Here is a 57,671-nt window from a genome sequence, read left to right on the forward strand (position 1 = left end):
TAACAGTTTAATATAACTAATTATGTTTAAGATGTTTAACTTCGAAAGCAAGGCCACGCGAGAGGATTGTAAATTCATAATTGATATTATAAATAACTATTCTGAAGATCAATCTATCAAAAAATTAATTTCACCAATTTCTGATGAATACTATTTATTAGATGAAAAAAACCAAGTTTCAATCTGTATTGCCGATGACGAAATAATACTTGCAAATCACATTTACCTTTACAAAAAAGCTTTTAATCTAGCCTTTACCAGCGATCTTAAAAAAATTATTAAGAGACAAATGGAAAAAGAAATGCAGGATTTAAAGAAAACCCTCTTTAAGAATGAAATTAATCTTTTAGATAAAATCTTGAAGCTTTCTGCTCGTAAGAAAAAAGCGCTTACCATAACGCCTAACTTAAAATCAAGCTAATCGTTACTGCAATGCTTCAGATGGATTCCAAAACACTTTCTCGATACTTTGAATTTGGTTGTCTTTTACCAGAACACCTTCATTTTCGAGAAGCTGCTGCATTAAATTTGTACCCTCAAAATGATGCTTGCCCGTTAATAAACCTTTCCGGTTTACTACGCGGTGCGCAGGCACGTCCTTACCATGCGCATTATTCATGGCGTACCCTACCATCCTTGCACTTCGCGGAGCACCTAGATAGTTCGCAATAGCCCCGTAACTCGTTACACTTCCATAGGGAATTTGCTTTACCACATCATATACACGTTCGAAAAAACTTAGTGTTTCTGGTTTCATGATCCTCTAATAATTCCTATAATAGTCACTATAGACATGATAGCTGTGATACCACCAATAAGGCGGTTCATATTTTTCTGAGAAGTGAGGGCCTTACTCTTTATTTTATCAAAAAAGAAAATATACAAATACAAGGTCGCGAATGATCCCATAACAGCTCCAGCGACATAAGAAATCACACTAATTTTCTCGAAAGTTATCCACCCCAAAGAAGCCAATGAAATGGTCATATAAGCTTGGTACGGTATAGGAAACACGTTTAAAGCCGACATGAGTACCCCTTGAAAAAAACGGCTGTGCTTACTTCTTTTTTGAAGTTTGACTTCCTTAGGTTCTTTAGATTTTGCTATAAACAAAAAGTAAATGGTAATTAAAATGAAGATAACAACGGCTACGCGCCTTAGCACATCAACCACTTCGGGATTTGTACTTAAGTAACTCGCAAAAATGGAAGCAATATAGGTTTGTCCTAAAACCACAATACAGGCTCCTATGGAGAACATAATGCCGCGAACATGACCTTCTTTAAGACTAATTTTTGCCGCAGTCATGTTTAACAAACCCGGAGGAATGACACCTAAAAAAGCAAAGATAAAACCTAGTAAAAATACAATTGTAACCTCCAAACTATTTGATTTTAAACCTGATATAGGTAATCGCTTTGTTTTGCTCTAAGTACTGCGATTCATAAAAGGTCTGAATGGAAGTTACTTCTTCTGGGCTTCCTTCTTGTTTATACACATTATGATTGGCATAAAGTACTTCATGCCCAGCACCATGTAATAAACCAAGGGTGTAACCATGCATAAATTCACTGTCAGTTTTTAGATTCACTACACCTTCCGGTTTTAATATTTTCTTGTAACGCTCTAAGAAAATTGCGTTTGTCATACGATGCTTGGTACGCTTATATTTTATTTGTGGGTCTGGAAATGTAATCCATATCTCATCGACCTCACCTTCGGCAAAAGCATGATCAATAAGCTCTATTTGAGTACGTAAGAAAGCTACATTTGAAATTCCATCTTCAATGGCAGTTTTTGCCCCGCGCCAGAATCGCGCCCCTTTAATATCAATTCCAATGAAATTTTTATCTGGATATTTTTGAGCTAAAGCCACAGAATACTCTCCTTTACCACAACCTAACTCTAAAACTAAAGGGTTGTTATTTTTAAAAACTTCAGTGCGCCACTGCCCTTTTAATTTGAATTGAGATTCTACAAGTTCATCTCTTGTAGGTTGAAATACATTTGAAAATGTTTCGTTTTCCTTAAATCTTCTGAGTTTATTTTTACTTCCCAAGGTATGCTAACTATTTTTAATTATTTAATTTCACTGCTGTAAGCGTTTGCAAAAGTATGACAACGTTAAGCTATTTTAAAACAATGAATTAACAATTAATTATTATTTGAAATAGATTTGGTAAAATTAAGGAAATATAAAAGAGTGGTAATACACTTATCTTTGAAATTATAAAAATTTTCACAAGCTACATGGCGAAGTGAAAAACATGGATATTCAAGGTTCGCTGTGGTGATGATACAGCGCTTTGCTCAATGCAAAATGAAAAAGTAACTCCTACTTATGAAAAAGCAAATTTTGGTCGCTCCATTAAACTGGGGCCTAGGTCATGCCACGCGATGCATACCGATAATAAACGCTTTAATTGCAGAAAATTTTACACCAATAATAGCCAGTGATGGTGCTGCATTAGCCCTATTAAGAAAGGAATTCCCTAATGTATCATCTATCGAACTGCCTTCGTATAACGTAACCTACGCCAAAAACGGAAAACACTTTAAATTAAAACTGATTAAAGACTCCCCTAAGCTTCTAAAAGCTATAAAAAGGGAAAAAAAAGCAGTTGCTGAAATTCTAGATACACACGATATTGCTGGAATTATTTCTGATAATAGAATGGGTGTAAGAAACAAAAAAGTGCCTTCTATTTTTATAACGCATCAACTATATGTTTTAAGCGGAAGCACCTCTTGGTTGAGTACTAAAATGCATCAAAAATTTATAAAGAAATTTGACAGATGCTGGGTACCCGACATTCCTGGAGAACCGAATTTAAGTGGCAAACTAGGTCATGTAAAAACATTTGATATCCCTACGGAATATATTGGACCTTTAAGCCGATTTACAGCATCAAACGAGGTAATCAAAAATGATTTGATGGTTTTAATTTCAGGGCCAGAACCGCAACGTTCTTTATTAGAAGAAAAACTTTTACAAGAACTTAAAAGCTTCACTGGAAAAATTGTTTTTGTAAGAGGTCAAATGGAAGCCCAACAAACCAAAGAGGTTTTTGGAAACATCACGATTTATAATTTCATGACTTCCAATTTACTTGAAAAAACCATCAATGAAAGCGCTTTAATCATCTCACGCTCTGGTTATACCACGGTCATGGATTTAGCGAAACTTAACAAAAAGGCCTTTTTTATTCCAACGCCCGGACAATTTGAACAAGAGTATCTTGCAGAAAGACTTTGGGAATTAAGTATGGTTCCTACCTGTAAACAAGATGCGTTTACCATAGATAAACTCGATGAAGTTTTAGCCTATGAAGGATTGAAAGCTTTTGACTTCACGCCTGATTATAAATCACTGTTCAGCTTTTTCTAAAGTGAAAGAAAACTCGCTACCGATACCTTCTTCACTTTCTACATAGATTTTCTCTTTATGCGCTTCTATAATATGTTTTACAATAGACAAGCCAAGACCTGACCCACCCTCTCTTCGAGATCCACTTTTATCTACACGATAAAAACGTTCAAACAAACGTGGTAAATGCATTTTAGCAATGCCTTCACCATTATCGGTTACCCGAATGATGACTTTGTTTTTAATAAGGTTTTCGATACTTATTTCGGTGGTTCCTCGTTCACTTCCGTATTTAATAGAATTCACAATTAAGTTTGCTAAAACTTGTTGTACACGCTCTTTATCAGCTCGCACAAAAACAGGAGTTGTGTATTTTCTATCAAAAGTTAAAGTAATATCCTTTTTGTTAGCCTTCATTTCCAGCATGTCAAAAACTTGCCTTATAAGTTCTACGATATTAAAAACCTCATATTGCAGTCTAAGATCACCCACCTCAAGCTTAGTAATCATATCCAAATCTTTGATAATAAAACCAAGTCTTTCGATACCCTTACTTGCACGTTCTAAATATTTTTTTCTGATTTCCTTATCGTCTGCTGCTCCATCTAACAAAGTTAAAATATACCCTTGAACCGTAAATAAGGGTGTTTTTAATTCATGAGACACATTACCGATAAACTCTTTACGATACTCCTCGCGAACCCTTAAGGTTTCAATTTCAATCTTTTTATCCTTAGCATAACGATCGATATCCTCGGTAAGAGTTTTAATATTTGTTGTAATAGGACCTTTAGAAAGATTAGCCGACTCCAGCAGGGTTAAATCATCGTATATTTTTTTAATACGCTTATAAATAAACCGTTCAACATTATACTGAATGATGACTAAAGAGAATAAAAACACGATTATACTAAACAAAGCAAGCCAATACCAGTATAAGGCTTCTAGATAGTACAAAAAAACACCCATTACGAGTGTTGTGTAAAGGGCAATCCATAGCGATGTTCTTACCGCAAAACGATATGATTTTTTAAATTGAGAAGGCATTAATCAACAAACTTATAACCCACGCCTTTAATCGTTTTAAAACTATCATCCCCTAATTTTTCACGAAGTTTTCTGATGTGAACATCGATGGTTCTACCACCAACAACCACTTCATTACCCCAAACAGCATCTAAAATTTCGTCTCTTTTAAACACTTTTCCAGGCTTGGAAGCTAATAATGAAAGTAATTCAAATTCTTTTCTAGGCAGAATGATTTCAACACCTTTAGAAGTGATTTTATATTCGTCGCGGTTAATAATTAAACTACCAATTTTCATGGTATCGGCAACATCTTCCTCTTTAAAGCGTCTTAATAGCGCTTTCACCTTACTAACTAAAACTTTTGGTTTTATAGGCTTCGTTATATAATCATCGGCACCAGCATCAAAACCAGCTACTTGAGAATAGTCTTCTCCTCTAGCTGTTAAAAATGTAACAATACTGTTTTTTAAATCTGGATTTTTTCTGATGATTTCACAGGCTTCAATACCATCCATTTCAGGCATCATAACATCTAAAATAATAAGATGCGGCAATTCTTTTTTAGCCTTTTTAACACCTTCTTGTCCGTTTTCAGCTGTAATCACTTGGTAGCCTTCGCTAGATAAATTATATCCAACAATTTCTAAAATATCTGGTTCATCATCAACCAGTAAAATTTTTATATCCTTTTTTTTCATTGTAGTTACGACGTTTGTCGAAGTAAAGATAGAACTAATAACACAATTTAAATAAAATTACATTATTAATAACACTAAGATAACAATACTGTTACAAAGATTTAAATTTAACCTTAAAAACCAAATTTTTAACAGTTTTATGGCACCACTTTTGATACAAAACACTAACTTTATACCTTACTAATTATGAGAGGTCTAAAGCCTAAAATCATAACCTAGTATTAACTAATTTCAACAAATGGTAAAAAACTACTTTTTTTATATTTTTCTTATTTTCACTTTGTTTATAGCGCTGCCTTCAGAAGCTCAAAATAAAGAGACCATATCGTCTGCCATAGAAAATATTCCAGGTTTAACCATTTACCCTAACCCGGTTAATAGTCAAAACACTTACGTCCATATTATCTCAAAATTAAACGCCCCTAAACAAGTTCAAATTTTCGATGTCCTTGGTAAGCGATTAATGTCTAAAAATCTAGTTGGAAGAGAATTAAACATCTCCCAACTTAGTAAAGGGATTTACATTTTAAAAATAACAGAAAAAGGTCAAAGTGAAACCCGTAAGCTTGTTATTAAGTAGCATCAAAACTTAAAATAAATCTATTTAAAGCGTTGCAATAGCAGTGCTTTTTTATTTTACATACTTTTGTATCATATCAATAAAAGAATGGATAGTAATACGATTTTCAATATACAAAACGCAGCCGATTTCGAAGATGTCGCTTTACAAGTTTTCAACTTTCAGTTTAAAAACAATAGGGTTTATCGTTCTTTTTGCGATTTGTTATACATTCACCCTAGTGAAGTTACTAGCATACAACAAATCCCTTTTTTACCGATTCAGTTTTTTAAAACGCGTGACATTTTAAGTTCCCAATCTGCCATACAAACAACCTTTACCAGCTCTGGAACTACAGGCAATGAGACCAGCAAACACCATGTTACAGATCTTGAGGTTTACAACAAAAGTTTTACCAAGGGTTTTGAACAATTTTACGGCCCTATTGAAGATTATGTCATTTTAGGACTTCTACCCTCCTATTTGGAGCGTCAGGGCTCGTCGTTAATATACATGGTCGATGCCATGATAAAAATCTCTAAACATCCTGAAAGCGGATTTTATTTGAATAATCTTGAAGAATTAAAAGAAGCTCTGATTAAACTAGATGCTGAAGGCAAAAAAGTATTACTAATAGGAGTTTCATTTGCCTTATTAGATTTGGTTGAAACCTATCAGTTCCAATTAAAAAACACCATAATCATGGAAACTGGAGGCATGAAAGGCAAACGTAAAGAACTGATTAGAAATGAGCTTCATGACATTCTTAAATCAGGTTTTGGCGTTGAAAACATCCATAGTGAATACGGTATGACCGAACTATTAAGTCAGGCCTACTCCCAAGGACAAGGTGTTTTTGAGTGTCCGCCATGGATGAAAATACTAACCAGAGACACCGAAGATGCCCTAAACATACAACCAGCAGAAAAAGCTGGTGGACTGAATATTATTGATATGGCCAACATCAATTCCTGCGCTTTTATTGCCACGCAAGATTTAGGTCGTGTGAAAACTGACGGCTCTTTTGAGGTAATAGGCCGTTTTGATAATGCTGATATTCGCGGTTGTAATCTTATGGTTTTATAAAAAACAATATATCTTGTAAGTTATGCAAGCGCATACCGTCTAAAGCTACAGTTAGAAAAAGAAAAATTTAATTATTAGTTACAAAAGAACGCCTGATTTATTACTAAATCAGGCGTTCTTATTTTATAAATATTTGAAACAAAAAGTATTATAAAATCAAAGGGCTATTGATAACACCCCCCTAAACAAAAACGTTTACGTTCAACTAAACCACTTGCAACACAAAGTAATTCTTCTTACCGCGTTGTAAAAGCACGAACTTATCATTAATCAAATCAGCTGATGTAATTTTAAAATCGTCCTTCACCTTTTCTTTATTCACAGAAATCGAGTTCTCTTTTAATGCACGTCTTGCTTCGCCGTTAGACTTTAAAAATCCACCTTGCTCGGCTAGTGCAGCAATAATATCTAAACCATTATCAATTTCAGATTTTGAGATTTGTGTTTGTGGCACGCCATCAAAAACATCTAAAAAGGTTTTTTCGTTTAAAGCTTTTAAATCTTCACTGGTAGATTTTCCGAAAAGAATATTACTTGCTTTAATAGCATTGTCTAAATCCTCTTTAGAATGTACCATGGTTGTAATTTCTTCTGCCAAACGCTTTTGCAAAGCACGTAAATGCGGTGCCTGCTGATGTTCTTCAATTAAAGACTCTATAGTTTCTCTACTTAAAAAGGTAAAGATTTTAATATATTTTTCAGCATCAACATCACTGGTATTCAGCCAATATTGGTAGAATTTATAAGGAGAAGTTCTTTCGGCATCAAGCCAAATATTACCACCTTCTGTTTTTCCGAATTTGGTTCCATCTGCTTTAGTGATTAAAGGCCAAGTTAAGGCATAACCCTTTCCAGCATCAACACGACGAATCAATTCGGTTCCCGTGGTAATGTTTCCCCATTGATCACTACCGCCCATTTGAAGCGTACAGTTTTTATCGCGGTATAAATGTAAAAAATCGTAACCTTGAACCAATTGATAAGTGAACTCGGTAAAACTCATTCCAACAGACGACTCGGAAGACAAACGTTTCTTAACCGAATCTTTAGCCATCATATAGTTCACAGTTATATGCTTTCCAACATCTCTAATAAATTCAAGGAATGAAAAGGTCTTCATCCAATCGTAGTTATTCACAATAACAGCAGCATTATCGGCATCACTATCAAAGTCTAAAAACCTTGAAAGTTGTTCTTTAATAGCGTTTTGGTTATGAATAAGCGTTTCTTCGTTAAGCAAATTACGCTCTGCCGATTTTCCTGAAGGATCGCCAATCATTCCTGTTGCACCACCTACAAGCGCTACAGGCTTATGTCCTGACAACTGAAAATGTCTCAAGCCCATAACACCAACCAGATGCCCAATATGCAGCGAATCAGCTGTAGGATCGATACCCACATATGCCAAACGCATCGCTTCTAATAAGTGTTCTTCAGTACCTGGCATACTATCTTGGATCATACCGCGCCATGTCAATTCTTCAACAAAATTCTTTATCATTTTAACTCTTTTTAAAAAACCTAGGCAAAGATAAAAATACATATATATTAAGGCATCAATTATGAATAATTCTTTAATTTAGTTGCATGATTTTAGTAACAGGAGGAACCGGTTTAGTTGGCGCACATTTACTTTACAGACTTACTTCGGAAGGTAAAAAAGTAAGAGCCATTTACAGAAGTAAAAAAAGCTTAAAACACACCAAAAACGTGTTTTCTTGTTACACTGAAAACCCTGAAGCCTTATTCAATACTATCGATTGGGTAAAAGCCGATATTTTGGATATCCCAGATTTAACTGAAGCCTTCAAAGACATTACCCTAGTTTATCACTGTGCCGCTCTAGTCGCTTTCGAACCAAATAAATACTATAAATTACGAAAAACAAACATTGAAGGCACGGCAAATTTGGTTAATTTATCACTTAGTCATGCCATTAAAAAGCTTTGCTACGTAAGCTCTATTGCCACTATTGGAGACACCTTAAACCAATCACCCATAACTGAAGACAGTATTTGGAACCCCGAAGAAGACCATAACGATTATGCCATTACAAAATATGGTGCCGAAATGGAAGTTTGGCGTGGCACTCAGGAAGGTTTAGATGCTATAATTGTAAATCCGGGAGTGATTTTAGGCCCTGGCATTTGGAAAAACGGCACCGGGAGTTTGTTTAAAAAAGCCTCAAAAGGCATCAACTATTATACATCAGGCACTATTGCTTTAGTTGATGTTGAAGATGTGGTTTCTGTAATGATATCACTTACCAACAGCGACATTAAAAATGAACGCTATATTTTAGTTGCTGAAAACTGGCACTACAAAAAATTCATTACGGCTCTTAGCGAAGCTGTTCAATCCAATCCGCCTAAAAAATTAGCAAGCAGAAAACTTTTAAGTTTTGCTTGGCGTATGGATTGGTTAAAACACAAACTCACAGGACAAAAAAGACAATTAACGAAACACTTAGCCAAAACTTTAGACACTGAGAAAAATTACAGCAGTGCCAAAATAAAAACCGCTTTAAACTATAAATTTAAAGCGGTTGATACATCTATCGTAAAAATTGGACAGCACTATTTAAAATAACTCAATCCATTATAATAGGCTTTACAAGCTTTAAAGAATCCCTTTCAGCCTCGCCTTTTAGTGAAGCTTCTTCTTCTTTTTTAGTTTGCGCTTTCCATTCGTCAGCCTGAAGCGTCTTTAATTCCTCATGCAATCGCTCTAAACTATCAATCGCTTTGTTATAAATATCATCGTAAATTTCTACATGAAAAGCGTAGTAGGCATTACTGTCGGCAAACTGAGTACTATCAATCTTATATTTTCTATACACATAAGTATTCACATCTAAATTACTGTCTTTCATAATTCTCTTATTCGCAGAATTCGTAGAAGTAAGCAATTTAGAATCGATTAATATATTAACCATTTTATCCTCAGGAATTAAGTTTTCAGGTTTTTCCGGACCTTTAAACCTGTTACAGGCAAAGGACAACAACATTCCCAAACATAAAATTACACGTTTTAAAATCATCTTGTAAAAGTTAATCGCTTTGCAGCTTTAACATTTTTAAATTCAGCATTCTGATACACTAAGCTACCATTTAAAAAAGTGTGAGTCACTCGAGATCTAAAGGTGGTACCTTCAAAAGGAGACCAACCGCATTTATACAAAATATTATCTTTATTTACCGTCCATGGTGTATTTAAATCAACTAAAACTAAGTCAGCAAAATAACCTTCTTTAATAAAACCACGCTTTTCCACTTGAAATAAAATGGCTGGGTTATGACACATTTTTTCAACTACTTTTTCCAAAGAAATTTTACCTCGGTGATACATTTCTAACATCGCAGGTAAAGCATGTTGAACCAAAGGTCCTCCTGAAGGCGCTTTAGTATAAACGTTATCTTTTTCTTGTTTGGTATGTGGCGCATGATCGGTGGCTATCACATCAATTCTACCATCGAGTAAAGCTTTCCAAAGTTGCTCTCTGTCGGAAGCTGTTTTCACTGCAGGATTCCACTTTATCAACGTCCCTTTTTTATCGTAGTCTTCATCTGAAAACCATAAATGATGTATACAAACTTCCGCTGTTATTTTCTTATCCTTTAATGGAATTTTATTAGAAAACAAACTTGTTTCCTTTCCTGTAGATAAGTGAAAAATATGCAAACGGGCTCCCGTTTTCTTGGCTAATTCAATGGCTTTTGAAGATGATAAATAACAAGCTTCTTCACTTCTAATTAAAGGGTGATACTTCACAGGTATGTCATCGCCATATTCGTCGTGATATTTCTTAAAATTAGCCTTAATTGTGCCTTCATCTTCACAATGCACTGAAATAAGCAAATCGGTGCTTTTAAAAATATTTTCTAAAACTTCAGGGTTATCAACAAGCATATTACCTGTAGATGAACCAAGAAATAATTTTAATCCAGCAACATTCGTTTTATCAACTTTTAAAATTTCATCCAAATTGTCGTTGGTTCCTCCAAACATAAAAGAATAATTGGCTAGTGATGTTTCGGCAGCAATAGCAAACTTTTCTTCTAGTTTTTCAATAGTGGTGGTTTGCGGATTGGTATTTGGCATTTCAATAAAAGATGTGATACCCCCTGCAATTGCAGCTCTTGATTCGGTAGCAATCGTAGCTTTTTCGGTTAAACCAGGCTCTCTAAAATGCACTTGATCATCTATAATACCTGGTAAAATATATTTGCCTTCTGCATCAACGATATTTACATCGGCAGATTTCGCACTTATCGATTCATCAATTTGTTTAATAATTTCGCCTTCAATTAATATATCACCGCTAAACACTTTACCTTCATTGACAATTTTAGCGTTTTTAATAAGTGTAGTTTTCTCTTTCATTGGTTTCTACTTTTTAAATAGACTTTTTATCTTCATTGAAATAACTCCAAAAATGGCTTCGGAAATTATGCTTGAACTTAATTTAGATTCGCCTCGTGTTCTATCTGTAAAAATTACAGGCACCTCAATAATTTTAAACCCTTTTAAATAGGCTTTAAATTTCATTTCAATTTGAAAGGCATAACCAATAAATTTAATAGTTTTTAAATCGATAGCCTCCAAAACCTCTCGTTTATAGCACACAAATCCAGCCGTAGTATCCTGAATATTCATACCTGTAATGAAACGCACATATTTTGATGCCAAATACGACATTAAAACCCTTCCCATTGGCCAATTGACAACATTCACTCCTGTAACATATCGAGAACCGATAGACAAACCTGCGCCTTCTTTGTGACAGGCATTATAAAGCTTAATAACGTCATCTGGATTGTGAGAAAAATCGGCATCCATTTCAAATATATAACGATAATCTCTCGCCAAGCACCAATTAAATCCGTGAATATAAGCTGTTCCTAAACCAGATTTTTCCTTTCTAGTTTCTAAAAAAAGCTTTCCTTCAAATTCCTTTTGAAGCTCTTTAACTTTTAATCCTGTTAAATCGGGCGAATTATCATCAACAATAAGAATATGTAAATCAACTGGTTGCAAGAACACTGCTCGAATAATCGCTTCTACATTTTCAATCTCATTATACGTTGGAATAATAACAACTGTATCAGGCATATTTTTTAATTATCGCAATCCATTTTATTTTGACAAATGTACATGATTAAGCCATTATATTTTTTAAAAAATCCCTAATAATACGCTAAAAAACTAAAATTTATAATAATTTTATGCCATGCTTCGTAACATAATTTCAAACGAGATATTTACAATATTAATTATTGTTGGATTAGCCATAGTAGCTACGGCTAAATTATTGGCTCCAAAACGGTTTCATGACTTTATGCTGGTTTTAGGTAACGATCGTTATCTTAAAATACATGCCAGAGATCAAAAGTTTTTCGATAGGTTCGATGCCTTGCTTTTTGGCAATTTGGCCATTTCGTTATCCTTGTTTTGCTTCATAATCTATAGGCAAACAACAACCGTGAATGACATTCCAATAAACGACATGCTAAAATTTGGTATTTGTTTGGCTGTTTTCATCCTAATAAAAGTGTTGTTTGAACGTTTAATTGGAAGTGTTTTTGAAATTGATAGCTTAACCGACCATTATTTATTTCAAAAAATAACCTTTATTAACTATTTGGGTGTGCTATTACTGCCAATAAATGCGATCTTATTGTATAGCATCCCACCTACATTGCCTATAATTTACGGTATCATTATTTTATTGTTAATTATTAACATCATTGGCTTAATCAGTTCATTTAAAACCTATCAAAGTATAATAAAATTAAACTTGTTTTATTTTATTTTGTATCTTTGCACTCTCGAAATCGCACCCTATATTATTTTATATAAGGTGTTTGTTTCTAACTAAAGACAATCGACCTGATCCCTTATGAAAGTAAAAACAATTTTGGTATCTCAACCAGAGCCTAAAATAGAGAACTCTCCCTACTTTGATTTACAACAAAAACAACGTGTAAAAATTGATTTTAGACCTTTTATTCATGTTGAAGGCGTGTCCGCTAAAGAAATTAGACAGCAAAAAATCGATTTAAAAAACTACACAGCTATTATTTTAACAAGTAGAAATGCTGTAGATCATTTTTTTAGAATCGCCGACGAGATGCGATTTAAAGTTCCTGATACTTTAAAATATTTTTGTCAGTCTGAAGCTGTTGCATACTACCTACAAAAATACGTGGTGTACAGAAAACGTAAAATTTATGTTGGAAAACGTACTTTTTCTGAGCTTTCTCCACTTATTAAAAAGTATAAAGACGAAAAATTCTTATTACCAAATACTGATAAAGTAAAACCTGAGGTTCCTAACACTTTAGACGCTTTAGGTGTAGACTGGAAACAAGCTACTTTTTACAAAACCGTGGTTAGTGATTTATCTGATTTAGCAGATGTATCTTACGATGTTCTTGTATTTTTCAGCCCTTCAGGAATTGAATCATTATTTCAAAATTTCCCTGACTTTAAGCAAAACAACACACGTATCGCGGTATTTGGAAATACAACCATTAAGGCTGTCGAAGAAAAAGGTTTACGTGTAGATATTGCTGCGCCAACCCCTGAAACTCCTTCGATGACTATGGCTTTAGAAAAGTATATTGAAAAAGCCAATAAAGGAAAATAATAACAGACGTTATTAATAATACATAAAAAAGGGGATGATTTAAAAAAATCATCCCCTTTTTAGTAAGCTATATTTTAATTTAAAAAGCGTAGCGTTGCGGCCCTCCACGTCGAATTTCTTCAGTACAGTGCTCCTCGAACTTTTTAAAATTCTCGCGAAATGCATTTGTTAATTTAAAAGCCGTTGTATAGTAAGCTTCATCATCGTTCCATGTAGCTCTTGGACTTAACACATCGGTTGGAACACCTGGACAACTTCTAGGTTGTGCCACGCCAAAAACAGAATGGATGTGGTAATCGTCGTAATTATACAAGCCTAAATCACCATTAAGCACCGCATTAATCATGGCACGTGTATATTTTAATTTCATCCGTGTTCCTACACCGTAAGGACCTCCTGTCCAACCCGTGTTCACCAACCAAACATTTACACCAGCTTCAGTCATTTTTGCACTTAACATTTCCGCATATTTAGCAGGATGTAATGGCATAAAAGGCGCTCCGAAACAAGCCGAAAATGAAGGCACGGGCTCTACAACACCGGCTTCGGTACCAGCTACCTTAGCAGTATACCCAGAAATAAAATGATACGCTGCCTGACTAGGTGTTAATTTTGAAATGGGAGGAATTACCCCAAAGGCATCAGCTGTTAAAAAGAATATGTTTTTTGGGTTCTTTCCTATAGACGGTACTTGAATATTTTCAATGTGATGAATAGGATAACTTACTCTAGTATTTTGAGTGATAGATGTATCAGCGAAATCGACTTTACCACTATCATCTAAAATAACATTTTCTAAAATGGCACCTTTTTTAATAGCATCAAAAATTTCAGGTTCCTGGTCTCTAGATAAGTTAATAACTTTCGCATAGCAACCCCCTTCAAAATTAAATATGGTGTTTTCTTTAGTCCACCCATGTTCATCATCACCTATTAAACTACGATCCGGATCGGTAGAAAGCGTTGTTTTTCCTGTTCCAGAAAGCCCGAAAAACACAGCAGTATCACCTGCTTTACCCACATTCGCGCTACAGTGCATTGGCATGGTTTCTTTAAAAACAGGCAAAATGAAATTTAAGGCTGAAAAAATACCTTTTTTAATCTCACCGGTATATCCCGTTCCTCCAATAAGCGCTATTTTTTTAGTAAAATCTAAAATCGCAAAATTATGTTGCCTGGTACCATCAACTTCAGGATCGGCCATAAAACCTGGAGCATTAACAATAGTCCACTCCGGATTGAAATGATTCAATTCGGCTTCAGTTGGACGCAAAAACATATTATAAGCAAACTGGTTGCTCCATGGATATTCATTAATGACACGAATATTCAACTTATAATTTTCATCCGCGCAAGCGTAGCTATCTCGCACATAAACTTCTTTATTCGATAAATAATCGACCACTTTATTATAGAGCTTATCAAACTTTTCAGGTTCAAAAGGAATATTTACTTTACCCCACCAAATACGATCTTTAGTAACATCGTCTTTTACAATAAAGCGATCTTGAGGAGAACGGCCTGTAAACTCGCCGGTTTTTATAGCCAGTGCCCCAGAATCGGCCTCTACACCCTGTCCTTTTTCAATGGTGATAGCTTGTAATTCTTCTGGTGATAATTGATAATTAATTTTAGCATTTTTAATACCATATTGATCTAACGAAATGGTTTTGACAACCTGATTTTGATTTTCCATATTTTGCCTTAAATTATTTATTCTGTAAAATTAATATAATTATTATAAATAAAATTTAATTAACATCAATTTTAGACTTGTTTTTTATCAAATTCGCAACCATTAGACCCCAAGCTAAAATCAACAATAGCCCCCCAATAGGTGTAATAAATCCAATCACTTTAAAGTCAAATGAGGTTAATGCGTTGGTAGCTAATCCATAAATGGAGCCTGAGAAAAAAATCACCCCCACCAAAACCAAATAATAGATGGCTTTTTTGGCTTTGAAACTCATGAAACCAGTTCCTCCAATGATAAGCAATAAAAAAGCATGATACATTTGGTAGCGTACCCCAGTTTCAAATGTTTGAATTGATGATTCTGTAATCAAAGCTTTTAATCCATGAGCACCAAAAGCGCCCAAAATAATACTTAGCATCCCTAAAATAGCTCCAGTAACTAACAGTCGTTTATTCATTTATCTTAAATTATTGTTTATAATTATTTTTAATATTCATATTTTAGTGAAGCACAGCTTCTAGAAATGCAGCCGTGTTTCACAAAATTACCTAAACATAAATTAATATGAGACAGATTTTAGTGATTGGATCCGGAAAATCGACCTCTTATCTGTTAAAGTATTTATGTGACCATGCATTTTCTGAAGACCTCTTCATTACGGTAGCCGATTTACATATAGAAAACGCCGAAAGTTTCATTCAAAATAACGCCAGAGCTCAAGCTATTAAACTGGACATTTTTGATGCTGCCTCCCGATTTGACTTGATAAAAAAAGCAGATATCGTCATTTCTATGCTTCCTGCTCATCTTCACATTGATATTGCTAAAGACTGTTTAAAAGCTAACAAGCATATGGTTACAGCCTCTTATGTAAGTCCAGAAATGCAGGCTCTAGATGTAGAAGCACGTTCTAAAAACCTTATTTTTCTTAATGAAATTGGTGTTGACCCAGGATTAGATCACATGAGCGCGATGCAGATTATTGATCGCCTACGAGAAAATGGAGCTCAAATACTTTCATTTGAGTCCTATACCGGCGGATTAATTGCTCCTGAATGTGACAACAATCCTTGGCATTATAAATTTACATGGAACCCGAGAAATGTTGTACTTGCAGGGCAACACGGAACAGCAAAATATTTAAAAGAAGGAAGCTATAAATACATTCACTACCACCAACTTTTTAAACGCGTAGAACCATTAAGTATTAAACCTTACGGTGATTTTGAAGTATATGCCAATAGAGATTCGTTACAATACAAAGACCTCTATCAACTCAACCAGGTTAAAACCCTCTTACGAGGCACAATTCGTCGAAGTGGATTTTGCGAAGCCTGGCATGTTTTTGTTTCCTTAGGCATGACCGACAATAGCTATAGCATGATAGGCAGTGAGTCCTTGAGTCATCGGGACTTCTTGAACGCCTTCCTGCCCTACCACCCAAGCAAATCGGTGGAATCAAAATTAAAAGATGCATTACAAATAGATGCCCATCACCACATATGGGAAAAACTAGAATCTCTAAATCTATTTAATAACAGCAGTTATTGCGGTATTAAGAATGCGACCCCTGCACAAATGCTGGAAAAGATATTGACGGATGCCTGGTCTTTAACAAAAACCGACAAGGATATGCTGGTTATGTACCACAAGATAGGCTACAAAATGAACAACAAAAACCACGAATTGAACAGTAATCTAGTTGTTATAGGAGAAGATAGCACTTATACAGCCATGTCCAAAACTGTAGGCGTCCCTATTGCCATAGCGACCTGTGCTATTTTAAATAAAAAAATAACACAGGTAGGCGTGCAAATACCAATAGCGAAAACCATTTACAGTCCTATTTTAAAAGAACTACAAGACTTTGGAATAATTTTTAATGAACACATAAAAATTTATTAAGAATTCTCTTGTTAAATCAGGGATTTAACGAAAATTTAAAGCACCCCTAATCTACATTGTATTTTTTAACATTTAAGAAATACGACACAATACTTATTGTAAATCAACGACTTACACAACAAAAGACATTCCACTCTCATAGTTAGCCCTAAAAAAATAGTTTCAATTTAAAATCAAATGTTTACATTTATGCTTTAAATTATAACCAAATGAACACTAAACCAAAAACTATAGCCATTGATGGTATAGACAAAAAGATTCTGCGCGTATTGACGGAAGACGCCAGAACGCCTATACTTGAAATAGCCAGGAATGTAGGGATTTCTGGAGCGGCCATACATCAGCGATTAAAAAAACTTGAAAAATCAAAACTTTTATCTGGATCAAAATTTGTAATTAACCCTAAAGTATTAGGCTATTCAACAATGGCTTTCGTAGGGGTATATCTCGATAAAGCAGCAAATACTGATGATGTGGTAAAAGCATTAAGGCGTTTTCCTGAGGTTTTGGAATGTCATTTCACCACAGGTAATTACAATTTATTCATAAAATTACTATCGATTGATAATGAGCATTTAATGCATCTGCTCAATAAAAACATTCAATCTATTGAAGGCGTTTTAAGAACAGAATCGCTCATTTCTCTAGATCAACAAATTGACAGACAAATACTAGTATAAAAAAAAAGAGGCCTTATAAAAAGCCTCTTTTTTTTTGCATCTATCTTGTTATAGATTATTTCATTTTCATCAACCAAGAGCGCATATCTACAGCTTCTTTAATGATGTTTCTTAAATCTGAAATTTTCACGCGTTCCTGCTCCATGGAATCTCTGTGACGAATAGTAACCGATTGATCTTCTAAAGTATCATGATCTACGGTGATACAGAATGGTGTACCGTTGGCATCTTGTCTTCTATAACGTCTACCTACAGCATCCTTTTCATCATAAACCACATTGAAATCCCACTTTAAGTCTTCAATGATTTCCTTTGCAATCTCAGGTAAGCCATCTTTTTTAACTAAAGGTAAAATCGCCGCTTTCACTGGTGCTAATACACTTGGTAATTTTAGAACCGTTCTTGTGGTGCCATTCTCTAATTCTTCTTCTTGTAAAGCGTTTGAGAATACCGCTAAAAACATACGGTCTAAACCAATAGAAGTTTCTAACACGTAAGGCACATAGCTTTTATTTTCTTCAGGATCGAAATATTGTAATTTCTTTCCAGAGAATTTTTCGTGTTGCGATAAATCGAAGTCAGTTCTTGAGTGAATGCCTTCTAATTCTTTAAATCCGAATGGGAATTTAAATTCGATATCGGCAGCAGCATCAGCGTAATGAGCTAATTTTTCATGATCATGGAAACGGTAATTATCTTCACCCATTCCTAAGGACAAGTGCCATTTTAAACGCGTTTCTTTCCAGTGCTCATACCACTCTTTTTGAGTGCCAGGCTTAATAAAAAATTGCATTTCCATTTGTTCAAACTCACGCATTCTAAAAATAAACTGTCTTGCAACAATTTCATTTCTAAAAGCTTTTCCTGTTTGAGCAATACCGAAAGGAATCTTCATACGTCCTGTTTTCTGAACATTTAGGAAGTTCACAAAAATACCTTGTGCCGTTTCCGGTCTTAAATATAGGTCCATAGCACTTTCCGCTGAAGCGCCAAGTTTTGTTCCAAACATCAAGTTAAACTGCTTAACGTCAGTCCAATTTTTACTTCCGGATAACGGACAAGCAATTTCCAATTCTTCAATTAGGGCTTTTACATCGGCTAAATCTTCATTTTCAAGAGATTTGGCCATACGCGAAAGCGTGGTATTTATTTTGTCTTGATACCCTAAAACACGTGGGTTCGTAGAAACAAACTCTTCTTTATTAAAAGCATCACCAAAACGTTTTTGAGCTTTAGCTACTTCTTTATCTATTTTAGCCTCTATTTTAGCACAATAGTCTTCAATTAAAACATCGGCTCTATAACGTTTTTTCGAATCTTTGTTATCAATTAAAGGATCGTTAAACGCATCAACGTGACCAGAGGCCTTCCATGTGGTTGGGTGCATAAATATTGCAGCATCTAAACCTACAATATTGTCATGCATTTGCACCATGGCTTTCCACCAATAGTCGCGAATATTTTTCTTAAGCTCAACACCATTTTGAGCATAGTCGTAAACTGCACTTAGTCCATCGTAGATCTCACTACTTTGGAACACGTAACCATACTCTTTTGCGTGAGAGATTACTTTTTTAAATTGATCATCTTGATTTGCCATCCTGCAAAAATAAAAAACCGCAGTAAACTAATAGCCTGTTTAATAAAGATTTTTTGAAACAAAAATCATATCGAAAAGCACAATATTTTTGCTATGTTTACGCGTAAGATTTTTCACATATATGTTCCAAGCTATAATCGACTTATTTTTCCCTAGAGTATGCAGTGCCTGCTTAAAGTCATTAAACGACCATGTAGAAATGATTTGTCTGGATTGTCGTCATGATTTACCAGTAACCAACTTTCATTTCACAAAAGACGAAAGCGTCAAGAAAGTACTGTATGGCAGAACGAAAATCGAACATGCCACTGCTCTTTTTAGGTTTGAAAAGAAAAGCAACGTACAACAACTCATTCACAATTTAAAATATAAAAATCAGGAAGAAATAGGAGCTTTTTTAGGAAAATGGCTTGGCGCCGAATTACAAGAAGCTAAAGGATATCAGGATATCGATTTAGTTATTCCGGTTCCACTTCACCGAAATAAATTGAAAACCCGCGGCTACAACCAGGTTGCTAAATTTGGGGAACAGATTGCCAAGTCGTTACAAGCGGAATATAGAGATGATATTCTACTTAAAGTTTCAAAATCTAAATCACAGGTGCACAAAAAACGATTTGCGCGTTGGCAAAATAACAGCGAGCAGTTTACCTTAACAGATCCTAAGTCCATTACAGGCAAGCACATTTTAATAGTAGACGACCTTATAACTACGGGAGCGACCATAGAATCTTGTGCATCGGTTTTAAATTTAGCAGATCATATAAAAATTAGTATTGCTACCATGGCGATAGCTTAACAGACTACCTAATATATCTTTAAAATTATGTAGGTTTGTAAAAATTTTGATTCTTTAATGAAAAAGACGCTTTTTAATTTTGTTCTAGCCCTTCTAATTACCACTATATTTATCAATTGCGCCAATCGAGGCACACCTGGTGGGGGGCCTAAAGATGAATTACCACCGGTAATTATCAAATCTACTCCAGAAAATTATTCAACCAATTTTGAAGGCAATGAAATTGAAATCATTTTCGATGAGTATATCAAGATTAAAGACATCCAAAAGCAACTGATTATTTCACCTCCTATGGAATATCAACCTGATATTACCCCGCTGAGTGCGGCTAGTAAAAAGGTTGTTATCAAAATAAAGGATACGCTTGCCCCAAATACCACATACGCGTTTAACTTTGGGAACAGCATTACCGATAACAACGAAGGGAATCCGTACCCTTACTACCGATATGTTTTTTCTACCGGAAGCTATATCGACTCCCTAAAAGTCACAGGAAACATTATTGATGCCGTAAAGAAATCCCCTGAAACCTTTGTTAATGTAGGTCTTTATGAAATAGATTCAACATTTAGCGACTCCATTATTTTTAAAGAAAAACCGAAATACATTACCAATACTTTAGACAGTGTTACCACTTTTGCTATTGAAAATGTTAAACCAGGGAAATACCTACTGGTAGCCTTAAAAGATGGTAATGGCGATAATAAATATCAGCAGAAATCCGATCAAATTGCATTTCATAATAGTTTTATCAATGTGCCTACCGATTCGACATATACACTAAAACTGTTTAATGAAGAAGCCACTTTTGACGCTACCAGACCAAAGCTCATTTCTGGAGAAAAAATTGCTTTTGGCTATGAAGGCGATTACAAAGGCATGAAAATTAAAATGGTATCTGAAACACCAGAGGATTTTAATTACCGCATTACAAAAGATCCAAAAACCGATTCGTTAATGTACTGGTACACCCCAAGAATGAAAGTAGACTCCTTACTTTTTAAAGTACAAAAAGATGATTTTGAAAAAGATTTCACGGTACGCATTAGCGAGCAAAAAAGAGATTCCATTAGGGTAGACATCCTTACAGGAAACACTATAGGACTGAAAGAGCCACTTAAATTAACATCAAATACACCTATTACCAAATTTGATGCTTCAAAAATAACTTTAATAGACAAAGATTCTTCGGCCGTTTCGTTTGATACGAAGTTTGACACAATCACCAACACGTACGATTTCAATTTTGAAAAAACCGAAGACAATCTTTATAAGATGCAAATTCTACCTGAAGCTTTTGTGGATATTTTCGATTACAAAAATGACACGCTGAACGTATCGGTAAAAACTAAAAAAAGTTCCGATTACGGTTACGTGCGCTTTACTTTGGCAAACGCTACATTTCCTATCATAATTCAGTTAACTGATAAAGATGGTAAATTAAAATACGAATCTTATGTTACCGAACAACAACCTGTAGATTTCTTAGACATTAATCCAGCCATTTATGCGATTAGGATTATACACGATGCCAATGGCAACCAGAAATACGACACAGGAAGCTATTTAGAAAAACGCCAACCTGAGAAAATAAGTCATTTTCAAAATGTTGAAATTCGTGCCGATTGGGGGGTTGAAGAAACGCTGGAATTTAAATAGCCGCGCGATTGAGTGTAAAACCACCAGTTGAAAACTGGCGGGAGCGCTAAATTGCGGTAGCAGTGCGTCACAAAACTAAAGAATAGTAAACCGATCCTGATCATTTAGAAACTTGAATTTATTACGATAGGCTTCAATATGTCGTTTTTCTAAGGTGACGGTTTCAACAGATATTTCATTTGGCCTCAATTCGGAAATTAAATTCCCCAACACATCATAGGCAGCAGAGTGTCCTGAATACACAGCATTGACCCCATCAATACCAACGCGATTTACGCCTATACAATAACTCATATTTTCGATAGCTCTAGCTTTTAATAAGGTATCCCACGCTAAAATTCGTGGTTTTGGCCAATTGGCTACATAAATTAAAAGATCGTAATCTTCGGTGTTACGTGCCCAAACCGGAAAACGCAAGTCGTAGCATATTAGCGGACAAATTTTCCAGCCTTTATAATCTAAAATGATTTTTTCTGCGCCTGCCGTATAGGTTTGTTCTTCACCTACCAAAGTAAAAGTGTGTCGTTTATTGTAGTACGTAATTTTTCCTGAAGGCTCTACAAAAAGTAAGCGATTATAATAGTTATCATCTTCGGAAATCACCAAACTCCCCGTAATCGCCGTGTTGTATGTTGAAGCCATGTGCTTTAACCACGAAACAGTTTCGCCTTCCATAGTTTCGGCGACTTCGGCAGCATGCATTGTAAATCCCGTGGAGAACATTTCAGGTAAAACAACAAGATCTGTATCATCTGAAAGGCTTTCAAAATGCTTGCTAAACGCTGCTCTATTTTGTTTCGGATTTTCCCAAACCAAATCGGCTTGAATCCAACTCACTTTTAATTGGTTCTGCATAATGGTAAAGATAAAAACTTCCTTTGGGAAATTTACCTTCTATACAAAGTGAATTTCAGCTAAACGATTTCCATTTTCTTTAAGAGGAAGGAAGCATTCATATTTTTACAAACACCATGTTTCAAGGTATAATCAAAATGCAACTCATCATTGATAATCTCGGCATCAAAATAATAGTTTTTAACTTCTTCAAGCTCCTTTTCCATCTCACACAAGCTTAAATCGTGTGTTGCTATAATTCCTGTTGCGTTTGAAGCCACGAGTTTTTCAACAAATTTTTTCGAGCCAATAGCTTTATCGGTGCTGTTCGTGCCTTTTAAAATTTCATCTAGAATGATAAAATACGGCTCCTTTTGAATGGCATCGACAATGAATTTTAATCGTGTTAGTTCTGAAAAGAAATACGAACTATCATCAGTTAAAGAATCTGTAGTTCGCATGCTTGTTATAAGTTTTACAGGTGAGTACTGACTCTTTTCAGCACAAATTGGTAAACCTGCATTTGCCATAACAATATGCAAAGACACGGTTCGTAAAAAAGTACTTTTCCCAGCCATGTTGGCTCCGGTCACAATAAAAAATTGTTCGTTTTCTATGATGACATCGCTGTCTACACGTTTGGCTTTATTCAGTAACGGATGTCCTAAACCTTCGGCTTTTATAACAGGTCCGTTTTTTACAATTTCTGGAAACACAAATTCTGCATGGTTAAACGTATAAGTACCAAAACTGCTATAAGCATCAAAAAAGGCGACCACCTCAAACCAATCGGCCACTTTATGTCCGTAAAGCGAAATCCACTGTTCCACGCGAAACGCATTTTTAATATCCGTTAAAAATAATCCATTGGCAAAAATGGCACCTATAAGGTTATTTCTATTATCCAGAGCGTCTAAAGATTTAGAAAAGGCTTTAAAAATAGCTGAAGCTTTTTTAGTTTCGGCTTGAATATTTTGCTGTTTCTCTTTAAGAAGTTGTGAAGAGAAGTTTTTATTTTCAATCAAATCCAATAAGGTGGCGTATTGACGAAATGTATCTCTAACCTTATCGGTGTTGGCGGCTAGTTTATTTACTTTTTTCAAGTAAATACTTGAAATCCCTAAGCCTAAAAACAACCAATAGCCTATTAATGGCTTATAGGTAATAACATTTAATACGGTAAGCAAAAAGATAAGAATAGATATCGCACCAAAACCTTGAGCAAACCAGAATAATGATTTATTTAGAAAGCTTTTATGATTTTTAATCCAATTTACTATAAAACGAGCAGGTGTTTCAACTTTTACCAAGGTTGAAATTGCGGAATAAAACTGTCGGAATTTTGTTTTTTCGGCCAACTCCTTAATGGATTCTTGCCGCTCTACAATATTTGAAACATCATTCGCCTTTAAAGCATCGGCAAGTTTTTTAGCACCTTCTTGACTTGTGGTTCTATTCATAAATTGAAAAAAGGAACCGCGTCCAAATAAATCGATATCCAAACTGTATTCATGGTTAGCATCCTGAAATTGAAGGCCATGATCGCGATCGTGAAACTCACCCGAAGCGATTTTAATTTCGGATTCGTTAAGTGCTACAAGGGCCTTATGAAATTCGCGTTCACGCTTTACATTGGTGTACTTCGAGAGTAAAAAAAGAAAAACCGACAAACCTAAAACCCCAATAACGACAGCCATTTGCCAGTAATTGAAAAGAAAATAAACACCAAAACCTGTGACTACAAAAACCGTTAAACGCAGCAGGCTTAAGCTGGTCATTTTTTTCGAGAGGCTTTTAACCTCGGTTTGATAAATTTCTAAGTGTTTTTTATAATAATCTAAAGGCTGTTTCATGTGGTAACAAATTGGGCATAAAGTAACAAAAAAGCCCTGAAAATGTTCAGAGCTTTTAGCGTATGTTTTGTATTTGTGTGTTTTAATCTCTTCCTCCAAAAAGCTGAAGCGCCCAATAAAGTAAGTTCGCTAAGGCACCAATAGCAGCTACTAAATAGGTTCTAGCCGCCCATTTTAGAGAATCTTCGGCACCAGCATATTCTTCTGGAGCCAACATGTGTCTGTTTTTTAACCACGCTAAAGCACGGTTACTCGCATCGTATTCTACAGGTAAAGTGATAAAACTAAACAAGGTTGCAAAGCCCATAAAAACCACACCTAAAACGGCAACCCACCAGCCTAGTCCAACACCAGCAGCTCCTCCTAGAACGAGACCACCAATAATAAGCCACTGCGACATACCAGAAGTTACACTTACAATAGGTACTAAAGCCGAACGCATTTGTAACCAATTGTAGGCCTGAGCATGTTGCACCGCATGCCCACATTCGTGAGCAGCAACTGCAGCAGCAGCTGCATTTCGTTGATTGTATACGGACTCACTTAAATTAACCGTTTTATTTTTAGGGTTATAATGGTCTGTTAATCGTCCTGGCGTAGAAATAACTTCTACATCGTAAATACCGTTATCGGCAAGCATTTTTTGTGCTATTTCGGCGCCACTCATGCCATTACGCAAATGTACTTTAGAGTACTTTTCAAACTTACTTTTAAGCTTGTTACTCACCAACCAGCTTACTAAAGCAATGGCCCCAATAATTATATAATATCCTAACATGTTTTCTTTTTTAAGTTTTAATTTCTATAGTAAATATAGCAAAAATAACGCCATAAAGGTATCGTGAAAATTTGTCAGACTTTTTCAGTTTAACATAAGATTATAAACAAAAAAACGTCTAGACTTTTAGATAAGTGCTAGACGTTTGATTTATTAAAATTTAAATGACTTAAGCCATTTCCATATCGAAAGCTTCAGCAATCTCTTTATAAACGATTTCTCCTTTAACAATATTTAAACCTTTTGCTAATGGCGGGTTATTCTCACAAGCTTTTTCCCATCCTTCGTTCGCTAATTTCACTACGTAAGGTAACGTAACATTGGTTAAAGCCATTGTAGATGTGTAAGGTACAGCACCTGGCATATTTGCAACAGTATAATGTACTACCTCATCTATAATATAAGTTGGGTCTTGGTGTGTTGTTGGTTTCGTTGTTTCAAAACAACCACCTTGATCTACAGCAACGTCAACCATAACAGTTCCTGGCTGCATCTCTTTAAGCATATCTCTTGTAATTAATTTAGGCGCTTTGGCACCTTTAATTAATACACCACCAACAATTAAATCGGCATCTTTAATATGCTTTCTAATATTGTATTCACTAGAAAACTCACTAATAACGTTATTTGGCATCGAATCACTCACATAACGTAAAGCTTTCATGTTAATATCCATGATTACAACGTGAGCTCCTAATCCTGCCGCCATTTTAGCCGCTTGATAGCCTACAATACCAGCACCTAAAATAAGTACTTTTGCAGGAGGTACTCCTGGAACACCACCTAATAAAATACCACGACCTTTAATTGGCTTCTCTAAATATTTAGCACCTTGTTGAATAGACATTCTACCTGCTACTTCCGACATCGGAATTAACAATGGCAACGTACCATCGGCATCCTCAACTGTTTCGTAAGCAATACAAATGGATTTACTTTCAATCATCGCGTTTGTTAACGCTTCGCTTGATGCAAAGTGGAAATAAGTAAACACCACTTGGTTAGGCTGAATTAATTTGTATTCCGGTTCGATAGGCTCTTTCACCTTTACAATCATTTCAGCAACAGCATAAACTTCCTCGATAGTATCAAGAATTTTAGCTCCAGCCTCCATATAATCTTCATCTAAGAAACCACTGTTAAAACCAGCATTTTTTTGAACAAAAACCTCGTGATTACGTTTTGTTAATTCAAACACCCCAGAAGGCGTCATCCCCACTCTGTTTTCGTTGTTTTTAATCTCAATAGGAACACCAATTTTCATAAGCGCATTATTTTAAAAGTTAGTATTTAGTACCAAGCAAAATTAAAATAAATGATTGAGTAAATTTTGAAAAAGCCAATTTTTCTTAAAAATTCAATAACAAATTTAACGTTTTGTTAAGAATTACATAAAACATACTGATTTACTAGGAATTTATTACACATTCCATATTTAAATTTCTTGAATGTTTTTTTGAGCGCCTGCCTGTCGGCAGGCAGGTTACCACAAGGGTCAGGCTATCCGTTACAATCTTTTTTATTTGGTTATTGGTTGGTGGTTATTTGTTATTGGTTATAAAAAAGGATTTCCACTGCTATCCTTAACGCAAACACCTGCTATTGAAAATTACATTATTACACAAAACAAAAATCTCATTACCCATTAATTATAACTTCTTGTTAAAATTGGTTAAAAAGGTTAATACTATCCCAACTAGAGCTGATTACATTGCTAAAAGACTTTGTTTTGAATAAAATAAATCAAACTTTTAAATCATGAAAAAACTATTATTAGTTACTGCAATTATCCTTCTAGGTGTTGCAAATCTGAACGCGCAAGACATTCAATTTGGTGTAAAGGGCGGACTTAATTTCGCCACAATTTCTGGAGACCACACGGAAAACATCGATATGGTTACAGCTTTTAATATTGGGGGTATGGTAGAAATTCCGGTTTCTGAAAAATTATCGGTTCAACCTGAAATCATATTTTCTGGAACTGGATTTAGCATCGACGACAATACTACAGCGTTAAACTATCTAAACATTCCGCTAATAGCAAAATATTATATTATAAAAGGTTTGAGTCTTGAAGCAGGGCCACAAATAGGTTTTTTGCTTTCTGCAAAAAATGAAGATCTCGATGTTAAAGACGCATACAATAATGTAGATTTTGGTATAACTACTGGTGTAGGCTACAAGTTAAACAACGGCATTAATTTTGGAGCTCGATACAATTTTGGCTTATCCAACATTAATAACATCGATGGTGCAACAGATAAAAATAGAATAGGAGCTCTCCAACTCTCCATTGGTTATTTCTTCAATTAAACAACATCATAAAAACACCAAACCCGTAGTCCTCTGACTTCGGGTTTGGTGTTTTTAAATATATTTCAGTTTCAAAGATTACAAGCATCATACCGTAATAAATATGGATATGATGCTTTTATATTCTAATTGTGCCGAGTTAAGAAACAAGTTCTCGATACAATGCTCCTACCGTCGCATCACTCGAACAGACATAAAACTATATTTTTGTCTCTTCGAGTGATTTCGATTTTTCTTCGAAATTGTATCGAGAAGCCATCGACTTCAGGTTTGTTAATTCAACAATACAAATGGAAAAGTCAACTTTTCACTTTTAACTTCTAACTTTTAAGATCTAACTTTTAATATCTAATATCTAACTTCAACCTACCCTACAATATTCACAATCTTTCCAGGTACCACAATCACTTTTTTAGGCGTTCTACCTTGTAATTGTTCCTGTGTTTTTTCGTGAGCCATCACTGTTTTTTCGATATCCTCTTTACTCATATCTAAAGGCAACTCTAAGGTAAATCGCATTTTACCATTAAATGAAATCGGGTAATTTTTAGCACTTTCAACCAAATGACTCGCATCAAATTCTGGGAAAGCTGCTGTCGAAATAGACGTCTCATGACCTAACTGACTCCATAATTCTTCAGCAATATGTGGTGCATACGGCGAAATTAAAACCAATAAAGGTTCTAAAATGTCTTTGCTAGTACATTTTTGACTACTCAATTCATTTACTGCAATCATAAAAGTTGATACCGAGGTATTAAACGAAAAGTTCTCAATATCTTCTTGAACTTTCTTAATCGTTTTATGTAATGTTTTTAAGGCATCTTTAGTTGCAGGAGCGTCGTTTACTTTTAAACCGTTATCATCGGCATATAATTTCCATAGTTTTTTCAGGAAGTTATGCACCCCAGTAATTCCAGCCGTATTCCAAGGCTTGTATTGCTCTAAAGGCCCAAGGAACATTTCGTAAAGTCTTAAACTATCGGCACCATATTCGGCAACAATATCATCTGGATTTACCACGTTGTATTTCGATTTGGACATTTTTTCCACATCACGACCTACTTTGTAAACTCCATTTTCTAGTATGAATTCGGCATCTTTATAATCTTCACCAAACTCACTATCATTTTTTAAACCTTCAATATCCAATTCATCGGAAGCATTTATATATTTTACTTTCACGTGAATAGGTTGCACATTTTTGTCTTTTGCTAATCCCGCTGAGTAATAGGTGTTCGTTCCTTCTTCTCTATATACAAAAGCACTTGTTCCTAAAATCATTCCTTGGTTGATCAGTTTTTTAGCAAACTCATCAACAGGCACAAAACCTTTATCGAACAGGAATTTTTGCCAGAAACGCGCATACAATAAGTGTCCGGTTGCATGCTCACTTCCACCAATGTACAAATCAACATCTTTCCAATAATTCAATGCTTCTTGACTAGCAAATTCGTCGGTATTCGTTGGGTCCATGTAACGGTTAAAGTACCAAGAGCTTCCTGCCCAACCTGGCATAGTGTTAAGCTCTAAGGCCCCACCTAGCCTCCCCGAAGGGGAGGAATTCTCAAACTCCTCTTTAGAAACTATTTTAGCCTCATCACCATATTGTAACCAATGCCATTTTAAAGCGTTACCCAATGGTGGCTCGCCAGTTTCTGTAGGCAAGTATTTTTCAACTTCAGGTAATTCTATAGGCAAAAACTTGGTGTCTATCATATTTGGCATGCCATCCTCATCATAATACACAGGAAATGGCTCCCCCCAATAACGCTGACGTGAAAATACCGCATCACGCAAACGGTAATTGGTTTTTCCTTCACCAACGCCTAATTGTTCCAATTCGTAAATGGCGCGTTTGGTGGCTTTCTTATAGTTCATTCCGTTAAGGAAATCACTATTAGCAATCACTGTTTTATCTTTATCTGAAAAAGCTTCTTCAGAAATATCAACACCTTCAAAAATATTCGGAATTGGAATATTAAAATGCTTAGCAAAATCGTAATCACGTTGGTCACCACAAGGCACCGACATAACAGCTCCTGTTCCATAACCCGCTAAAACGTAATCACCAATCCAAACCGGAATTGGTTCTTTTGTAAAAGGGTGTTCCGCGTAAGCGCCAGTAAAAGCACCAGAAATGGTTTTTACATCAGCCATTCTATCACGCTCACTACGTTTAGCAGTTGCTAAAATATAGGCTTCTACTTCTTCCTTTTGCTCAGGTGTGGTTATTTGCGATACCAATTCATGCTCTGGCGCTAAAGTCATAAAACTTACTCCAAAAATGGTATCAGGGCGCGTTGTGAACACATCGATAATGGCATCGTGTCCATTAACATTAAAGGAAACACTCGCTCCAACCGATTTTCCAATCCAGTTACGCTGACTCTCCTTTAAAGAATCGGTCCAGTCAATTGCTTCCAAACCTTGTAGTAAACGCTCGGCATAAGCAGAAATTCGCATACTCCATTGGGTCATTTTTTTACGAATCACCGTATGTCCACCACGTTCGGAAACACCGTTTACAATCTCATCGTTAGCCAAAACAGTTCCTAATGCAGGGCACCAGTTAACTTCAGTTTCAGCCAAATAGGTTAATCTATATTGTAATAATATTCTTTGTTGTTCTTTTTCTGAATATGAATTCCACTCTTCAGCTGAAAATATTTTAACATCGTCATCACAAATGGCTTCAACATTTATATTGCCTTCCTCAGAAAAAACCTTTATCAATTCTGAGATACAAAAAGCTTTCCCTTCAACACTACAATACCATGATTCGAACAGTTGAATAAAAATCCACTGGGTCCATTTATAGTAACTCGGATCGGAAGTTCTCACTTCACGCGACCAATCGAATGAAAATCCTATTTGATCTAATTGCCTTCTATACGTTTTTATGTTTTCGGCTGTGGTTATTGCTGGATGCTGTCCTGTTTGAATCGCATATTGCTCGGCAGGTAATCCAAAACTATCGTAACCTTGCGGATGTAACACGTTAAATCCTTGATGACGTTTGTAACGCGCATAAATATCGGAAGCGATATAACCTAACGGGTGCCCAACATGCAATCCTGCACCACTAGGGTAAGGAAACATATCCAAAACATAATATTTTGGTTTTTCGCTGTTGTTTTCGGCTTTAAACGTTTGGTTTTCGGCCCAATATTTTTGCCACTTGGCATCGATTTCGTTGAAATTATACGTCATTATCATCCTTATTTTAAGAAGATGCAAATTTACGTTTTAATTAGAAACAGGAGGTCTTAATGAATAAAAAATGACTTTGCTTAATCATTTAAATTAATAGAATTACTTTTGACTCGCTATTCAATTACTGCCTAATACCACATATTTCTTTGATAAAAGCAAACATTATAAAAGCCCATCTTGCATTACTTGGCGCACATTTCATTTATTCCGCCAATCATTTTATTGCAAAAGGCATCATGCCCGAAAAGTTAGATCCTAGACCCTTTGTGTTATTTCGTGTTTTAGGAGCGGGCATCCTGTTTTGGTGTATTAAATTATTTATTAAAGAAAAGGTTGAAAAGAAAGACTTTTTCCGACTTATACTATGTGGACTTTTTGGCGCATCATGTAACCAACTGTTTTTCTTTGAAGGACTGAGTATTACATCGCCTATAGACACGTCCATAATCATGACCTCTTCACCTACTGTTGTATTTATATTGAGCATGATTTTCTTAAAAGAAAAAACAACCACCAACAAACTCATAGGACTAAGTATTGGTGCCATTGGTGCTATTGGTTTAGTATGGTATGGCCAAATTGCCGAAGGCACTAGCAGTTTTTTAGGCAACCTTTTTGTTTTTCTAAACGTTGTAAGTTTCTCCCTTTACCAAGTGATTGTAAAACCCTTGATGAAGAAATACCATTTTATAACCATTATTAGTTGGGTGTTTCTATTCGGACTCCTATTTATGCTTCCAATTGGTTTAAACGACGCCATTTCTAATACAGATTATACACTTTTTAACACAAACACCTTTCTGGTTATTGGCTATGTCATCGTATTTACCACCTTTTTAACCTTTCTATTTAACATCTATGCATTGCGCCAAGTGTCGCCATCCGTAGCTGGAAGTTACACCTACATACAACCTGCGGTTAGTTTTGCTATCGTCTTGATGTTGTCGTACTTTTTAGATAACAACACCTACAGTGAAGATATAAATATTGTAAAGGTAATTTCCTGTCTTTTTGTAATTATTGGTGTGTATTTAATTAGTAAAAAAACGAAGTCAACCACATAATTATTTAATGGTTTCACAACATTATTAATTTGTTTTGGTTTATATAAATACAGATTAATAATACTTTAGTATTTTTACATCATTAATCCAAATTCTTCTATGAGTTCATCTTTTGAAAGGCACCAAAAACGCAGACTTATCTCCTCATACTTTTCTGTAGTTTTGAGTATTGCTCTGGTTTTATTTTTATTAGGACTATTAGGTTTACTAATTCTTAATGCCAAAAAAGTGTCCGATCACTTTAAAGAACAAGTGGTAGTTACCATATATTTAAAAGACACTGCCAAAGATGTTGAAACCAAACAACTAGAGAAAAGTTTGGCTATGGCCGAATATGTTAAAACAACCAAATACGTTTCAAAAGAAGAAGCTGCCGAGTTTATGAAGGCCGAAAACGGCGAAGATTTCATGGATTTTGTAGGCTATAACCCATTACAAAACTCTATAGACGTTTACCTTAAAGCCGATTATGTAACCTCTGAACATCTTGAAAAAATTTCAGCGGAAGCTTTAAACAAAGACTTTGTTGAAGAGGTAACCTACGATAATGATCTGGTTAATTTGATGAACGACAACGTTAAAAAAATTAGTTTTTGGGTCCTCATTATCAGTAGTATTTTCACTTTAATTGCGGTTTTATTGATAAACAGTTCCATCCGATTAGCGGTTTACTCCAAGCGTTTTACTATTAAAACCATGCAAATGGTTGGGGCAACCAAACAATTTATTAGACGACCATTTGTTTGGCAAAGTGTAAAACTTGGTATTATTGGTGCTATTTTAGCGCTTATAGGCATGGCCGTAGTACTTTACTATTTAGACAAAACCTTTATAGAACTCAACCTCTTAGGGCAACCTATTTTTGTAGCTATGCTATTTGCTTTTATTTTCGGATTAGGCATTATAATCACTTGGATTAGCACCTATTTTGCAACACAACGCTTCTTAAATTTAAGAACCGATCAATTATATTATTAAATCTGGTAAGCAAAATATTAGAAAGAGATTAACACGTTAATTTTAAATAAATCTTTTACTTTGCACTAAATATTCGGCAGAATAACAATTATGGGAGAAAAAAAACGAAAAGAAGCAACAAAACCAGTTTTTGTATTTGGAAAGAAAAACTATAAATTCATGTTTATAGGTTTAGCCGTTATCGCTCTTGGGTTTATTTTAATGGCTGGCGGTGGCAGCGACGATCCCAACGTTTTTAATCCAGAAATTTTTAGCTGGCGACGTATTCGTTTAGCACCAACTTTAGTGCTTATCGGGTTTGGAATTCAAATTTATGCCATTCTTTTAAATCCTGATAAAGAGTAAATTACCTCCGTTGTTCATTTTTTTCATTGATAAAAAAACGAACCAAAAAAATCTAGGCTTACGAATATTTATCTAAATTTTTCGTTCGACCCCTAAATTTCAGGAACTCGCTATAAAAATTACAGAGAAGTTTTAAATTCCGTTTAGCTCAAACAGCCTGAAATTTCACGGTGTTTTCACTTCAAATTTTACGATAAATTTTCGATAGGCCATAAAAAACACATTTTCAATATAAACAGACTACATCAATAAAACCTCTTAACTTTAAATTTCATTAAGGTGTTTTTTAGCAAATACTCGAGCCATTTCTGCAAGATACGCTTTACCATTTTCCATAGCATCGTTTAAATTTTTTGAGTAGTTTAAAACGTCATCTGCGTAATCTATCCCGAAGTCTTTTAATTTATTTTCATCCAAATCGATGGCTCCACATAATGCCGCGACTTTTATTTTTTTCGCTTTCGCGGAATCAAGCACGCCACGAATCGTCTTTCCAGACAAGGTTTGAACATCCAACTTCCCTTCACCCGTAATTAGCCACTCGGCACCTTGTATTTGATGATCAAAATCTGCTAAATCCTTAACCAATGTAGTTCCAAGTTCCAAAATACCATTCAAAAACACCTTGGATGCGATGCCCATACCGCCTGCTGCACCACCTCCTTTTACAGATTGCACATCCATATTAAAATGATTTCGGAGAACTTTTGAAAAATCTAACAACCCCTGTTCAAGCAATGCCCTAACCTTTTTGTTTGCACCTTTTTGTTTGGCGTAAACCTGAACGGCACCGTTTTCCCCATATAATGGATTTTCAACATCGCAGGCTATTTGAAACTTAACCGACTTTAATTTAGCATGAATATTTGAAGCATCAATCCTTTTTATTTTAGATAAATTGGCGCCAATAGGTTTTACCTCTTTATCGTTTTCATCTAAAAACCGGTAACCTAAAGCCGTTGCCATACCAATGCCACAATCGTTTGTCGCGCTTCCGCCTATTCCTAAAATAATTTGTTCAGCACCTCGATTTAAAGCATCAACAATCAGTTCTCCGGTTCCTAAAGTGGTGGCATTTTTACAATCTAGTTGTTCATGTTTCAGTAGTTTTATTCCTGAAGCTTCAGCCATTTCAATAAAAGCTGTTTTAGATTTTTCAGCAAATAAGTAAGACCCAGAAATCCTTTTAAAAAACGGATTATGAACCTGAACGGAAACAAATTCCCCTTTCAAATAAAAATTGATAATATCAATGGTGCCATCACCTCCATCAGCCAGTGGCAATGTGACGATTTTTAAATCTGGTCGGATTTCTTTCAGACCAGATTCAACGGCTTTACAGAATTCAAATCCTGAAACCGAACTTTTAAACTTATCTGGTGCTAGTATTATTTTCATTTAACTGATTTAAAAATAAAAAATATTAACCACACACCCCTTAATTCCCTCGTACTAGAGGGGAAACTGTTACGCTTGAGTTTCCCTCCTAACAAGGAGAAACTATAGGAGATATAAATCCATACGCCCCAAAATAAAACATGACCTAAATTCAAAAAACTCCAACAACACCCCTTAATCCCCTCTTACTAGAGGGGAAACTGTTGCGCTTGAGTTTCCCTCCTAAAAAGGAGGGACTAAGGGAGGTGTGAACACAACCTACTTCATAGATTCTAAAATAACCTTTTATTATTTAGGAACATCTGTTGAATATAGGAGTATTTTAATATTTTAGCGCCATGGAAATTATAGATGCAATTATTTTAGGTATCATTCAGGGACTTACTGAATTTTTACCCGTTTCTTCAAGTGGTCATTTAGAAATCGGAAAAGCGATTTTAGGCGAAGACCTAGAAGCTGAAACCAGCTTACTTTTTACTGTTGTGCTACATTTCGCTACGGCTTTAAGCACATTAGTAGTTTTTAGAAAAGACATTTTAGACCTTATTAAAGGTGCTCTTAAATTTCAATGGAACGAAGATTTACAATTTGTAACTAAAATTGTCATTTCTATGATTCCTGCCGTTATTGTAGGCTTATTTTTTGAAGAACAATTAGAGCTACTTTTTGGCGGTAACATCATGCTGGTTGGATTTATGCTCATTATTACGGCCATATTGCTATACTTTGCTGATAAAGCCAAAAACACAAATAAAAAAGTGTCTTTTAAAGATGCTTTTATCATAGGTGTTTCCCAAGCCATTGCGATGCTTCCAGGTATTTCTCGCTCGGGAGCTACCATTTCTACCTCTGTGTTATTAGGAAATGACAAGACAAAAGCCGCTCGTTTTTCATTTTTAATGGTCGTTCCTTTAATATTTGGTAAAATTGCAAAGGATGTACTGAGTGGTGATTTAGCCTATGACAGCAGTAATTTCACTTCCCTTTCCATAGGGTTTGTCGCTGCTTTTATTGCTGGACTTTTTGCCTGCACATGGATGATTGCATTAGTTAAGAAAAGTAAACTTATATATTTCGCCATTTACTGCGCCATTGTAGGTGTTATTGCCGTAATATTTTCAATGTTAAATGCCTAATGAAAACCCTTGAAGATTATCAATCTGGCCAGGTTTTGCTCATCGATAAGCCTTTAAATTGGACTTCCTTTCAAGTGGTTAACAAGCTACGTTGGGAAATAAGACAAGCCTTCAAAATAAAAAAAATAAAAGTAGGTCATGCCGGAACTTTGGATCCGCTTGCTACAGGTTTATTAGTGCTTTGTACAGGAAAAATGACCAAGCAAATTGACACCTTTCAAGGGCAAATTAAAGAATACACGGGTACTATTGTTTTAGGGAGTACAACCCCATCATTCGATCTAGAAACCAACATTGATAAAACCTATCCTACAGCACACATTACAGAAGACTTAATTAAAGAAACCACCCAACAATTTATAGGGGACATTCAACAATATCCACCAGTATTTTCAGCTTTAAAAAAAGACGGAAAACGCTTGTATGAATTCGCCAGAGCTGGAGAAGATGTAGAGATAAAACCCCGTACCGTTTCAATTTCTGAATTTGAAATTACAAATATTGATGGAAATTATATATCTTTCAGAGTTGTTTGTAGCAAAGGCACTTATATTCGTTCCTTAGCCAACGATTTTGGAAAAGCCCTAAACTCGGGTGCGCACCTTTCTTCCCTCAGGCGTACTAAAATAGGTGATTTTAAGGTTGAAAACGCCACGAGCATTGAAGCCTTTATCGAATCGCTAAAAAACTGATTAATTTAATTTTACGTATATTAAATAAACGCAAACCCATAATAATCAAAGATTTGAATCTTACAAATCAACATAGAGCCCTACTTATCACCCTTCTAATTTCTGGAACGGTCATTCTTATGGTTTTTAATTTAAGTCTGAATAAAAAAAAGGAGTTCGCTTCAGAGAGTTACTATGAAATAGAACCCGAAAAAGAGCCCACTCTTGAAGAATTAAAAGCAATCGAAGCCTTAGAAAATCAGAATCAAGCTAAAGCAGAAACTAATAGCGCTTTTAATGAAACTGAAAAAGTGAAGCATTTTGCACAAGCCTTTAAGCCTATTGCACCACCAGAAGACTATCAACCTAAGTCTGAAGACCAAGGAGATGCATCGGAGACAAGTGAAAAAACAGATTTAAAACCAGACACAGACGCTTCTTTAAACCAAGAAGAACTGGCTAAATTTAGTAAGGTTAATGAATTACTTAAAAAACAACGTTCGCAAAACAATTCGCGTAGTAGCATTAGTTTTTCATTACCTAACCGTACAAAAATCTACATACCAATTCCGATTTATCTATGTGAGGTAGACGGAAAAATTATAGTTAATGTCACAGTTAATGCCAATGGCGATGTGGTTGATTCGTATGTAAACACCTCATCAACTTCTGATAACGAATGTTTAATAGAACGCGCTTTAGAGTATGCCAATCAATCGCGATTTAGCAAGGACCCTAGTCAAAAAAGCCAATTAGGAACTATTACTTTTATGTTTGTTGGAAAACGGTAGTTTGTAATTTTGAAAGCATTTGGATAACATCTTCGATAACATTTTGCCCTTTATTATCATTATACCAATGCTGTAAATCGGCCTTAAAAGCAGGTGTTAATTTTCCATTTTTAGCGATAAAGCGTTTCACATAATTTGCAGCTTCACTAGGTCTTGGCCCATAGGTATCCAGAACTTCCCCTGTTAGGTTATCAATAACAATTAATTTCGGAATGGAAGCACTGCCTTTGGTTAAAAACAAATCCATAAGTTGCAAGTTTTCATCTCGAATAACCACTTTAAAATCAATATTCTCGCTTAATGAAGCCAATTTATTCAAGACAGGTAATACGTGTGCCGCATCGCCACACCAACTTTCGGTAATAACTAACCAGGTGACCTTTTGCTGAAATTCAGTCATACTATGTTTCGCTTCTTGGGTAATCCTAACCGTTTTATCCCAGCGCTTCATACGTCTGTCATTCAATTTCGTGTAATCGGCTAATTCCTCCGATTTATTAACGCCAGTGTTCGAATGCTCATCAACTAATTGTTTTACTAAAGCACGGTACGCTTCATAGGACATGCTACGCTCTAAACTTTCTTTAATAATGGATTTCATAGGCCTTATATTTAAAATGGAAAATAACTTAACACGGCAAAATTAGTATCTTAACAAGATATTTTTGATGACATTTGTCATAATTCAAATTTAAAATCAACACAATCAATCATATGAACCAAAAAAAAAGATGCTCGTGGTGCGAAGGTGATACGCTTTACGAAGCCTATCATGATGAAGAATGGGGCGTTCCTGTTCATGACGACCATTTACTTTTTGAATTCTTAATTTTAGAAACTTTTCAAGCAGGACTGAGTTGGATTACCATTCTACGAAAGCGCGAAAATTTCCGAAAAGCTTTTGATGGTTTTGATTATAAAAAAATAGCCAACTATCAACAAGATAAAATGGACGCTCTGCTTTTAGACGCCGGTATCATCAGGAATCGGTTAAAAATTAAAGCGACCATAACCAATGCCCAGGCTTTTATGAAAATACAAGAGGAATTTGGAAGTTTTAATACCTATATATGGGGATTTGTAAATGGAAAACCCATAAAAAACAATTTTAAAACCATGGAAGACGTCCCAGCTAACACCCCGCTGAGTGACACTATAAGCAAGGACTTAAAAAAACGTGGCTTTAAGTTCGTGGGATCAACCGTGATCTATGCTCACATGCAAGCTACAGGTATGGTTAACGACCATATGGTAGATTGTTTTAGATACAAAGAAGTTTAAACCACTTCATTTTTTAATGTTTCACCGTTTTTGAAGGCTTTAATATTTTCTAAGGTTGTGGTTGCAATTTCAAACATGGCTTCTTTTGTGAAAAAAGCTTGATGAGACGTTATTAAAACATTTGGAAAGCTGTTTAGACGCAACAATAAGTCGTCATGAATGATGCTCTCCGACAAGTCTTCATAAAATAAATTTTCTTCTTGCTCATAAACATCGATCCCCAAATACCCTATTTTATTCTGTGATAAAGCATCTATAGCATCAGCTGTGTCAATTAAAGCCCCGCGGCTTGTATTAATAATCATCACGCCATCTTTCATCAGTTTTAAAGAATCTTTATTGATGATATGCTTCGTAGATTCCAGCAACGGACAATGTAATGAAATCACATCCGATTGTTTGAACAATTCTTCTAAAGACACGTATTTAACGCCTTGTTCAATTAACTTATCTGAAGGATACACATCATAGGCTAAAATCTCGCAGCCAAATCCGCTTAAAACCTTACAAAAAGTAGCACCAATTTTCCCTGTTCCAATAACACCAATGGTTTTATTACTTAAGTTAAAACCAATGAGTTTATTTAGAGAAAAATTACCCTCCCGAACTCTGTTATAGGCCTTATGAGTTTTACGATTTAGAGTTAAAATTAAAGCCAAAGCATGTTCGGCAATAGCCTCTGGAGAATAGGCTGGCACACGAACCACCTTAATATTGTACTTTTTTGCAGCATCTAAATCTACATTATTAAATCCTGCACAACGCAAGGCAATTAATTTGATGTTATTCTCGGCTAAAACAGCCATGGTTTTAGCATTTAATTTATCGTTTACAAAAGAGCAAATCGCATCAAAACCTTTGGTTAAATTGGCTGTATGATTATCAAGAGATGTTTCGAAGAAGGTAAAATCGAAATTATAATCGTCATTATATTTCTCAAAATATTCCTGATCGTATGGTTTTGAACTAAATAAAGCAATTTTCATAAAACTTAGATTTTTTTAAAGCTTGAAGATAGTAAATTCATTCAATTTTTTGTCAAAGTATATAATCTGATTATTTTTGACAATCCCTCTTCAAACAGTTAATTTAACGCATACTTAGACCGTTATTCTTTAGACAAAATCAACAAGACTAATGAAAAAATTCCTGCTTATTATCTTCTCAATAAGCTTTTATATGGCATTCTCCCAAAAGAATACAACCCTTTTAGGAGAAACTACCGTTGGAGTTACACATCAGTTTTCTCAAAAATACAGTACCGATTTTGCTTTTCGATCACGCTACTTTTTATACCAACATCACACTTGGGATTACAACCAACAACAAATTGATTTTTACCATTTTTCTAATTTTCATTTAAACGATAAACACATTGCTAGTCTTGGTATTTATTACAGAAATAGAGATTTTTTTGATACAGGTTCTGGCGAAATAAGAATTACCGAAAAATACACCTATATTAATCAGCATAAACGTCTGAGATATCGACATAAACTGAGGTTCGAGCAACGATTTTTAAAAACCCTAACCATTTACCGAGAACGCTATTTATTTGAAGTTGGCCTTCCGCTAAAAGGCAGCACTTTCGATGTTGGCGAAAGTTATTTTACCAGTAGTGTAGAGGGCTTGCTTAGCTTAAGTCCGCAAATAAAAGCACTTACAAGTTTAAGAACAAATGCTAAAATAGCTTGGAAAATCACTGAAAAGCTTAAACTTCGAACAGGTATTGAGTACCGTTTAGAAACTTTTAACCGAAAAGCTTATAACGTGCTGTTTTTACTAACTTCGGCTCTTATAAAACTGTAAAAACTACTGTTTTAAACGGAATGATTTTAAAGGTTCAAACGTTCAAAAAACTTAAAAAATCCTTTCTAGAAATATTTTCAGCCCCTAAGCTTTCTAGGTGCTTGGTATAAACCTGGCAATCAATCAATTTATAATGGTGATTTTGAATCAAGGAAATGAATCCTACTTTACTCGCATTACTCACTTTAGAAAACATACTTTCGCCACAAAACACGCCGTTTCCTAGATCGATTCCATAAAGCCCACCCACCAGTTCATCCTCTTTCCAAACCTCAACCGATTTAGCATAACCCAATTCATGAAGCTTGGTATAAGCAGAAATCATACTTTGTGTAATCCAAGTATCGTCCTGACCTTCACGTTTTATTTTGGAGCAGGATTGCATCACCTCAACGAATGCCTTATTTTCTGTAACCTTAAAACCGCCATTCCTTAGCACTTGTCGCATGCTTTTGGAAACTTTTAAACGCTCTGGAAACAAAACAAAACGCGGATTTGGCGACCACCATAAAATAGGTTCATCCTGACTAAACCAAGGAAAAATACCGCTGCGATAAGCCAATAACAAACGCTCAACCGATAAATCGCCACCAACCGCTAGTAAACCGTCGGCAAAAGCTTCACTAACGTCTGGGAACCACAAGTCTTTAGAGAGGTAGTACATATTAAATTTCTAAAAAAACAAAACCTCAACATGATTAAACATTGAGGTTTTATAATATATGATATTTACGCTTTCGCGGAAATGTATGCGTTTACATTTTAGAAAGGTAAATCGTCTGAATCATCTTCTTTTAAATCACCTGCAGGCTCAAAAGCATCTGCTGGTGGTACAGGAGGCATGTTTGCTCCTCCGGCTTCAGCTTGAAGCGCCTCGATTCTCCATCCTTGAATAGAGTTAAAGTATTTGGTTTCACCTTGAGGATTTACCCACTCTCTACCACGTAAGTTAATACTAATTTTTACTTGTTGTCCAACTTGGTAATTATTTAATAAATCGGTTTTATCTTGAACAAACTCCACCATAATATGCTGTGGGTATTGCTCGTCTGTAGTGACTACAATTTCTCTTTTTCTAAACCCGTTACTTCCGAATGATTGTGTCTCTCCAACCATTTTAATTCTTCCTTGAACTTCCATTTACTCGTATTTATATTTGATTTTATTTCTTTAACTAAGAACTTAAGACCTCCGGTCTTCATTTATTGTGGTAATATATAATGCTATCAAAGTAATATCCAGTAGGATACTAACTTATAGACACAAACGAAAAAATCCTGTAATTTATTGGCGAAATGCCTTTTTAGATTTACGTAGAATATTTACCCCAATATATCTGCACAAAACTAATTAAAAAAAACATGAAAAATGAATCTAGTTTTCAACAATAACAAAATCCTATTTTATCATTTTTCACATATCAAGGGATAACCCATTCATAGCGGCGTATTACACAGAAAATCATTTTGCCAATTGTTTACGCAATAATATTAGCAGATTTACATTATATTACCGATCAAATTTTAGAATTAATGATTTTTGCAAAGTATAGCAATACCTTTCGTTGGGCGATTATTATCGCATCTTTCGCTATTGTCTCTCTCATTTTATGGAAAACCTATGAGTTCTTTCAGCATTTTAAAGAGGAAGAGCGTATAAAAATGGAAATTTGGTCCTTTGCTCAAACCGATTTAATTAATTCGGATGACAACACCAATCTGGACCTCACCCTTAAAGTCCTTAACAGCAATACCACAACTCCGGTTTTAGAAATTAACAAGGACGGCAGCATTGGCAGTTATCTCAATATTGACGACAAACGTTTTTCAGACCAAAAATATGTCAACAAATTAATTGCGACTTTTAAAAGTGAAAACACACCCATTGAGGTTGTTTTTGAAAACGAATTAAACAGCACCATTTACTACGGAAATTCCCCATTAATTAACAAGCTCAAGTACTATCCTTTAGCTTTGTTGCTCATAGTATTTCTTTTCGGAGCTGTTATTTTCTTCTTTTATCGCAGTAATAAAAATGCCACCCAAAATAAATTGTGGTCGGGTATGGCAAAAGAAACTGCGCATCAAATAGGCACACCACTTTCCTCGTTAATTGGATGGACCGAAATTTTAAAAACAGAAAATGTCGATCCCGATTATATCATGGAGATGGAAAAGGACATCGAACGCTTAAAAACCATTACCGAGCGTTTTAGTAAAATAGGCTCCCTACCCACACTAGAGCGATCGGATATCGTGGAAGAAACTATAAAATCGTATGACTACTTAAAAGCCAGATCATCCGATCTTATAGAATTTGAAATTCGTGTGCCAAAAGAAAAAATTTTTATAAATTTAAACAGACAACTATACAGTTGGGTTATTGAAAATTTAGTAAAAAATGGTATTGATGCCATGAAAGGCCGCGGTAAGCTACTTATTGAGATTACTCAGCTTGAAAATCAGGTGAAAATCTGTGTTAGCGATACTGGAAAAGGGCTTGCCAAAAAGCATTTTTCAAAAATTTTCGAACCTGGTTACACCACGAAAAAACGTGGTTGGGGCCTAGGATTATCATTAACAAAGCGTATTATTGAAGATTTCCATGACGGAAAAATTAAAGTATTACAATCTGAAATTGGAAAAGGAACCACTTTCCAAATCAGTTTAAAAAACACCTTATAACCATGCCAGAAAAACTAATCGACATTAAAGAAGTGCCCCTAAATAACAACTGTCCCGAATGTTACAACACAAAAGGATTGCATTTACTTTTTAAGCAGAAAGTGGTAGAAACCGCCTTTTATAAAGCGATTACTTCTGAAATTCACCATGAATTAAACTGTAAAACTTGCGAAACCGCGATTTATCCAGAACAATGGACTGATGATATTGATCGTGTTGTAGATTATCAGAAAAAAGTATTTGTTCCTAAAACTCCTTTCAGAAAAATAAAGCAAATAACTTGGGCTTTAATTGCAGGTGGGCTCTCTATAATTGGGATTGGTGTTTCGGTATTCGTTTTATAATTGGGCATGAATGGCATCAGCCAATGCTTGAAACTCCTCTGTAGACATACTTACTTTTTTTATAAAACGCGCATCATCCATAGTTTGTAATGGAATGAGGTGCACATGAACATGAGGAACTTCTAAACCAATCACACTAACACCAATGCGCTTACAAGGCACTGCTTTTTCTAAGGCCAAAGCGACTGTTCTAGAAAAGGCCATTAAACCGTTATAAGTGGCTCCATCTAAATCAAATAATTTATCAACTTCCTTTTTAGGAATACACAACGTATGCCCTTTGGCATTCGGATTAACATCCAAGAAAGCTAAAAAGTCATCGGTTTCGGCAACCTTATAACAAGGTATTTCGCCATTTACTATTTTAGTGAAAATTGATGCCATAATTTTGGTGGTTTAATTTGAGCGTTCATGTAAATATAAAAAGAAAATCCATTAGATTAGTAGCTAACCTAATGGATTGTTTGTCAGGCTGAGCCTGTCGAAGACCTTATTAACGATTCGTGATCAGGATATTTCAACAAGCTAACAAATGCTGTATTTAGTTTCATTACACGATTAAACGGTTCAATATGATTTGCTTTAGGCTTTGGGCTATAAGCACGATGCCGTACAATTAGTTGGCTTATTTTCTAGTTCTAACTTCTAATATTCAACATCTAACTTTTGCCTTTAACAACTCTTCGACAGACTCAACATACCATTATGTAAATTTGAGCTCTACGCAAAAGCTTTATGCTATCTTGAAATTTCAATAATATCGAATTTCATTACCCCGTTAGGCACTTGAATTTCGGCAACATCTCCAACCGATTTTCCTAATAAGCCTTTTCCTATAGGTGAATTTACAGAAATTTTTCCTGAGGCTAAATTAGCTTCACCATCGGCAACCAAGGTATAGTTCATTTCCATACCATTTGTTTGATTCTTAATTTTTACTTTAGAAAGCACTAAAACTTTAGATGTATCCATTTGCGATTCATCAATTACACGTGCTCCTGCTAAAGCATCCTCTAACTTGGAAATTCGCATTTCTAACATGCCTTGTGCTTCCTTAGCTGCATCATATTCGGCATTTTCACTTAAATCTCCTTTATCTCTTGCTTCAGCTATCGCTTTTGATGCTTTTACACGCTCGACATCCTTAAGTTGCCTTAATTCATCTCTTAATTTTTTTAATCCCTCTGGTGTATAGTACGATGCTTTACTCATAACTTCATTATTTAACATTATAAAAGATGCTGAAATACTCCAACAAAACGGCGTCAAAGGATTCAGCAAACAAAAAAATCCCGTTTTCACGAGATTGTCCAACAAATATACAAAATATTTAAATCATTTATTTTTTAATATTTTAAAAGTACTTTCGTTATCTCTTACGTGTAACCAATAGGAAAGCAGAAATAAACGCCAGTTGATTTGCTTTTTATTGTTACATTGCCATTTATTTTACGACTATGAAATCACTTTATTTTATACTTTTTTTTACTGTATTATTAGCTTGTAGTAGCGATAATAACAACGATAACAATTGTAATTACTTACTAGACATTAATGTAAATTACAGTGTCGATTTAACCCTACCACAATACTCAACACTAAACAGCCCTGGTAATTCCATATACATTCCTAATGTGGGAAACAGAGGGATTATATTAGCCAATACTGGTGCCAATATTTTAGCCTGGGATGCTAGCGACCCGAACCACGCACCAAGCGAATGCTCGGCAATTATTCCAGATGGTCTTTTTGGCACATGTGGCTGTGGTGATGATAACCGCTATAATTTTATAACTGGAGAAGCAGACAACAACGATGCTTTAACTTGTGCCTTAAAATTCTACCCTGCGAACCGTAGTGGCAATATTCTTTATATTTCGAATTAACCTATTTATTATAAATAGCTAAAAAAAGACCTTTCAGGTTTTAAAAACCTGAAAGGTCTGATCTATATATTTTATTCCATTATACGTTGTCAACACGAGTTTCGACAACTCAACCTGACAAAAACTAAAACTTCAAATTCACTCCTACTAAAAAGTTTGCAGTCGCCTGCGGATAATAGCCTTCAAAATAACCGGTAGTAATTCCGGTAGGACTTGATGGATCGGTGTAATCGTAAGAACCAAAATAACCGTTAGACACGTATTCACGGTTAAAAATATTATTAGCTAATCCCGAAATCACAATAGATCTAAAAATTTTCTTTGGAATAATTTCATAAGTTACACTGAGGTCACTTACAAAATAATCTGGCAATTTAGAATCGTCATTATCGGTATTCCCCATGTACTGTTCGCCAACATACTTACTTAAAAGCGAAAGCTGTAAATGATCTATAGGCGAAAAGTTAAACGCATTACCAACCACAACATTAGGAGAGAATGAAATATTGGTTTCACCTAAGTCTACCAATTCTCCATCAATAGACGTGGTAAAATCTCTGTTTTTATTTTGACTTAAAGTCACGTTGGTATTCATGCTAAACCATTGGTTAAACAACATATTAGCATCAACTTCCAGACCTAAACGATAACTTTTCCCACTGGTAGCACGAATAGGGCTTCCTACATCGTCCAATTCACCAGTAAGCACCAACTGATTTCTATAATACATATAATACATATTGGTGTTTACTTGAAGCTTATTACTATTATAACGCCAACCTAATTCTAGATCGTAAAGTGTCTCATTTTCGGTAATACCAGCTTTAAAATCGTCTCTATTAGGTTCGCGGTTAGCCACAGCAAAAGAGGTATAGAAACTATTAAAATCACAGTGTTTATAAGTTAAGCCAACCTTAGGATTAAAAAAACTGAAGTTTGCATCGGTCACAAAAGGCACACCATCGGAGTTAATCCCATCGGTGGTATAGTGCACAAATCGTCCTTGTAAATCCACAAAACCTGTAAATTTTTGTGCAAATTTGAAAGTAGCTTTAGAGAAGATACTAAAATCATTTTTAGTTGCATCGCCATCATAGTAATGATCCCTAATCTCGGCATCGGGAGCAAATTCTCTAGCCCAAATAACTTCCCCAAAATGATCGCCAGAGTAAGTATTATATGATAGTCCAGAAATGAGCTCTAACGTATTATTTTTGTAAGTAACGTTCGCATTTACCACATAAAAATCGTTATCCAACCAACGTCTACGAATTACATCGGTTATTGGCACGCCATCGTAATTAATATCAGTCGCTACTACAATTCCATTATATAAATCGATATCGGTAGTTTCTCCCTCATACTGCTCGAAATACCCTTTTCCTTTGGTATAGTTTAACCCTAAGTTTGTAGACCAGTTATTATCAAAACGTTGATTCCAATGCAATTGGTAATGGTCTTGCCAATAGGCATCAATTTCGTTGTCGTAGGTATACGGATTTTGACGACGGTCTTCTTCCAACTCATCAGCCGTTAATCCATACCAAGCCTGATAGGTTTTCTCTTGGTTACCGAAAGTTAAGACCTTAATTAAGGTATTATCATCTTTATACACCCCTTGAAGGAAATAAGATTTTAAATCGGTATATGCGCGATCTACATAACCATCGGAATAAATTTTAGAGAACCTTCCGGATACTTCAAAATGATCCTTTATAAGCCCGGTGGTCATCTTTACGGTGTGTTTACTGGTGTTGAAACTTCCGAAGCTATTGGCAATTTCCGCGGAAGCGATATCCGACACTTTATCGGTTAACAAGTTTAAACTCGCACCAAAAGCTCCCGAACCATTGGTAGAGGTTCCTACACCACGTTGCAACTGTAAGCTCTCGGTTGAAGAGGCAAAATCGCCTAAATTCACCCAAAAGGTTCCCTGACTTTCTGGATCGTTATACGGAATCCCGTTAATGGTGACATTAACACGAGTGGCATCGGTACCACGCACACGGATACCAGAATACCCAATACCTGCTCCGGCATCACTGGTTGTTACTACCGATGGCAAATAGTTTAAAAGGGTTGGAATATCTTGTCCGAGATTACGTTTTTCCAGTTGTTCTTTAGTCATATTGGAGTGCGTGATTGGCGCATCGGCGCTTACACGTACTGCTTTTACTAAAACTTCGTCAAGATTTTCGGTTACCGTAGAGTCTACCGGCTTATCATTTTCTTGAGCATAACTGCTAAATGACAACAATAAAACAGCAAAAATAAAAAGCGATTTTATTATTTTTTTCTGATTCGATTTCATATTAATCTTATTATGATGATCGAATAAAAAGAGGCTATTATTCTTTAAATTTTGGTTTGTTTTTAGAATTAAATGGGACGTTTTAAAATCTTCATTAATTCAAATCCCTAAACAGCATGACCTGTTCCAGGTTCAATGGGTATGATCTCAGCCCTTTTGGAGTTAAAAATTAAAAGTTAATCATGAATAATTAATTGCCTTACAACAAACCTATTCAATAAAAACTCATAATCGTTCACTGGCATGGGCACCCCTTTATGAGAACGCTGCAAAATTACTAAGCAATTTGTAAATAGCTCACTTTAAACAAAGTTTTTTAATCCCAGTCGGGTTTTCGTCTATTTACCTTTTTATCAGACAGTTGCTTTTTACTTTTAAGACGTTTTTTAATGACTGATTTTGGAATTTTAGTAGGAATACGGCGTTTTCTTACTTTTAAGGCTTGTTCTAGCAAGTCTAAAAATCGAGAAATAGCCAGGGTTTTATTTTTATGCTGGCTCCTACTTTCATCACAGAATAAAATTAAAAGACCATCTTTTGTCAATCGGTTTTCTAGTTTTTTAAACAGGCGTTCTTTCTGAACATCGGAGAGCGCTAAAGAAGCATTCAAATCGAAACTCAATTCAATTTTTGAAGCCACTTTATTAACATGTTGCCCGCCACTACCCGAACTGCGAATGGCCTTAAAATTTAATTCTTTTATGATGTTTTCTTTATCAAACATTAGGATGCTTGATGTTCTGGCTTCAGCAAGTCATTTACCGTTTTTACTGGATTAAACGTTTCTAACGGCACTTCAACAAAAATAGAATTCCAATAAGCCATACTTCCGTTCCATAGTCCTGGTAACTCTAAAGCTTTTATATCGACGCCATTATGCGTTTTAGAAGTGATAAAAGCAGCTTCGGGATCTACAAAATCTTTCAGATTGAATTTATTCCCCTTATAATCTTTCACACCACAAACCAAATCGGTTGGATTAAAGTGTGTGGCTTTATAAACGATTCCCTGTTGGACGGTTTTACTAAAATCGATTTGTGCGAACTCTACAATTTGAAGCGACACTTCGTCGTTTTTATCCTTCACCCAAAATGGTCCGCCACCAGGCTCTCCTTGATTTTTAACCATACCACAAACACGAATAGGGCGGTTAAACTTATCAATTAAATACGCTGTTTTTTCTTCAAAAGTATAGGTGTCAAAATCGACGCTTACAGGTACATTTAATCGGTAACGTAAAAACAAAACCATTAAGTTAAAATCAGCTTCTTCAGCAGTACCTTCTGTTAATTTTTGCAAATAAGCAAACACCTTTTCTTGGGCTTCTAGTAAAACACCAGCCAATAGTTTTTTATAATTAGATACCTCGATGTTTTTATCGGCAACTACAATATTATCAATGTTTTTAATGAAGATAATATCGTGATCTAAATCGTTTAAATTCTCTAATAAAGCACCGTGTCCTGCTGGTCTGAATAAAATAGAACCATCTTCATTTTTATAAACCTCATCTTTAGTGGTTAGAGCAACAGTTTCAGTAGTCTCCTTCTGAAATGAAAAAGCAATATTGAAAGTTACACCTGTTTCGGCTTCTAAATCCGATTTAATCGCTTTTAGGGTCTTATCGAAATATTCTTGATGTTTTTCTGAAACCGTAAAATGTAAATTTGCTTGATTTTCTGAAGAGGCATACAAGGTCGCTTCAAACAAATGTTCTTGAAAAGCGGTAGCAATTTTTCCATTATATTGATGAAATGGCAATAAACCTTTTGGAAAAAAACTGTAGTTTAAAGCATCTTCATCTAGCATCATTTTTACGAAATACAGACAACGCTCACCGCGAGATAAATTATCAAAATTTGGATGAGTATCACGTGCTTTGGAAATAACCTCATCATAAAATGGAAACTGTTTCAAATTAGAAATAAAGGTTTCCACTTGGCTATTTGCCTCCTTACCAATGTAAGATTCCATAGTTTCTTTGGAAGGATTGTACTTTTGTAAAAACTGGAATAAAAATTTAAACATCCTTGTGGCTGCACCCGAAGCTGGCACAAATTTCAAAATACTTAAGTTTTCTTTCTTCGCTTCGTATAACTGCACTAATTTTTCAGTTTCAGAAGCGTCATAGCGTTCTATTCCTTTTCCTATGGTAGCAGCTCCAATTAAAACAGAATGGGTCATACCATCTTCTAATCGAGCGACTTGGGCTTTAATTTGGTTTAGTGTGATGCCTTTGCTATAGATTTGTTGTATATCTCTATCTTCAAACATGAGGGTTTTGTTTTAATAGTTTATCAATATGTTTTACGGCGGTTTCAAGGCGTTGTATTTTACTCCCTTTTAGTAAAACATAGGGTTTATTATGTTTAATTAGTTCGTTTTGAAAAGCTTCAAACATGGCTTCGCGTTGGTCTGGCTTATCCCTTAAATCGTCTGCTTCCCAGGGCGTATCAATATAGGTCAAAAAATACAAATCGTAAGTATTTTCCAAAGCATATTTTTCAAGTATGGGGTCGCAGGATCCTAAATAGTAAACTTCAGAATATACTTTAGTTTCCAATAAATCGGTATCGCAAATTAAAACCGTATTTGTTTTTTGAGCCAATTCATTTTCTAAGCGCATTTGGCCTTCGGCAATGGGAAGTAAATCTTTAGGCTCACAGGTTTTTCGCTCGTTATTCCATTTGTTTTGAAGATACTCACGAGCATACTCCGGTACCCAAACCGAACTGTAATATCGCGCAAGTTGTCTGGATAGCGTGGTTTTTCCCGTGGATTCTGGCCCAAACAACACCACTTTTATAACATCTGAGGGCTGTTGTTTAAACTTTTCTTCCATGCTTTATAGCCATAAATGGCAATTATTGTAAAAATTAAATATTGAAAGGATGTAAACATTAATCCTTTATAATAGTAAAGGGGTACCGAAATGATATCACCAATAATCCAATACACCCAGTTTTCAAGTTTCTTTTTAGCCATAAGCCACATACCTACAAAAAATACGGCGGTAGTAAAGGTATCGACATAAGCGGTCCATCCATTAAATTTATCGTTCAACTTGTAAAAAATAACGATAAACATGATCGTTAACAAAAAAATGATTAGACTCCAAACCTGCTCCTTTTTTGTAGTAACCGTAACAGGAACTTCGTGATTATTGGCGTCTTTTCGTGTCCAATAATACCAGCCATAAATGCTCATTATAAAATAATAGGCGTTTATAAGCATGTCTCCTAAAAGACTATAAACAAACAAAATATACACGAAAATTGCGGTACTAATAATACCGGTAGGATACACTAAAATATTTTCTTGCTTAGAGTACCAAACACTCAAAAAACCAAAAAAGACACCAATAAACTCCAAGACCACAAGGTGTGTTGGAATCCCTTGATATTGCGAAAAAAACCAATCAAAAATGTGGTTCATAGTCGTGTCTATCAGATTTTACGATTTTCATGTAAAGTAAACCATGCTCAATCAATTCGAAAGCTTCTTTAATTTCAGAAGTTAGCAAGGCCATCACTACATCATAATCGCCATAAACCTGTGTACTTAACGGATTTTCGAGAACGGTTAAACCAGAATCACGCAATTTTTTAATAAAATGAATAATGACAGGCTCGTAGTTGTCTTGAAGCGGTGTTAACGTTAATTCAACGGATATTTTCATTTATTTAAATTTTATCAAGAACCTCTGGTTCAGTTATTTAATTATTTCGGTGGGTAATGCCCTTTATTTACCAAATGCCCATTATGGGCTTTCATAATGTTTCACTCTTTTTAATTCTTCAAAAAATGCGGTATTTTCTTCAAATGCGGTACCTATTACTACCAAATCGGCTCCTGCGCTGTAGGCATCATCCAGCTGTTGTTTACTTCTAATACCACCACCAACGATGAGTGGAATATTTAAAGTTTTTTTGACTTCAGAAATCATAGAGCCCGTTAAAGCTGATTTAGCACCACTACCCGCTTCTAGGTAAATGAGTTTCATGCCTAGCAATTGTCCGGCGTAAGCGGTATCAGCAACCTCTTGAGTGTTCGATCTGCTCAAAGGCTTTTCACCAGTAACACGTTCAACCGCAGTTACTTTTCCACTTTCAATTAATAAATAGCCTGTGGGGATGACCTCCAAGGTACTCTTTTGTAATTTTGAAACCGCTTTAACGTGTTTTCCAATCAAATACTCTGGATTTCGCCCAGAAATAAGCGATAAAAACAAAATAGCATCGGCCTTATTGGTGATTTGTGTCACATCACCTGGAAATAAAACCACAGGTAACGGCGTGTGCTTTTTAATTTCAACAACCAATATTTCAGTCACAAAATCATCAACCGTACTACCTCCAACCAAAATATGTGTGGTTTGGGAGGCGTTTACTTTTTGCAGAAAAGAAGCAGCATTTTCAACAGGAAATTTATCAGGGTCTATTAAAACCGCTAATAGCTTTTTTTTCTCTAAAACCGATTTTAATATGTTTTGGTATATGTTATTCACCACAAATGTTTCACTAACGTTTAAGCCCTAACTCCCCTACTTTATAACTTTATAACTTTATAACAATTTAACTATTAACAGCATAAGCACAGGTAAAACCTTCAAATTCTAAAAAATGAATATTATAAGGATGTTTTTTGTCTTTGTAATCAATCCATGCCTTCGTTTCTTCATCTTTCAACTCAAAAGGAATCACTAAAAAGTAGTCTTTAAAACTCAATCCTGGCGTCGCGAATAATTTATATAAAGATTCTTTAACACACCAAATCGCGGTGAGTTTCCTAATATAATGGGGGGCACTTTTATCAAGATAATCAAACTCATAGTCTATAAACTTATGGGCGATTACTGGAATTTTTTCACGTTGTTTTTCAATATCAATACCCACAATACTATCGGAGATAATTACCGCAGAAAAAATAAAGGAATGCGTTATAGAAATCTGTTTACCATCTTTTAAATGAGGTTTTCCGTTTTCGTCGTAATATAAATCGAAATCATCATATCCAAATTCGGCCAATAATTTGCGTACACTAAGAAAACCGCGCTGGTGTAATTCGCTTTTCATGCCCAAAACACGTTGTAAGGTTTCAGGTTTTAAAGCCACTGCATCAAATAAATCGTTGTAGGATTCTTCAATCTTCCAGATTTTAACAGTAGTTTGCGAGTTTGGTGTTATGGTTTTATAAAGAGGCATTTAAAATCTAAAACTTATTGATTACCTTTGCAGCTCCTAAATATTTCAGGGCTTTATTGACAGGCGAATTTAAGTATTTTAAGTACTATTCACAATGAAGTTTAGGTTTTAACAAAAAGAAAAATTGATATGAGTACAAAAACAATTCCATACGTAGCAAATAAGGTAAAAGACATTACACTTGCCGATTGGGGGAGAAAAGAAATAGAATTAGCTGAAGCAGAAATGCCAGGATTAATGAGCTTACGCGAAGAATACGGCGATTCACAACCTTTAAAAGGAGCAAGAATTGCTGGTTGTTTACATATGACCATTCAAACGGCGGTTTTAATTGAAACTTTACAAGCTTTAGGTGCCGAAGTAACTTGGAGTTCTTGTAACATATTCTCTACACAAGATCAAGCTGCTGCTGCCATTGCTGCTGCTGGAACTGCGGTTTACGCTTGGAAAGATATGACTGAAGAAGAATTTGACTGGTGTATCGAGCAAACTTTATTTTTTGGTGAAGACAGAAAACCACTTAACATGATTCTTGATGATGGCGGCGATTTAACCAATATGGTTTTAGACAAATACCCAGAGTTAGCTGCTGGAATTAACGGTTTATCTGAAGAAACAACAACAGGTGTTCACAGACTTTACGAGCGTGTAAAGAAAGGGACTTTACCAATGCCTGCTATAAACGTAAACGATTCGGTAACAAAATCGAAATTCGATAACAAATACGGATGTAAAGAATCTGCTGTAGACGCGATTCGTCGTGCTACAGATATCATGCTTGCCGGAAAACGTGTAACCGTTTGTGGTTATGGTGATGTTGGTAAAGGTACTGCTGCCTCTTTTAAAGGTGCTGGAAGTATTGTAACCGTAACTGAAATCGATCCAATTTGTGCGCTTCAAGCAGCTATGGATGGTTTTGAGGTTAAAAAACTAGAAACTGTTATTGGTAACACTGATATTGTAATCACTACTACAGGAAATAAAGACATCGTTCAAGCCCGTCATTTCGAAGCTTTAAAAGACAAAGCGATCGTTTGTAACATTGGGCATTTCGATAATGAAATTGATATGGCTTGGTTAAACAAAAACCACGGTCACACCAAAAACACCATTAAACCTCAGGTTGATAAATACACCATCGACGGTAAAGATGTTATCATTCTTGCCGAAGGGCGCTTAGTAAACTTAGGTTGTGCTACAGGTCACCCAAGTTTTGTAATGAGCAACTCATTCACCAACCAAACCTTAGCACAAATCGAGCTTTGGACAAACGCCGATGCATATGAAAACAAAGTGTACATGCTACCAAAATCTTTAGATGAAAAAGTAGCCAAACTTCATTTAGCAAAAATTGGTGTAGAATTAACCGAATTACGCGAAGAGCAAGCTAGTTATATTGGTGTAACCGTTGATGGGCCTTACAAACCAGAACACTACAGATACTAATTTTTCATTTCCGCGTAGGCGGAAATCTTATCAATTATAATTCAAAATCCCAAGCAGTCATGTTTGGGATTTTTTTATCATTTCAATTCTGAAGCAAGAGGAACAATATGGATAAGTTGGGCGTTACCCCAAGGGTCGGGCTTTCACTACTCGCTCCCTACTAAGGTCGGGGAGCTCAAACAAGCCGTTCAATCCCTAACGCAAAAGCAGAACTCAATTCATCTAACAAATTAAATCAAAATATCTGCGTCGACCATAGTCTTCAAAAGACAACACCTTACACATTCCCAACGGTCTTCGAGCGAAGTCCAGATGTGAGGTTTTGATGAAAATTATTGTTCTCGACTCCGATCGAACACCTTAAAAATCATCATTAAAACTCTTGACTCTTATTATTCCACCATATCTTCTTCAAAATACCACCATAAACTGGAATCGATAGACGACTTCAATTTATTGATATCCACATGGTCTTTAAGAAACACTGTAATGTTATCTTCTTCACGATTTCTGCCGTGGGTTTTTCTAATTTCTGAATATTCGATGTCTTCAAAATGCTCTAAATGCTTTTTAACTCGAGGCACAAGCGTTTCATCACTTAAAAAAATTTTAATAGTAGGGTGCGATGGGGAGTTCCTAATTTCAGATCTAAAGGGTAGCATATCATATTAGTTTTAAATGAAACAATAGGTTGGTTATAGTTGGAATCCACTAAAGTTAAGGATTAATTTAATATCTTTTAGAAATAATTCAGACCATGATAAACAGCTCGTTACAGAAACTTCAATCACTTTTATTAGAAATTGAATCAAACATCACTAATAAAAACATAGAAGATTCAAACATTTCTAAAGTAACTGTTGGGTGGCACCTAGACCATAGTTTAAAAGTCTTTAATGTGGTTTGTGAGGTATTGGCCGGGTCTAATCCTAGCGAATACAAATCTAAATTCAACACAACACGTTGGCTTATTTTTATCCTCGGATCTTTTCCGCGAGGCAAAGCCAAAGCGCCAAAAAAAGTAGTTTCTGAAAAAATAATCATTTCCGACAAGGATTTACACGAACAGTTAGAACATGCTAAAACAGCATTAAGTATTATAAAAACACTAGACCCTCATGCTTATTTTAAACATCATATTTTTGGGAATTTATCTAAAAAACAGACCATGCGGTTTTTAGAAATTCATACGAAGCACCATTTAAAAATCGTACAAGAAATTTTACGCAGTCACCCGTTAAAATAATCTTAAAATACATTACTTTTATCCCCTCAAAGCAATAAACACCTACACCTGAAAGAAGAAACACAAAACATAACAAAAGAAAGCCCAACACCAAAAAAAAAGAAATACCGTGGTTTACGAATCCTTGGCAAGGTTATTATTGGCTTTTTTTTATTTTTTATTCTTTTGGTTTTAGTCATAAGAACACCTTGGGCGCAAAACTTCATTAAAAATAAAGCCATCGATTATGTTACCTCCAAAACGGACACCAAAATTGACATCGAATCGCTTTTTTTAACCTTTGATGGTGATATAAAAATTACGGGCGTTTATTTAGAAGACAAACAACAAGACACCTTACTTTATTCAAAATCCTTAGAAGCTAACATTGCACTTATTCCTTTAATTACAGGAAAAAGTATTGGTGTAGATGGCTTAGATTGGGAAGGTGTACGTGCCCATATTTGGCGCAAAGACTCTATAGTAGGTTATAATTTTAATTTCCTAATTGATGCTTTTGCTTCCGAAGACAGCACTGCTGTTACCGAAGTAGACACCAGCTCTACAAGCATGAATCTTATTCTAAGAAACTTAGATTTAAAAGATTTCGAAATATCATTCGACGACGAACTTATTGGCATTAATACCAAAGCAAAGTTTAACGAACTCTTTTTAGATTTAAAGAAAATAGATCTGGACAGTATGGTATTTAATGCTCCAGAGGCCAAAATTTCTGAAGCTAAAATAGATGTCATTCAAAATGAATCTAAAATTATAGATAACGATACCACAAGTAGCGTGCTGCCTTCCTTTTTAGTTGAATCATTTGTTTTAGAAGCGGTTAAAGTACATTACAAATCGAACACCTCTAATTTAGAATTAAATACCACGATTAACGATTTTTCTGCAGAATCGACCGACATTAACCTAGAGACCAATCGCATTTATTTAGATGAAATCGCATTAAGGCATTCTACAGTAAAACTCCAATTAAACGACGTTGCAAATAGTTCTGAGGCTGCAGAAACAAATAATTCTGAAGCTTTTGAATGGCCTGATTTTGACATCAAAGTTAATCAGGCACATATAGAAAATAACGATATCGGTTATTTTGTAAATAACCATAAAGCTCAAAAGGGCGTTTTTAATGCCAATGCCTTAGACTTTAAAAACCTAAGCCTTATTGCCAATACCGCTTATATGAACAAAAGTGGCGTGGGTATTCATGTTGAAAAAGGACAATTTCAAGAAGGCTCGGGATTACATTTAAAACAATTAAGCACAGAAGCCGTTTTTAGCAACACCAACTTAACTCTTAAAAATTTAGATATCGCTCTTAATAATGATTTGGTTCTGGGTGATTTGAATATGGAATATTCAGAGATTAACAGCTTCATGAATCACCCTGAAAAATCGAAAATTGACCTTGTTCTTTCAAAATTCCGCTTCGATTTTAATGATATTTTTCTTTTTCAACCGGATTTAAAAAACAATGAATATTTACAAATCCTAAGTAAAAAAAGGCTGTCTGGCCACGCCAAGGCCTCTGGGTATGTTTCAGACATTCAAATCCCTAGTTTTAATGTGTCTTGGGGTGATTCTACCAAATTAGTACTGAAAGGTCAAATTAAAAATGCAACACAAACCGATTCCTTAAAATTCAAAATTCCTAGCTACCGATTTACTACAAAAAAATCAGACATTGAACGCTTTGTGGCTATATCAGACTCTACGATAAGCATCCCTAATAAAATGATGTTATCTGGTAATATTTCTGGTGCATTGAATGCTATAGCAACCGATAGCAAACTAGTATCAGAGCAAGGATTTGCGAGTATCGAAGGTCAGTTTGAAAACCTTAACGACATTCATTTTAAAACCCATATTACGGTTGAAGAATACGAATTAGACAAACTTTTAAATATTGAAAAACTAGGCAAATTAAGCGTTACAGTTGATGCCGAAGGCGGCGGTAAAACCATAAATGATTTAGATGGTAAATTAGTAGCTGTGGTTAATAATTTCAGCTACAATGAGTACCCGATTGAAAATTTGGAAATAGTTGGTAATATTATAAATGGACAAGGTGAAATTACATCCGTTTATAAAGACCAAAATATTGATATCAACCTAGATGCTTTTGTTATTCTAGATTCCATAGCCCCAGAATTAAAAATGGACCTTAATTTAGCTGGCGCCAACCTCCAAGCACTAGGTTTAACAGAACAAGATATTAAAACAGGGTTTACCTTAAGCGGAAATTTCAAGGGAGACTCTAAGAGTTTCGACGCTGGCGCCATGCTAAGCGATGGCGTTGTGGTTTATGACAGCAAAACCTACTTGTTAGGCCAATTAAAAGCCAACGCACATGTTCGAG

At 35.2% G+C, this 57,671-nt stretch carries 59 protein-coding genes (1 of these 59 cut by a window edge); 26 read left to right on the top strand and 33 right to left on the bottom strand.

The features are described from left to right. Nucleotides 1-22: 22 nt before the first annotated feature. Nucleotides 23-421, top strand: coding sequence for a hypothetical protein (locus tag JJL45_RS00505; RefSeq protein ID WP_157614014.1), 399 nt, complete (start codon nucleotides 23-25; stop codon nucleotides 419-421). Nucleotides 422-424: 3 nt separating this feature from the next. On the opposite strand, the gene JJL45_RS00510 is transcribed toward JJL45_RS00505, so the two are convergent. Genes JJL45_RS00510 through trmB form a run of 3 tightly spaced genes read right to left on the bottom strand, consistent with a single transcriptional unit; the run spans nucleotide 425 to nucleotide 2,059 of the window. After that, on the bottom strand, nucleotides 425-757 hold the full coding sequence (locus JJL45_RS00510) for an MGMT family protein (RefSeq protein ID WP_068601489.1): 333 nt from the start codon (nucleotides 755-757) through the stop codon (nucleotides 425-427). Next, a complete protein-coding gene (locus JJL45_RS00515; RefSeq protein WP_067144815.1) occupies nucleotides 754-1,383 on the bottom strand; it encodes a LysE family translocator in 630 nt (209 codons plus the stop codon). Before JJL45_RS00515 ends, JJL45_RS00510 begins: the two co-directional genes overlap by 4 nt. A gap of 1 nt (nucleotide 1,384) precedes the next feature. Beyond that, nucleotides 1,385-2,059, bottom strand: a complete 675-nt coding sequence (gene trmB / locus JJL45_RS00520; RefSeq protein WP_068601487.1) for a tRNA (guanosine(46)-N7)-methyltransferase TrmB — start codon at nucleotides 2,057-2,059, stop codon at nucleotides 1,385-1,387. Between the two features lie 282 nt (nucleotides 2,060-2,341). Here trmB and JJL45_RS00525 point away from each other — a divergent pair, with 282 nt between their 5' ends. Next, the gene (locus tag JJL45_RS00525) at nucleotides 2,342-3,388 is read left to right on the top strand and encodes a glycosyltransferase (protein ID WP_068601486.1); all 1,047 of its coding nucleotides are present in this window, start codon (nucleotides 2,342-2,344) and stop codon (nucleotides 3,386-3,388) included. On the opposite strand, the gene JJL45_RS00530 is transcribed toward JJL45_RS00525, so the two are convergent. Together JJL45_RS00530 and JJL45_RS00535 are read right to left on the bottom strand one after the other, a co-directional pair. Further along, nucleotides 3,368-4,414 carry a sensor histidine kinase gene (locus tag JJL45_RS00530; RefSeq protein WP_068601484.1) on the bottom strand — a complete coding sequence of 349 codons (1,047 nt, stop codon included), beginning with the start codon at nucleotides 4,412-4,414 and terminating at the stop codon, nucleotides 3,368-3,370. The genes JJL45_RS00525 and JJL45_RS00530 overlap by 21 nt on opposite strands. Further along, the gene (locus tag JJL45_RS00535; protein WP_067144819.1) at nucleotides 4,414-5,094 is read right to left on the bottom strand and encodes a response regulator transcription factor; all 681 of its coding nucleotides are present in this window, start codon (nucleotides 5,092-5,094) and stop codon (nucleotides 4,414-4,416) included. Before JJL45_RS00535 ends, JJL45_RS00530 begins: the two co-directional genes overlap by 1 nt. A gap of 238 nt (nucleotides 5,095-5,332) precedes the next feature. On the opposite strand from JJL45_RS00535, the gene JJL45_RS00540 reads away from it, so the two are divergent. Both JJL45_RS00540 and JJL45_RS00545 read left to right on the top strand, forming a co-directional pair. After that, entirely contained in the window at nucleotides 5,333-5,674 is a 342-nt protein-coding gene (locus tag JJL45_RS00540) for a T9SS type A sorting domain-containing protein (RefSeq protein WP_068601481.1), read from the top strand. A gap of 87 nt (nucleotides 5,675-5,761) precedes the next feature. Beyond that, on the top strand, nucleotides 5,762-6,739 hold the full coding sequence (locus tag JJL45_RS00545) for an acyl transferase (protein ID WP_068601479.1): 978 nt from the start codon (nucleotides 5,762-5,764) through the stop codon (nucleotides 6,737-6,739). Nucleotides 6,740-6,944: 205 nt separating this feature from the next. Here the strand turns inward: JJL45_RS00545 and tyrS are convergent, their stop codons facing one another. Continuing rightward, nucleotides 6,945-8,240: a tyrosine--tRNA ligase gene (gene tyrS, locus JJL45_RS00550; RefSeq protein WP_068601477.1), complete on the bottom strand. Its 1,296-nt coding sequence runs from the start codon at nucleotides 8,238-8,240 to the stop codon at nucleotides 6,945-6,947. A gap of 86 nt (nucleotides 8,241-8,326) precedes the next feature. Here tyrS and JJL45_RS00555 point away from each other — a divergent pair, with 86 nt between their 5' ends. Then, entirely contained in the window at nucleotides 8,327-9,328 is a 1,002-nt protein-coding gene (locus tag JJL45_RS00555) for an NAD-dependent epimerase/dehydratase family protein (protein ID WP_068601474.1), read from the top strand. A 1-nt stretch (nucleotide 9,329) separates the two neighbouring features. Here the strand turns inward: JJL45_RS00555 and JJL45_RS00560 are convergent, their stop codons facing one another. Genes JJL45_RS00560 through JJL45_RS00570 form a run of 3 tightly spaced genes read right to left on the bottom strand, consistent with a single transcriptional unit; the run spans nucleotide 9,330 to nucleotide 11,851 of the window. Beyond that, on the bottom strand, nucleotides 9,330-9,779 hold the full coding sequence (locus JJL45_RS00560) for a DUF4296 domain-containing protein (protein WP_068601473.1): 450 nt from the start codon (nucleotides 9,777-9,779) through the stop codon (nucleotides 9,330-9,332). Further along, entirely contained in the window at nucleotides 9,776-11,122 is a 1,347-nt protein-coding gene (locus tag JJL45_RS00565) for a dihydroorotase (RefSeq protein WP_068601471.1), read from the bottom strand. Before JJL45_RS00565 ends, JJL45_RS00560 begins: the two co-directional genes overlap by 4 nt. Nucleotides 11,123-11,128: 6 nt before the next feature. Next, nucleotides 11,129-11,851 carry a polyprenol monophosphomannose synthase gene (locus JJL45_RS00570; protein WP_068601469.1) on the bottom strand — a complete coding sequence of 241 codons (723 nt, stop codon included), beginning with the start codon at nucleotides 11,849-11,851 and terminating at the stop codon, nucleotides 11,129-11,131. Nucleotides 11,852-11,969: 118 nt separating this feature from the next. Between JJL45_RS00570 and JJL45_RS00575 the strand changes: the two genes are divergently transcribed. Together JJL45_RS00575 and JJL45_RS00580 are read left to right on the top strand one after the other, a co-directional pair. Then, nucleotides 11,970-12,617, top strand: coding sequence for a DUF4271 domain-containing protein (locus tag JJL45_RS00575; RefSeq protein ID WP_068601467.1), 648 nt, complete (start codon nucleotides 11,970-11,972; stop codon nucleotides 12,615-12,617). 21 nt (nucleotides 12,618-12,638) lie between these two features. Further along, complete coding sequence (locus JJL45_RS00580) at nucleotides 12,639-13,388, top strand: uroporphyrinogen-III synthase (RefSeq protein WP_068601465.1); 750 nt, start codon at nucleotides 12,639-12,641, stop codon at nucleotides 13,386-13,388. Nucleotides 13,389-13,467: 79 nt separating this feature from the next. Here JJL45_RS00580 and pckA read toward each other — a convergent pair whose 3' ends face one another. Together pckA and JJL45_RS00590 are read right to left on the bottom strand one after the other, a co-directional pair. Further along, nucleotides 13,468-15,084, bottom strand: a complete 1,617-nt coding sequence (gene pckA / locus JJL45_RS00585) for a phosphoenolpyruvate carboxykinase (ATP) (RefSeq protein ID WP_068601464.1) — start codon at nucleotides 15,082-15,084, stop codon at nucleotides 13,468-13,470. 55 nt (nucleotides 15,085-15,139) lie between these two features. After that, a complete protein-coding gene (locus tag JJL45_RS00590; RefSeq protein ID WP_068601462.1) occupies nucleotides 15,140-15,541 on the bottom strand; it encodes a DUF423 domain-containing protein in 402 nt (133 codons plus the stop codon). A 107-nt stretch (nucleotides 15,542-15,648) separates the two neighbouring features. Here JJL45_RS00590 and JJL45_RS00595 point away from each other — a divergent pair, with 107 nt between their 5' ends. Both JJL45_RS00595 and JJL45_RS00600 read left to right on the top strand, forming a co-directional pair. Next, a complete protein-coding gene (locus JJL45_RS00595) occupies nucleotides 15,649-16,989 on the top strand; it encodes a saccharopine dehydrogenase family protein (RefSeq protein WP_068601460.1) in 1,341 nt (446 codons plus the stop codon). 209 nt (nucleotides 16,990-17,198) lie between these two features. Further along, the gene (locus JJL45_RS00600; protein WP_067144832.1) at nucleotides 17,199-17,669 is read left to right on the top strand and encodes an Lrp/AsnC ligand binding domain-containing protein; all 471 of its coding nucleotides are present in this window, start codon (nucleotides 17,199-17,201) and stop codon (nucleotides 17,667-17,669) included. Nucleotides 17,670-17,724: 55 nt separating this feature from the next. On the opposite strand, the gene JJL45_RS00605 is transcribed toward JJL45_RS00600, so the two are convergent. Then, nucleotides 17,725-19,269 (bottom strand): glycine--tRNA ligase, encoded by a 1,545-nt coding sequence (locus tag JJL45_RS00605; protein WP_068601458.1) that lies wholly within the window; start codon nucleotides 19,267-19,269, stop codon nucleotides 17,725-17,727. 121 nt (nucleotides 19,270-19,390) lie between these two features. Between JJL45_RS00605 and JJL45_RS00610 the strand changes: the two genes are divergently transcribed. Continuing rightward, complete coding sequence (locus JJL45_RS00610; protein WP_068601456.1) at nucleotides 19,391-20,068, top strand: ComF family protein; 678 nt, start codon at nucleotides 19,391-19,393, stop codon at nucleotides 20,066-20,068. Between the two features lie 57 nt (nucleotides 20,069-20,125). Next, nucleotides 20,126-21,727: an Ig-like domain-containing domain gene (locus JJL45_RS00615; protein ID WP_068601455.1), complete on the top strand. Its 1,602-nt coding sequence runs from the start codon at nucleotides 20,126-20,128 to the stop codon at nucleotides 21,725-21,727. 75 nt (nucleotides 21,728-21,802) lie between these two features. Here JJL45_RS00615 and JJL45_RS00620 read toward each other — a convergent pair whose 3' ends face one another. From JJL45_RS00620 to ald, 4 genes are all read right to left on the bottom strand, one after another. Next, nucleotides 21,803-22,582, bottom strand: coding sequence for an amidohydrolase (locus JJL45_RS00620; RefSeq protein WP_068601453.1), 780 nt, complete (start codon nucleotides 22,580-22,582; stop codon nucleotides 21,803-21,805). Between the two features lie 59 nt (nucleotides 22,583-22,641). After that, nucleotides 22,642-24,414, bottom strand: coding sequence for a MutS-related protein (locus JJL45_RS00625; protein ID WP_068601763.1), 1,773 nt, complete (start codon nucleotides 24,412-24,414; stop codon nucleotides 22,642-22,644). An 82-nt stretch (nucleotides 24,415-24,496) separates the two neighbouring features. Then, entirely contained in the window at nucleotides 24,497-25,192 is a 696-nt protein-coding gene (locus tag JJL45_RS00630; RefSeq protein WP_068601451.1) for a zinc metallopeptidase, read from the bottom strand. 169 nt (nucleotides 25,193-25,361) lie between these two features. Then, the gene (ald, locus tag JJL45_RS00635) at nucleotides 25,362-26,456 is read right to left on the bottom strand and encodes an alanine dehydrogenase (RefSeq protein WP_068601449.1); all 1,095 of its coding nucleotides are present in this window, start codon (nucleotides 26,454-26,456) and stop codon (nucleotides 25,362-25,364) included. 494 nt (nucleotides 26,457-26,950) lie between these two features. Here ald and JJL45_RS00640 point away from each other — a divergent pair, with 494 nt between their 5' ends. Beyond that, a complete protein-coding gene (locus JJL45_RS00640; RefSeq protein ID WP_068601447.1) occupies nucleotides 26,951-27,505 on the top strand; it encodes a porin family protein in 555 nt (184 codons plus the stop codon). A gap of 366 nt (nucleotides 27,506-27,871) precedes the next feature. Here the strand turns inward: JJL45_RS00640 and leuS are convergent, their stop codons facing one another. Continuing rightward, nucleotides 27,872-30,718 (bottom strand): leucine--tRNA ligase, encoded by a 2,847-nt coding sequence (gene leuS / locus JJL45_RS00645; RefSeq protein WP_068601445.1) that lies wholly within the window; start codon nucleotides 30,716-30,718, stop codon nucleotides 27,872-27,874. A 149-nt stretch (nucleotides 30,719-30,867) separates the two neighbouring features. Between leuS and JJL45_RS00650 the strand changes: the two genes are divergently transcribed. The 3 genes from JJL45_RS00650 (at nucleotide 30,868) to JJL45_RS00660 (ending at nucleotide 33,108) form a co-directional block, all read left to right on the top strand. Continuing rightward, complete coding sequence (locus JJL45_RS00650; protein WP_068601443.1) at nucleotides 30,868-31,785, top strand: DMT family transporter; 918 nt, start codon at nucleotides 30,868-30,870, stop codon at nucleotides 31,783-31,785. Between the two features lie 99 nt (nucleotides 31,786-31,884). After that, a complete protein-coding gene (locus JJL45_RS00655; RefSeq protein WP_067144841.1) occupies nucleotides 31,885-32,763 on the top strand; it encodes a cell division protein FtsX in 879 nt (292 codons plus the stop codon). 90 nt (nucleotides 32,764-32,853) lie between these two features. After that, the gene (locus JJL45_RS00660; RefSeq protein WP_067144842.1) at nucleotides 32,854-33,108 is read left to right on the top strand and encodes a DUF3098 domain-containing protein; all 255 of its coding nucleotides are present in this window, start codon (nucleotides 32,854-32,856) and stop codon (nucleotides 33,106-33,108) included. A 264-nt stretch (nucleotides 33,109-33,372) separates the two neighbouring features. On the opposite strand, the gene JJL45_RS00665 is transcribed toward JJL45_RS00660, so the two are convergent. Then, on the bottom strand, nucleotides 33,373-34,506 hold the full coding sequence (locus JJL45_RS00665) for a glycerate kinase (protein WP_068601441.1): 1,134 nt from the start codon (nucleotides 34,504-34,506) through the stop codon (nucleotides 33,373-33,375). A 338-nt stretch (nucleotides 34,507-34,844) separates the two neighbouring features. Between JJL45_RS00665 and JJL45_RS00670 the strand changes: the two genes are divergently transcribed. The 3 genes from JJL45_RS00670 to JJL45_RS00680 are packed head-to-tail and all read left to right on the top strand — an operon-like array spanning nucleotide 34,845 to nucleotide 37,104. Then, a complete protein-coding gene (locus tag JJL45_RS00670) occupies nucleotides 34,845-35,642 on the top strand; it encodes an undecaprenyl-diphosphate phosphatase (protein ID WP_068601439.1) in 798 nt (265 codons plus the stop codon). Next, complete coding sequence (gene truB, locus JJL45_RS00675; RefSeq protein ID WP_068601437.1) at nucleotides 35,642-36,334, top strand: tRNA pseudouridine(55) synthase TruB; 693 nt, start codon at nucleotides 35,642-35,644, stop codon at nucleotides 36,332-36,334. The genes JJL45_RS00670 and truB overlap by 1 nt, the downstream gene beginning before the upstream one ends. A 53-nt stretch (nucleotides 36,335-36,387) precedes the next feature. Then, nucleotides 36,388-37,104 (top strand): hypothetical protein, encoded by a 717-nt coding sequence (locus tag JJL45_RS00680; RefSeq protein WP_068601434.1) that lies wholly within the window; start codon nucleotides 36,388-36,390, stop codon nucleotides 37,102-37,104. Here the strand turns inward: JJL45_RS00680 and JJL45_RS00685 are convergent. Further along, on the bottom strand, nucleotides 37,082-37,705 hold the full coding sequence (locus JJL45_RS00685; RefSeq protein ID WP_068601432.1) for a thioredoxin family protein: 624 nt from the start codon (nucleotides 37,703-37,705) through the stop codon (nucleotides 37,082-37,084). The two genes, JJL45_RS00680 and JJL45_RS00685, sit on opposite strands and share 23 nt — an antisense overlap. Before the next feature lie 113 nt (nucleotides 37,706-37,818). Between JJL45_RS00685 and JJL45_RS00690 the strand changes: the two genes are divergently transcribed. Next, nucleotides 37,819-38,385 carry a DNA-3-methyladenine glycosylase I gene (locus JJL45_RS00690; RefSeq protein WP_068601430.1) on the top strand — a complete coding sequence of 189 codons (567 nt, stop codon included), beginning with the start codon at nucleotides 37,819-37,821 and terminating at the stop codon, nucleotides 38,383-38,385. On the opposite strand, the gene JJL45_RS00695 is transcribed toward JJL45_RS00690, so the two are convergent. Next, on the bottom strand, nucleotides 38,382-39,371 hold the full coding sequence (locus JJL45_RS00695; protein ID WP_068601428.1) for a 2-hydroxyacid dehydrogenase: 990 nt from the start codon (nucleotides 39,369-39,371) through the stop codon (nucleotides 38,382-38,384). The genes JJL45_RS00690 and JJL45_RS00695 overlap by 4 nt on opposite strands. Before the next feature lie 193 nt (nucleotides 39,372-39,564). Between JJL45_RS00695 and JJL45_RS00700 the strand changes: the two genes are divergently transcribed. Continuing rightward, nucleotides 39,565-40,194, top strand: a complete 630-nt coding sequence (locus JJL45_RS00700; protein ID WP_068601426.1) for a DUF2490 domain-containing protein — start codon at nucleotides 39,565-39,567, stop codon at nucleotides 40,192-40,194. Between the two features lie 34 nt (nucleotides 40,195-40,228). On the opposite strand, the gene aat is transcribed toward JJL45_RS00700, so the two are convergent. Together aat and JJL45_RS00710 are read right to left on the bottom strand one after the other, a co-directional pair. Continuing rightward, complete coding sequence (gene aat, locus JJL45_RS00705) at nucleotides 40,229-40,858, bottom strand: leucyl/phenylalanyl-tRNA--protein transferase (protein ID WP_068601423.1); 630 nt, start codon at nucleotides 40,856-40,858, stop codon at nucleotides 40,229-40,231. A gap of 98 nt (nucleotides 40,859-40,956) precedes the next feature. After that, complete coding sequence (locus JJL45_RS00710; RefSeq protein WP_067144851.1) at nucleotides 40,957-41,334, bottom strand: DUF3127 domain-containing protein; 378 nt, start codon at nucleotides 41,332-41,334, stop codon at nucleotides 40,957-40,959. A gap of 392 nt (nucleotides 41,335-41,726) precedes the next feature. Between JJL45_RS00710 and JJL45_RS00715 the strand changes: the two genes are divergently transcribed. Then, nucleotides 41,727-42,878 (top strand): sensor histidine kinase, encoded by a 1,152-nt coding sequence (locus JJL45_RS00715; RefSeq protein WP_068601421.1) that lies wholly within the window; start codon nucleotides 41,727-41,729, stop codon nucleotides 42,876-42,878. A gap of 2 nt (nucleotides 42,879-42,880) precedes the next feature. After that, nucleotides 42,881-43,222, top strand: coding sequence for a hypothetical protein (locus JJL45_RS00720; RefSeq protein ID WP_068601418.1), 342 nt, complete (start codon nucleotides 42,881-42,883; stop codon nucleotides 43,220-43,222). Here JJL45_RS00720 and JJL45_RS00725 read toward each other — a convergent pair. Together JJL45_RS00725 and greA are read right to left on the bottom strand one after the other, a co-directional pair. Further along, the gene (locus JJL45_RS00725) at nucleotides 43,217-43,606 is read right to left on the bottom strand and encodes an HIT family protein (protein WP_068601416.1); all 390 of its coding nucleotides are present in this window, start codon (nucleotides 43,604-43,606) and stop codon (nucleotides 43,217-43,219) included. The genes JJL45_RS00720 and JJL45_RS00725 overlap by 6 nt on opposite strands. 354 nt (nucleotides 43,607-43,960) lie before the next feature. Continuing rightward, entirely contained in the window at nucleotides 43,961-44,434 is a 474-nt protein-coding gene (gene greA / locus JJL45_RS00730) for a transcription elongation factor GreA (RefSeq protein ID WP_067145578.1), read from the bottom strand. Nucleotides 44,435-44,679: 245 nt separating this feature from the next. Here greA and JJL45_RS00735 point away from each other — a divergent pair, with 245 nt between their 5' ends. Further along, a complete protein-coding gene (locus JJL45_RS00735) occupies nucleotides 44,680-45,108 on the top strand; it encodes a hypothetical protein (protein ID WP_067144854.1) in 429 nt (142 codons plus the stop codon). A gap of 124 nt (nucleotides 45,109-45,232) precedes the next feature. Here the strand turns inward: JJL45_RS00735 and JJL45_RS00740 are convergent, their stop codons facing one another. The 8 genes from JJL45_RS00740 to JJL45_RS00775 form a co-directional block, all read right to left on the bottom strand. Further along, a complete protein-coding gene (locus JJL45_RS00740) occupies nucleotides 45,233-47,419 on the bottom strand; it encodes a TonB-dependent receptor (protein WP_068601414.1) in 2,187 nt (728 codons plus the stop codon). Nucleotides 47,420-47,735: 316 nt separating this feature from the next. Beyond that, complete coding sequence (arfB, locus tag JJL45_RS00745; RefSeq protein ID WP_068601413.1) at nucleotides 47,736-48,143, bottom strand: alternative ribosome rescue aminoacyl-tRNA hydrolase ArfB; 408 nt, start codon at nucleotides 48,141-48,143, stop codon at nucleotides 47,736-47,738. After that, nucleotides 48,143-49,693, bottom strand: coding sequence for a DUF4301 family protein (locus tag JJL45_RS00750; RefSeq protein WP_068601411.1), 1,551 nt, complete (start codon nucleotides 49,691-49,693; stop codon nucleotides 48,143-48,145). Before JJL45_RS00750 ends, arfB begins: the two co-directional genes overlap by 1 nt. Continuing rightward, nucleotides 49,686-50,261 carry an AAA family ATPase gene (locus JJL45_RS00755; RefSeq protein ID WP_068601409.1) on the bottom strand — a complete coding sequence of 192 codons (576 nt, stop codon included), beginning with the start codon at nucleotides 50,259-50,261 and terminating at the stop codon, nucleotides 49,686-49,688. The genes JJL45_RS00750 and JJL45_RS00755 overlap by 8 nt, the downstream gene beginning before the upstream one ends. Beyond that, nucleotides 50,222-50,854, bottom strand: coding sequence for a nicotinamide riboside transporter PnuC (gene pnuC, locus JJL45_RS00760; protein ID WP_068601407.1), 633 nt, complete (start codon nucleotides 50,852-50,854; stop codon nucleotides 50,222-50,224). The genes JJL45_RS00755 and pnuC overlap by 40 nt, the downstream gene beginning before the upstream one ends. After that, a complete protein-coding gene (locus JJL45_RS00765; RefSeq protein ID WP_068601405.1) occupies nucleotides 50,838-51,098 on the bottom strand; it encodes a hypothetical protein in 261 nt (86 codons plus the stop codon). Before JJL45_RS00765 ends, pnuC begins: the two co-directional genes overlap by 17 nt. A gap of 81 nt (nucleotides 51,099-51,179) precedes the next feature. Beyond that, nucleotides 51,180-51,926, bottom strand: a complete 747-nt coding sequence (locus tag JJL45_RS00770; RefSeq protein ID WP_068601402.1) for a geranylgeranylglyceryl/heptaprenylglyceryl phosphate synthase — start codon at nucleotides 51,924-51,926, stop codon at nucleotides 51,180-51,182. 67 nt (nucleotides 51,927-51,993) lie between these two features. Further along, a complete protein-coding gene (locus JJL45_RS00775; RefSeq protein ID WP_068601400.1) occupies nucleotides 51,994-52,623 on the bottom strand; it encodes a 4'-phosphopantetheinyl transferase family protein in 630 nt (209 codons plus the stop codon). 129 nt (nucleotides 52,624-52,752) lie between these two features. Between JJL45_RS00775 and ahcY the strand changes: the two genes are divergently transcribed. Then, complete coding sequence (ahcY, locus tag JJL45_RS00780; RefSeq protein WP_068601399.1) at nucleotides 52,753-54,069, top strand: adenosylhomocysteinase; 1,317 nt, start codon at nucleotides 52,753-52,755, stop codon at nucleotides 54,067-54,069. 392 nt (nucleotides 54,070-54,461) lie between these two features. Here the strand turns inward: ahcY and JJL45_RS00785 are convergent, their stop codons facing one another. Further along, the gene (locus JJL45_RS00785) at nucleotides 54,462-54,731 is read right to left on the bottom strand and encodes a hypothetical protein (protein WP_067144864.1); all 270 of its coding nucleotides are present in this window, start codon (nucleotides 54,729-54,731) and stop codon (nucleotides 54,462-54,464) included. Nucleotides 54,732-54,826: 95 nt separating this feature from the next. On the opposite strand from JJL45_RS00785, the gene JJL45_RS00790 reads away from it, so the two are divergent. Both JJL45_RS00790 and JJL45_RS00795 read left to right on the top strand, forming a co-directional pair. Beyond that, complete coding sequence (locus tag JJL45_RS00790) at nucleotides 54,827-55,315, top strand: DUF1569 domain-containing protein (protein WP_068601397.1); 489 nt, start codon at nucleotides 54,827-54,829, stop codon at nucleotides 55,313-55,315. A 165-nt stretch (nucleotides 55,316-55,480) separates the two neighbouring features. After that, nucleotides 55,481-57,671, top strand: the beginning of a protein-coding gene (locus JJL45_RS00795) for a translocation/assembly module TamB domain-containing protein (RefSeq protein ID WP_082935835.1). 2,768 nt of this gene lie beyond the right edge of the window; the window shows 2,191 of its 4,959 coding nt (coding positions 1-2,191); its start codon is at nucleotides 55,481-55,483; the stop codon falls past the right edge of the window.

The sequence above is a fragment of the Tamlana sp. s12 genome, assembly GCF_016767215.1.
Taxonomy (GTDB): Bacteria; Bacteroidota; Bacteroidia; order Flavobacteriales; family Flavobacteriaceae; genus Pseudotamlana; species Pseudotamlana agarivorans.

Bases quoted from the DNA above. Each gene is read 5' to 3' on its own strand.
- JJL45_RS00715 (WP_068601421.1), top strand. From the start codon at position 41,727: ATGATTTTTGCAAAGTATAGCAATACCTTTCGTTGGGCGATTATTATC.
- JJL45_RS00610 (WP_068601456.1), top strand. From the start codon at position 19,391: ATGTTCCAAGCTATAATCGACTTATTTTTCCCTAGAGTATGCAGTGCC.
- JJL45_RS00665 (WP_068601441.1), bottom strand. From the start codon at position 34,506: ATGAAAATAATACTAGCACCAGATAAGTTTAAAAGTTCGGTTTCAGGA.
- JJL45_RS00690 (WP_068601430.1), top strand. From the start codon at position 37,819: ATGAACCAAAAAAAAAGATGCTCGTGGTGCGAAGGTGATACGCTTTAC.
- JJL45_RS00575 (WP_068601467.1), top strand. From the start codon at position 11,970: ATGCTTCGTAACATAATTTCAAACGAGATATTTACAATATTAATTATT.
- JJL45_RS00565 (WP_068601471.1), bottom strand. From the start codon at position 11,122: ATGAAAGAGAAAACTACACTTATTAAAAACGCTAAAATTGTCAATGAA.
- JJL45_RS00660 (WP_067144842.1), top strand. From the start codon at position 32,854: ATGGGAGAAAAAAAACGAAAAGAAGCAACAAAACCAGTTTTTGTATTT.
- JJL45_RS00540 (WP_068601481.1), top strand. From the start codon at position 5,333: ATGGTAAAAAACTACTTTTTTTATATTTTTCTTATTTTCACTTTGTTT.
- JJL45_RS00570 (WP_068601469.1), bottom strand. From the start codon at position 11,851: ATGCCTGATACAGTTGTTATTATTCCAACGTATAATGAGATTGAAAAT.
- JJL45_RS00655 (WP_067144841.1), top strand. From the start codon at position 31,885: ATGAGTTCATCTTTTGAAAGGCACCAAAAACGCAGACTTATCTCCTCA.
- JJL45_RS00685 (WP_068601432.1), bottom strand. From the start codon at position 37,705: ATGAAATCCATTATTAAAGAAAGTTTAGAGCGTAGCATGTCCTATGAA.
- leuS (WP_068601445.1), bottom strand. From the start codon at position 30,718: ATGACGTATAATTTCAACGAAATCGATGCCAAGTGGCAAAAATATTGG.
- JJL45_RS00605 (WP_068601458.1), bottom strand. From the start codon at position 19,269: ATGGCAAATCAAGATGATCAATTTAAAAAAGTAATCTCTCACGCAAAA.
- JJL45_RS00775 (WP_068601400.1), bottom strand. From the start codon at position 52,623: ATGCCTCTTTATAAAACCATAACACCAAACTCGCAAACTACTGTTAAA.
- JJL45_RS00710 (WP_067144851.1), bottom strand. From the start codon at position 41,334: ATGGAAGTTCAAGGAAGAATTAAAATGGTTGGAGAGACACAATCATTC.
- JJL45_RS00625 (WP_068601763.1), bottom strand. From the start codon at position 24,414: ATGAAACAGCCTTTAGATTATTATAAAAAACACTTAGAAATTTATCAA.
- JJL45_RS00735 (WP_067144854.1), top strand. From the start codon at position 44,680: ATGAAATCACTTTATTTTATACTTTTTTTTACTGTATTATTAGCTTGT.
- JJL45_RS00510 (WP_068601489.1), bottom strand. From the start codon at position 757: ATGAAACCAGAAACACTAAGTTTTTTCGAACGTGTATATGATGTGGTA.
- JJL45_RS00740 (WP_068601414.1), bottom strand. From the start codon at position 47,419: ATGAAATCGAATCAGAAAAAAATAATAAAATCGCTTTTTATTTTTGCT.
- ald (WP_068601449.1), bottom strand. From the start codon at position 26,456: ATGAAAATTGGTGTTCCTATTGAGATTAAAAACAACGAAAACAGAGTG.
- JJL45_RS00615 (WP_068601455.1), top strand. From the start codon at position 20,126: ATGAAAAAGACGCTTTTTAATTTTGTTCTAGCCCTTCTAATTACCACT.
- JJL45_RS00720 (WP_068601418.1), top strand. From the start codon at position 42,881: ATGCCAGAAAAACTAATCGACATTAAAGAAGTGCCCCTAAATAACAAC.
- JJL45_RS00595 (WP_068601460.1), top strand. From the start codon at position 15,649: ATGAGACAGATTTTAGTGATTGGATCCGGAAAATCGACCTCTTATCTG.
- JJL45_RS00695 (WP_068601428.1), bottom strand. From the start codon at position 39,371: ATGAAAATTGCTTTATTTAGTTCAAAACCATACGATCAGGAATATTTT.
- JJL45_RS00640 (WP_068601447.1), top strand. From the start codon at position 26,951: ATGAAAAAACTATTATTAGTTACTGCAATTATCCTTCTAGGTGTTGCA.
- JJL45_RS00750 (WP_068601411.1), bottom strand. From the start codon at position 49,693: ATGTTTGAAGATAGAGATATACAACAAATCTATAGCAAAGGCATCACA.
- JJL45_RS00580 (WP_068601465.1), top strand. From the start codon at position 12,639: ATGAAAGTAAAAACAATTTTGGTATCTCAACCAGAGCCTAAAATAGAG.
- JJL45_RS00505 (WP_157614014.1), top strand. From the start codon at position 23: ATGTTTAAGATGTTTAACTTCGAAAGCAAGGCCACGCGAGAGGATTGT.
- pnuC (WP_068601407.1), bottom strand. From the start codon at position 50,854: ATGAACCACATTTTTGATTGGTTTTTTTCGCAATATCAAGGGATTCCA.
- arfB (WP_068601413.1), bottom strand. From the start codon at position 48,143: ATGTTTGATAAAGAAAACATCATAAAAGAATTAAATTTTAAGGCCATT.
- JJL45_RS00545 (WP_068601479.1), top strand. From the start codon at position 5,762: ATGGATAGTAATACGATTTTCAATATACAAAACGCAGCCGATTTCGAA.
- greA (WP_067145578.1), bottom strand. From the start codon at position 44,434: ATGAGTAAAGCATCGTACTATACACCAGAGGGATTAAAAAAATTAAGA.
- pckA (WP_068601464.1), bottom strand. From the start codon at position 15,084: ATGGAAAATCAAAATCAGGTTGTCAAAACCATTTCGTTAGATCAATAT.
- JJL45_RS00670 (WP_068601439.1), top strand. From the start codon at position 34,845: ATGGAAATTATAGATGCAATTATTTTAGGTATCATTCAGGGACTTACT.
- JJL45_RS00535 (WP_067144819.1), bottom strand. From the start codon at position 5,094: ATGAAAAAAAAGGATATAAAAATTTTACTGGTTGATGATGAACCAGAT.
- aat (WP_068601423.1), bottom strand. From the start codon at position 40,858: ATGTACTACCTCTCTAAAGACTTGTGGTTCCCAGACGTTAGTGAAGCT.
- JJL45_RS00790 (WP_068601397.1), top strand. From the start codon at position 54,827: ATGATAAACAGCTCGTTACAGAAACTTCAATCACTTTTATTAGAAATT.
- JJL45_RS00590 (WP_068601462.1), bottom strand. From the start codon at position 15,541: ATGAATAAACGACTGTTAGTTACTGGAGCTATTTTAGGGATGCTAAGT.
- JJL45_RS00620 (WP_068601453.1), bottom strand. From the start codon at position 22,582: ATGCAGAACCAATTAAAAGTGAGTTGGATTCAAGCCGATTTGGTTTGG.
- truB (WP_068601437.1), top strand. From the start codon at position 35,642: ATGAAAACCCTTGAAGATTATCAATCTGGCCAGGTTTTGCTCATCGAT.
- JJL45_RS00785 (WP_067144864.1), bottom strand. From the start codon at position 54,731: ATGCTACCCTTTAGATCTGAAATTAGGAACTCCCCATCGCACCCTACT.
- JJL45_RS00530 (WP_068601484.1), bottom strand. From the start codon at position 4,414: ATGCCTTCTCAATTTAAAAAATCATATCGTTTTGCGGTAAGAACATCG.
- JJL45_RS00555 (WP_068601474.1), top strand. From the start codon at position 8,327: ATGATTTTAGTAACAGGAGGAACCGGTTTAGTTGGCGCACATTTACTT.
- tyrS (WP_068601477.1), bottom strand. From the start codon at position 8,240: ATGATAAAGAATTTTGTTGAAGAATTGACATGGCGCGGTATGATCCAA.
- JJL45_RS00765 (WP_068601405.1), bottom strand. From the start codon at position 51,098: ATGAAAATATCCGTTGAATTAACGTTAACACCGCTTCAAGACAACTAC.
- ahcY (WP_068601399.1), top strand. From the start codon at position 52,753: ATGAGTACAAAAACAATTCCATACGTAGCAAATAAGGTAAAAGACATT.
- JJL45_RS00725 (WP_068601416.1), bottom strand. From the start codon at position 43,606: ATGGCATCAATTTTCACTAAAATAGTAAATGGCGAAATACCTTGTTAT.
- JJL45_RS00525 (WP_068601486.1), top strand. From the start codon at position 2,342: ATGAAAAAGCAAATTTTGGTCGCTCCATTAAACTGGGGCCTAGGTCAT.
- JJL45_RS00630 (WP_068601451.1), bottom strand. From the start codon at position 25,192: ATGTTAGGATATTATATAATTATTGGGGCCATTGCTTTAGTAAGCTGG.
- JJL45_RS00755 (WP_068601409.1), bottom strand. From the start codon at position 50,261: ATGGAAGAAAAGTTTAAACAACAGCCCTCAGATGTTATAAAAGTGGTG.
- JJL45_RS00700 (WP_068601426.1), top strand. From the start codon at position 39,565: ATGGCATTCTCCCAAAAGAATACAACCCTTTTAGGAGAAACTACCGTT.
- JJL45_RS00600 (WP_067144832.1), top strand. From the start codon at position 17,199: ATGAACACTAAACCAAAAACTATAGCCATTGATGGTATAGACAAAAAG.
- JJL45_RS00560 (WP_068601473.1), bottom strand. From the start codon at position 9,779: ATGATTTTAAAACGTGTAATTTTATGTTTGGGAATGTTGTTGTCCTTT.